Here is a 57,671-nt window from a genome sequence, read left to right as displayed (position 1 = left end):
TCGGTATCTGTTTAGGTCATCAGCTACTCGCGCTGGCCTCAGGTGCAAAAACCTTGAAGATGAAGTTTGGTCACCACGGTGCAAACCACCCAGTGAGCAATATCGAGAAAGGCAACGTGATGATCACCAGCCAAAACCACGGTTTTGCTGCCGATGAAACGACCTTACCCGCCAACATTAAGGTGACGCATAAGTCGCTGTTTGATGGTTCACTCCAAGGTATCCATCTCACGGACAAGCCCGCGTTCAGCTTCCAAGGTCACCCTGAAGCGAGCCCTGGCCCGAACGATGCCGCCCCGCTGTTCGATCACTTTATCGAGCTAATCGACATATACCGTCAGAACGCCAAGTAGTACGCTAGCTAGGAGAAGAGAGAAGCAATGCCAAAACGTACAGATATAAAGAGTATTCTTATCCTAGGCGCCGGCCCAATCGTGATTGGTCAGGCATGTGAATTTGACTATTCTGGCGCACAAGCGTGTAAAGCGCTGCGTGAAGAAGGCTACCGTGTCATTCTGGTGAACTCTAACCCTGCCACCATTATGACTGATCCAGAAATGGCCGATGCCACTTATATCGAGCCGATTCACTGGGAAGTGGTCCGTAACATTATTGCTAAAGAACGCCCAGATGCGATTCTGCCAACCATGGGCGGCCAAACCGCACTGAACTGCGCATTAGAACTTGAAGCCAAAGGCGTACTGAAAGAATTTAACGTCGAGATGATTGGCGCGACTGCCGATGCTATCGATAAAGCTGAAGACCGTAGCCGCTTTGATAAAGCGATGAAAAGTATTGGTCTTGATTGTCCGCGCGCGGGCATTGCCCACAATATGGACGAAGCTTATGGCGTACTTGATCAAGTGGGTTTCCCTTGCATTATCCGCCCATCCTTTACTATGGGTGGCTCAGGCGGCGGTATCGCTTACAACAGGGAAGAGTTCGAAGAGATCTGTTCACAGGGCTTAGAGTTATCGCCAACGAGTGAACTACTGATCGACGAATCACTGATCGGTTGGAAAGAATACGAGATGGAAGTGGTCCGTGACCGCAACGATAACTGCATTATCGTCTGCGCCATCGAAAACTTCGATCCTATGGGCGTGCACACGGGCGACTCTATTACAGTTGCACCCGCGCAAACCCTGACTGATAAAGAATACCAAATCATGCGTAACGCCTCTATGGCCGTACTGCGTGAGATTGGTGTTGAGACTGGCGGTTCGAACGTACAGTTTGGTATCAACCCGAAAGATGGCCGTATGGTTATCATCGAGATGAACCCACGTGTATCGCGCTCTTCAGCATTGGCATCAAAGGCAACGGGTTTCCCGATTGCGAAAATCGCCGCTAAGTTAGCGGTTGGTTTCACCCTTGATGAGCTGATGAACGACATCACTGGCGGTCGCACGCCAGCGTCATTCGAGCCTGCTATCGATTACGTTGTGACTAAAGTGCCACGCTTTAACTTTGAAAAGTTTGCCGGCGCCAATGATCGCTTAACCACACAGATGAAATCTGTGGGTGAAGTGATGGCGATTGGCCGTACTTTCCAAGAGTCACTGCAAAAAGCATTACGTGGTTTAGAGGTTAGCCGTAACGGTTTAGACCCTATCACTGACATGTCTAAGCCTGAGGCGATGGCGCGTATTCGCCTTGAGCTGAAAGAGCCTGGTTGCGACCGTATTTGGTACATAGCCGATGCGATGCGTGCGGGGCTGAGCTTAGATGAAATCTTTAAGCTGACCAATATCGACCCTTGGTTCCTCGTACAAATCGAAGAGCTGATCAAGCTTGAAGGTGTGGTTGCTGAAGTTGGGCTGGCTGGTCTGGATCATGACTTACTGCGCAAACTGAAACGTAAAGGTTTTGCCGATGCGCGTTTGGCCGATGTATTAGGCGTGAACGAAGCCGAAGTGCGTAAGCTGCGTGATAAGTTCGACCTGCACCCAGTCTACAAACGTGTGGATACCTGTGCGGCTGAGTTTGCAACAGACACAGCTTACATGTACTCAACGTACGAAGAAGAATGTGAAGCTAACCCATCGACCCGTGACAAAATCATGGTGTTAGGTGGCGGGCCAAACCGTATCGGTCAAGGTATTGAGTTCGATTATTGCTGTGTGCACGCGGCGTTAGCGCTACGTGAAGACGGTTATGAAACCATCATGGTGAACTGTAACCCTGAAACCGTTTCAACCGACTACGACACTTCAGACCGTCTGTACTTCGAACCTGTCACACTGGAAGATGTATTAGAAATCGTCCGTATTGAGAAGCCAAAGGGCGTTATCGTGCAGTACGGTGGTCAAACGCCATTGAAATTGGCCCGTGCCTTAGAAGCCGCTGGCGTACCTGTAATTGGTACTAGCCCAGATGCCATCGACCGCGCTGAAGACCGTGAGCGTTTCCAGCAAGCGATTCAACGCTTAGAGATGAAGCAGCCTGAAAACGATACCGTGACTACGGTTGAGGGTGCTGTGATTGCCGCTGAGCGTATCGGTTATCCGTTAGTTGTGCGCCCATCCTATGTACTGGGCGGCCGCGCGATGGAAATCGTCTATGATAAGCAAGATTTGCTGCGTTACTTCAACGAAGCCGTGAGCGTATCGAACGCGTCGCCAGTACTGCTTGATCGTTTCTTAGATGATGCGATTGAAGTGGATATTGATGCAGTATGTGACGGCGAAATCGTGGTGATTGGCGCGATTATGGAGCATATCGAACAAGCGGGGGTTCACTCAGGTGACTCAGGTTGTTCGCTGCCGCCATACACGCTAAGCCAAGAAATCCAAGATCGCATGCGCGTTCAAGTCGGCAAGTTGGCGATGGAACTCGGTGTTGTCGGCCTGATGAACGTACAGTTCGCCGTGAAAGATAACGAAATCTATATGATTGAAGTTAACCCACGTGCTGCCCGTACTGTGCCATTCGTGTCCAAAGCGACCGGTGTGCCTTTAGCTAAGATTGCCGCGCGTGTGATGGCGGGTCAAAGCTTAACGTCGCAAAACTTCACTAAAGAAGTGATCCCACCTTTCTACTCAGTGAAAGAAGTGGTGTTGCCCTTTAATAAGTTCCCAGGTGTTGACCCACTGTTAGGCCCAGAAATGCGCTCTACCGGTGAAGTTATGGGCGTGGGCGATACGTTCGCCGAAGCCTATGCTAAGGCGCAGTTAGGGGCCACTTCTGAGGTGCCTAAGTCGGGCCGTGCATTATTGTCTGTGCGTAACAGCGATAAGAAACGCGTTGCCGATTTAGCGGCTAAGTTAATTGAGCTCGGTTACCAAATCGATGCGACTCATGGTACTGCGGTTATCCTAGGCGAAGCGGGTATCAACCCACGTTTAGTGAACAAGGTACACGAAGGGCGTCCACACATTCTCGATCGCATCAAGAATGGTGAATACACTTATATCGTGAACACTACCGAAGGTCGCCAAGCGATTGAAGATTCTCGTCAATTGCGCCGCGGTGCACTGCGTTACAAAGTTAACTACACGACGACCATGAATGCTGCATTCGCCACGTGTATGGCCCATGCCGCCGATGATCGTACTAACGTGACTTCAGTACAAGAACTGCATCTGCGCGTACTGGCTAAATAAGCCACAGCGTTAATGCCGTTAATTAGAGGGCCGCATAACTTAGGTTATGCGGCCTTATTATTTAGGCCTGTGTCTATTCTATTGAATTATTGGGTCTATTTTATTTAGCCTGTTTTATTGAGTTGTGCCGTTTGATTTGAGTATGACTTAACTCATTTTATTGCCCATTTAGGTTGCCTGAAAACTATGTCTGCTCCTGCCGATAGCCTTGCCAAAGTTGATACTTTTATTGCGCCGCCTTGCCTCGGGCAAATACGTGTGCTCTATCAAGATAACGATATTCTATTGATTGATAAGCCGAGCGGATTATTGAGTCTGTCGGGGAAGAATCCGCTGAATCTCGACTCAGTGCATTATCGTTTAGTGCAGGATTTCCCGACGGCCACTTTGTTGCACAGACTCGATTTTGGCACTTCGGGCATCATGCTGGTGGCGCTGAATAAAAGCGTGAATGGTTTGCTGACAAAGCAGTTTCAGGCGCGCACGGTTGAAAAGCGTTATACCGCCTTGCTCCACGGGCATTTAGCCGCTGACAGCGGAGTGATTAATCTGCCGATCGCTAAAGATAGTGACCATTTTCCACTACAAAAGATTTGCCATAGCACAGGCAAAGTTGCGATCAGTGAATATCAGGTGCTGGAACGATTAACCGAACCTTTCGCCACGCGGGTCGAATTTACCCCTGTTTCTGGTCGCACTCATCAACTGCGGATCCACAGTCAGCAATTGGGTCACTCAATACTGGGGTGCGATCTCTACGGCGGCGTGGGTAAGTGCGTGACTGATAAGGCTGATGCAGATGAAGCTGATATCACTAATACGACGAGCAGCAGATTAATGCTGCATGCGACCCGCTTAGCGTTTAATCATCCTATCACGGGTGAGCGTATCGACTGGGTTTGTGAGTGTCCTTTTTAAGCGCTTTTAAAAGAGCAATAGAGTTTAGCTCTCAGCACTCATCACTTAGCACGTAGAATTTAGAGCAATGGGTTTAGTTGCTAAACCCGATACGTTCGGTCTGCATTGGCGGCGCATCGTTGGGGAGCCAAGTATGGTAAATCGTTGCGAAGGTGCCATCTGCTTTTATCGCTTCTAGGCTGTTTTTCCACTGTTCGATCACATCATTGGGCGTGCCTTGTGAGAAGGCAATGTAAAGATGATTAGCACTAATCGTGAAGAGGGACTCTACATCATCAATGCTCGCGCCTGCATCCGACAGAATACTCGGCGCGGTGAGATTGGCATTACACCAAAGATCGACACGTTGCTTCATCAATTGTTTTGCACTCAATAAAGGCTCGGATGAGGCCGCAACATTCGTAAATCCCAGTTCGAGCAATAGGCGTTCTTCCACCGAGGCACGATAGACACCAATTGCCTTAGCCGTCTTTGCATCATCTATAGTGGTTATTTTTATACCGCTATTTTTTAAGGCATAAAAATTAGTCGTGCCGACAGCAACAGGCCCAATCATAGTAAACATTTGCTCCCTTTCTGCTGTGCGCGTCATAGTAAACAACACAGTATTAGGTTGCTCGGTCAGCATTTTCCAACCGCGAGCCCAAGGTACGACCTTGATTGGATCTGGGTTCTTGATGCGTTTTTGAATTTCTTCTACGACTTGCACCGCTAAACCAGCAGGTTTGCCATCGATAGAGAAACTGATCGGTGACCATTCTTCTGTATAGATGTTTAGCGGCTGTGCGCGCAGGGGAAAAGCGCCGCAGAAGATAAGTGATAGCAAAAAGCTTGTGACTAGTTTCATTAATAACCCTAGAAATTAGAATGTTATAATTGAGTCTCACTGCTTGCTCTTAAAACGATTAAAGATGAAGGCTGTGCTCAAATCAAGTATAGCTATTAGGTTAATTTCTTAGACTAAATTTGATCTGGGGTTTGGTTTAGAAAAAAGAGCGCTTGTATTGCGCTCTTAGGTAGGCTTATTTATGGGTGATAGCTTATCTTTCTGTGCCTATATATCACGCTCGATATACATCTCGCATAAGGTTATCAATGCAATGCACAACACGCATACTGGCGTCTTCCATTGAGTGCAGTTGTTTGACCATCTCAGGCAAATTACCTTTTTGTCTCGCATTGAGCGCCGCTTTTCCTGCCTCGTGTACCGCTTTATGTGGTGCATCTAATGCTTTGAAATTACTTAAATGCTGATAATTCTCGGCACCAAATCCTTTGAAATACCATTGCCCTAGGCGGCACTCAGTGTGTGAGTTCACATTGTGGTTATGCTGTGGTTTTTCAATTAATTGATAAACGCTACTTTTCCAGACTGCGTGGTCGAGCTTAGTGGTATTCAAGAATGACGCTGTGGCTGCGTTATGGATAACGTGCTGCATTTGTTTTGAGCGTTGCAGGACATCTTCAACGACTTGGCCAATTTGGGTTGATGAGGTGGCTACATCGACGGCACTACTTTGATTATTATGAACAATTTCTTTAATCTCAGCCGCTTGCGCGACGATTTGTTTCACGAGCTTTTCAATATGGCTACTGGCTTCATGGGCTTTGCTTGCAAGTTGGCGCACTTCATCGGCCACCACGGCAAACCCCCGTCCTGCTTCGCCTGCACGGGCGGCTTCAATGGCGGCGTTCAATGCCAGCAAGTTTGTTTGTTCTGAAATTCCTTGAATAGCCGCGACAAATTGATTGATTGAAGAGGTCGTAGCATCGAGTTCTGTGACAGCTTTCATGCTGTTCGATGCTTGATCATTAATATAAGTCGCTCTAGTGCCTAAATTGGCAATGGCCACACGGGTTTGATCAAAAACGTGATTGAGTTCAGACAGTGATTCTTGTTCTGCTGAGAGTAATTCGGCACTGCTGGCTAAGCCTTCGCGCACGGCATTAAGCATATCTCCGCCTAGGTTTTGGCAGGCGATCACTTCAGTGTAGTGGTCTGCATTTTGGCGCGACTGTTGCTGCATGCTCTCATTTTCACGGATCATGCCACGCAGTTCATCTATTTCATTTTGGTGTTGGCGTTCTAGTTGGATGAGTCGCTCTTTAAGCGCCTGGTTTTCAGCTTTGAGCTGGGAATTAAACCACATATAAAACCTCTCAAGTCGCTAGGACTATCACTATTGCTTATCGACTTACTGTGACTGGGCTCAGCGGTAAATACTGCAATGTTAATAAAAAGTAAAACGATTCAGGTATGGAAATATTAACTGATCTTTAAGCTTTATTCTTAATTTTTTTAAGGTTATTGAAGCTTTTATGCTTTGTCATAAATGGGTTAGCACTATCGAATGATAAGTGAACCACGCTAAGGTTAACTTAGCTTGGTTCACTTTGAGGTCTTAGGTTTATGGCATAGGTAAGTCGAGCACCACAGTGGCTATGCTGAAATACACGAGCACACCTATGATATCGGCGATGGAGGTGATGAGTGGCGCACTAGCGGCCGCAGGGTCCATCTTTAACTTGCTCAGCAAGAAGGGTAATGACATACCAATCAAGCTGCCAATAATCACCACAATTTGCATTGTGAGTGCCACAACTAGCGCGATTTCAGGTCCGCCGCGCCAAAATCCTAGCAAGGACACTGCAGCTGCCATGCTGGCTCCTAATAATCCGGCGACAAATAACTCGCGCCCTAGCATAGATAACCAATCCTTGAGAACCACTTCCCCTGTGGCTAGGCCGCGTACCATTAAGGTCGCCGATTGTGATCCCGCATTGCCGCCGCTATCGATCAGCAGAGGTAGGAAGAAGACTAAGGATACATAACTGGCAATGGTGTCTTCGAAAAAGGCGATCCCCGCTCCCGAGAAAATATTACCAAACACCAAGATTACCAGCCAAACCACGCGCTTGCGGTAAAGTAAGCCTATGCTGGCAGTCTTTAGGTTATGGTCGATATTGCCTATGGCCGCGGTTTTTGTGAACTCAAGATCCGCCTGTGAGCTGGCGATATCCATAGCATCATCATAGGTGACGATACCGACGAGCTGACCTTTGCCATTGACTACTGGCAGCGCCATTAAGTCGTAATGGGCGATCATCTGCACCGCTTCTTCGCGAAAGGCATTGGCATCGAGCGCGACGGGATCGGGTTTCATAAAGTCGACCACTCGCTCGTGCGGCTGCGCCAGTAATAGCTGCCTTAGCGATACAGTTCCTATTAAGCGGCCTAACATATCCACCACATAGGTTTGATAAATGGTTTCCTTATCAGCCGCTTCAGTACGCAGAGTATCAATTGCTTCTGCCGCAGTATGGCGGCTATTCAGTAATGTGTAATCCGAGGTCATGACCGCGCCGACTTTAGCTTTATCATAGGCGGCGAGGGTGCGCATATCTTCCCGTTTGGCCAATGCTAGCGCAGGTAAAATCGCCGCTTGCTGGGTTTCATCGAGCAGATTATAGAGGTCGGCACGTTCATCTGCTGCCATGTGAACCAGCAGCGCAGATAGCGTAGTTTTATCTAATTGCTGTACTAAGCTGGCTTGCAATTCATCGGTCAGATAGCGAAACAAATTGGCGCAAACCTTAGGTGAGGCCAGTTGCAATAATAGGACTTGTTGAGCTTGATTAAAGACGTTAAATACGGCTGCAATATCGGCAGGGTGGCGTTTTTCGGCTAATTCAGCCATGGCGCTGGCACTGCGTTGCTCGATAATCATTTGCAGGTTATGGATGATTTTTTTAGTGTTGTTTGTGCTGTTATTCATGTTCATAGTTCATTCTCTCAACGATCTAGTGACCAAAGTAAAAGGTGATGTCTGCGCCAAGTTGCAGCGCGTTGCCACGAAGGGCATTGCCTAAGCTCAATTCCAGCTGTAGCTGTTGTTGCGGCGAGTGTTGATAAGCGAACTGATAGGTAGTCTCGCTCAATTCTTTTTGATAAATCTCGGCTATCACGCGATGGTGACTACTGAGTTCATACGCCGCCGCGATACCCACAAGCAATTGGGTTGATTGATTAAACTCATGGGTAAAACCTAAATTGGCATAGAGACTGACATCAGAATCGCCTAAGGTTTTACCAAAAATGCCGAAGACTTCGGTGGCTAATTCGTTACTGGCATCGAGGTTTTTCTGCAAGTTGATTACCAGTGCGCTGTGCCAATCATCCTGTTGCTGCTCTGGATCTGAGTGGGAGTTTACGTTGAGCGGTAGCTTAATGCCGACTTCTGCTTGCTCCTCACGAATATCGTCATTGGCATTGGACGCTAATCCTAAATGCCATTCCCATTGATTGCGGCTGCAAGTCGTGGCCGCGTTTAATTGTGGGCGAGCATGATCCGACCTAGGTTGTTGCCAGCCCATTTCTAATTCACAGCGATCCGCGAGGGCGGGATCATCTACTTCGAGATGGGATGCCGCCGCACTCATGCTGTAGTACAAGCTGATACTTGCACAGGATAAAGATCGCAAAATTGATGTGTTGTTTATGTAAGCCATATTTAGGCTCCTCAGATGTAAACCCATAGATGTAAATCCATAGGGAAAACGAAGTTCACTGAGGCAAAAAACTTGCTTTGAGATGCAATAAATACACATAACTGAACCCCAGCAAAATGCTGGAATTGCTAAAGCGCAGCCATAGGCTCAGGCTTATTGTCTGTGATTGATATTTTGGGGGAGGCTGAGTGAAGAATGGTTCACACTACTACCCTGCTTAGCAGGTAGCAGCAAATATTGCGGGCTAGTGCTAGGCGTTAAATCCTGTCTTTTGGACAGGGCATCTACTGTCGCTTATGTGTGTGCCCACAGTGGGTCTCCGCAATGATTAAAGTCGCCACATTCTAAGGGACTGAAATGTAAAGTCAACCGCACATGTTATTACATATGTTTTTGTTTGAATTTACACTTTAAGGAAAAGTTAATTTTATGATCATTCCTGGGCTTGCGTGATTTTGTTGGGAGTGCTGGTGGTTTTGCGTGCTAATCATTGTTGTTTGATTGTTTATTTTTTGGCTGGTAGCGGTTGATTTTTGTTGTCGGATTTAACTCTGATATTGAATTGTGGTTTTTAACGGTATGACTTATCTCAGTAAGCTGTATTTGAGTCGCCAGAGATGAGTTAACACTTTATCCATAATGGGGATTTGGCATTAGTGCACTTCGGGTATACCCTTGTCGTGCCTGCGGTGAGTCATTGTGCTCACTCAGATTAAGTCAGATTAAGATAGATTGCTGTATTCAGATTTTTGGGGGATTAAGCTGTGGCACACAATATCGATGAGTTGGAATCAATGGCTGCACCTATCGATCATAAGTGCACCGCGAATATCAAGATCGCCAGTATCAATCTGTTTAACTTTATTGAGCCGCCTTTGGCTTACTATGATTTTGAAAATATCTATAGCCATGGGCAATGGCAGAAAAAGTGTCAGTGGTTGAGTGAGTTTCTCGCACATCGTCAGCCCGATATTGTGGGATTTCAAGAAGTGTTTAGCCCTGAACCGCTCAAACGAATCGCCAGTGAGCAAGGTCTAGGGTATTTTGCGGTCGTTGATGAGCCAACTCTTATCAGTGATTACATTTATCGCAGCCCTGTGGTCGCGCTTGCCTCCCGGTATCCCATAGTGGAAATCAGCAGTGTCGAACCTGATGTGCGTTTAGTGGCAGCCATGGGATTATCGAGTGAATTTGCCTTTAGCCGTAAGGTGCTGCGCGCAACCGTTGAAGTGCCACACATCGGCAAGTGTGACTATTATGTGGTGCACTTTAAGTCAAAACGCGCCGGATTAGCACTTGAACCTAAGCTATTTGAACATCAACCTCTCGGACATCAGCCACTTAGTTTAGATAATTTAGCGCCCGCAGCGAGCATAAAACTGCATTCAGAAACCCAATTACTCACAGAGCAAGCATTAGGCCGCTGGGCATCCACCATGCAGCGCGGGGCAGAAGCAGCATTATTATTCAATGGCATATTGGTACGCAGGCAAGAATCTAAACATCCCGTTATCGTGATGGGGGACTTTAATGACAGTCTGTCGATGGGCGCCTTAGATGCGTTAACGATACAGGGCGAGAGCATTCACAGTAATGACATTAAAGCCGCGGGCCTTGGGCATTTATCGGATGCTGCGTTAGCGGCGGTGTTTGCTCAGTATCAACTTAAGGATGCCTATGAGTTATTTATTGAAGCGAACTTGAGGGACAGTTTGACGGGTAATACCGCTTACCATAGGGAACACCGAGCGGCGACCCATTACTATGGCCCTAAAGGTTCAGTGCTAGATTATATTTTGCTTTCGAGTGAGTTTGATGCGAGCCATGGCCGCAGTTTAGCGCAAGTGGTGGATTATCAGACCTGCGATAGACACTTAGTCAGACCTGAATATGAACGCGACGCCTACAGTACTGACCATGCGCCCGTCATTGTTGAGTTAGCGCTACGTAGCTAAGTTCTCGTGTTTGCTTATTAATTCGTTTTATTTCAATCATGTCAGTTGTCTTTATCGCGCAGGCATCTTCTCGCTACGGTTTTGTTATCGTTGTTTCATTAACCATTCCAACATCATTTCGCATGAATATCATTCAGAATTAACCGTTAAAATAAGGTATGATCGGCCACCCGTGGATGATGGAAAATAAGCGCTGCGGCGTGTTCGGTACTCGCACTTAGGTGGCATTGGGTATATCATCCGTTTCCCATTTTTAGACAGCAGCCCTTTTTTAGTGGCGGCCCTATTTTTAAAGGCAACTATGGCTATCAGAATCAAACTTAAACCCGGCCGCGAGAAGTCACTCGAGCGTCGCCATCCTTGGGTATTTTCCAATGCTATTCATAACATTAAGGGAAAACCTGAAGCGGGTGAGACAGTCGATGTGGTCGCGCATGATGGTCATTGGTTAGGTCGTGGTGCTTGGTCGCCTGAGTCGCAAATTCAAGTGCGGATTTGGACTTTCGATCGCGAAGAAGAAATTGATCGCGCGTTTTTTGCCAGACGTTTACAGCGGGCGCAAATCGGCCGTAACGATTTAATCCGCGAGCAAGGCTTAACGGGTTACCGTTTAGTGGCTGCTGAGTCCGATGGTTTACCTGGGATCACCATCGACAGATATGCCAATGTGTTGGTGTGTCAGTTACTGAGCACAGGTGCTGATTTATGGCGCGATACCTTAGTCGAGCTATTGGCTGAGCAATATCCAGATTGTGCTATCTATGAGCGTTCCGATGTGGATTCCCGTAAGAAAGAAGGCCTGCTGCCAGTTACCGGTTTACTGCACGGCACTCTGCCTGAAATGCCAGTGATTATCGAAGAGAACGGCATTAAGATCGCTGTCGATGTGATTAAAGGCCATAAAACAGGTTTCTATCTCGATCAACGTGATAACCGCGCCATTGCCGCCCGTTTCGTGAAAGATAAATCGGTATTGAACTGTTTCTGCTACACAGGCACCTTTGGTTTGTACGCCGCGAAAGCAGGTGCTGCCAGTATTGAAAACGTCGATGTGTCTTCTCTAGCCTTGGCGACAGCGCGCCTCAATATGCAAGTGAACGGTTTGAGTGATGACAATGTGCATTACAACGAAGCCGATGTGTTCAAGTTGCTGCGCCAGTACCGTGATGAAGGCAAAACCTTTGATGTGATTGTGCTCGACCCGCCTAAGTTTGCCGATAACAAGGCACAGTTAAACGGGGCTTGCCGTGGTTATAAAGACATCAACATGATTGCATTGCAGTTGTTGAATCCGGGTGGCGTGTTATTGACCTTCTCTTGCTCAGGATTAATGCCTGCGGATCTGTTCCAAAAAATCGTGGCCGATGCTGCGCTCGATGCGAAACGTGAAATCCAGTTTATCGAACGCTTAAGCCAAGCGAGCGATCACCCTATCGGTAGCGCCTTCCCAGAAGGATTCTACTTAAAAGGTCTAGTTGCCAGAGCTTGGTAAGCCAAGCGTTTGATATAAGCTGTCTGCGATGGGCTGCTGAGTCAGATAACATTGAACCCTAAATAGAACCATAAAAAATGCCAGCCCTTTGAATAAAGTGGCTGGCATTTTTACAGCGTATTTTTTACTGTGCATTTTTATAATCAGCAGCCTTGTGACTGCGATGGATTCTTTAAACGCAGAACTTATTTGGCGGTAAAGGTTTTTACGCCATCAGGGGTGCCAACGAGTAACACATCCGCCCCGCGTTTGGCAAACAGACCGTTAGTCACTACACCGACTATCTCATTGATCTGACTTTCTAATTCTTTTGGATTAAGGATCTTAAGATTGTACACATCGAGGATCACGTTGCCGTTATCGGTCACAACGCCTTCACGGTACACAGGATCGCCGCCAAGTTTAACGAGTTGACGCGCCACATAAGAGCGTGCCATCGGAATGACTTCTACGGGTAGTGGAAATTCGCCTAGTATGTCGACTTGCTTAGTGTTATCCACGATACAGATAAACTTCTCAGCCACAGCCGCGACAATTTTCTCGCGAGTTAATGCCGCGCCGCCACCTTTAATCATATCCATGCGGTCGTTGATTTCATCGGCACCGTCCACATAGACAGATAAACGATCGACGCTGTTTAAGTCATAAACGGGAATACCCAGCGCTTTCATTTTCTGAGTTGATGCCTCAGAGCTAGAGACTGCGCCTTCGATATCGGCTTTCATGGTCGCCAGTGCATCGATAAAGTGATTCACAGTCGAACCCGTACCAACACCAACAATGCTGTCTTTTTCAACGTACTTAAGTGCGGCCCAACCGGCAGCTTTTTTCATTTCATCTTGAGTCATGTTGACATCCTGTAACGGCAAATGAGTAAAAAATTCTGGGCTTAGTATACTCTTTTCCGATAAATAATGTGGCGCAATTCCACCGTGGGTGTGATCTAGATTGCTGGCATTTTCACATTAGCAACCAGTCCCAATAACGTAAGTAACTTAAGCAGTTAAGTTGGAAAGCATTTCGCTATACGCAACTAATCTAACTAAGCTACTATGGCAAAAGCAGAATGGTTTATAGATGATTTGTAGAGGGATTTAGCATGGCAGGCGCGAGTTTATTAACCTTACTCGACGATATCGCATCGATTTTGGATGACGTAGCGGTAATGAGTAAAGTAGCGGCAAAGAAAACCGCGGGTGTACTGGGGGATGATTTAGCCCTCAATGCCCAGCAAGTGACGGGCGTAAGCGCCGATCGTGAATTACCCGTAGTGTGGGCGGTGGCCAAGGGATCATTCCGTAATAAGTTGATTTTAGTGCCAGCAGCAATGCTTATCAGCGCTTTTATTCCCTGGGCTGTCACCCCTTTATTAATGTTTGGTGGACTGTTTTTATGTTACGAAGGGTTTGAAAAACTGCATCACAGCTATAGCCATAGAAAATGCCAGCAACAACACGAAACCCAAGTAGAGAATGAGTTACCTGAGATTAAAGATTTCGCCGCCTACGAGGCCGAAAAAGTCAAAGGGGCGATTCGTACCGACTTTGTGTTATCGGCGGAAATTATTGCCATTACCCTTGGTATCGTGGCGGACAAATCCCTATCGACACAGTTTTTTACGTTAGCTGTCATTGGGATAGTCATGACCATAGGCGTGTATGGCTTAGTGGCGGCGATTGTGAAAATGGATGATGCGGGTTTGTACTTGAGCCAACGTGAAGGTGCCTCTGTATTAACTCAAATGAACCGTAAATTAGGTTTTGGTTTATTGAGCGCAGCTCCCGTATTAATGAAAAGTTTAACGATTATTGGCACGGCAGCCATGTTTATGGTGGGTGGTGGGATTTTAACTCATGGCCTACACCTAGTCGGCGAGCAAATCCACCATGCTGAACAAGCGGTTGCTGCCATTGGTGTTGTTGGACCTGTGTTTGCTGTGCTGACGCCAAGTATTCTTAATGGCTTATTTGGTGTCGTTGCTGGCGCTGTTGCACTTATTGCGATGACAGGAATACAGAAATTGCGTAGTTAACTAGCTGCGCGCATCAACCATCAAGGATGAGCACGATGAAGTTAATGAAGTACTGTGTCTCCCCGAGTAAGCTGGCTTGGTTACGTAAAGAGTTTGGCAAAGATGCCGATGGATTAATGGCGGCAATGGATGCTGCTGGCACGGCTTATCTTGATAACCTCAATGCCTTGACCGAGCAGCAGAAAAGTGAGCAGGTATCGGCCAAGGCTGAAAATGCGATTAAAGCTAAAACTCAACTTCAAGCGCAGCGTCAGTGGGCATATTTGTGGCTGCAGCAACGTATCGCTTTGACTACACGTATTGATGATATTGAACTTGCAGCGTTAGCAGCTTTTGAATTTCAACATGTCCGCATCGAGGTGGTTGAACCATCGGAGTTCGATGCGGTTGTCGCACTATTACAGGCTGAGCAAGTCTTAGGTTTTGATACTGAAACCCGTGCAAGCTTTGAGCGCGGCGTGCAACACCCCTTGAGTCTTATCCAAATCGCGACAGCGAATACCTGTTATTTATTTCAGCATGCCATTTTGGGTGAGCAATTCACCCAGTTAAAAGCCTTATTAGAAGATGAAACCATACTCAAAGTCGGGGTCGGTTTACGCAGTGATGCACAAGCACTCAGGCGGCAATGGGGCATTAATGTCGCCTCAACATTAGATTTAAATTGGGTACTGGCTCAACTTGGAGCGGAGAAGGAAATGGGGACGCGCCAGTTAGTTGCGGCGCTTTTGGGTGTACGTATCGACAAACCTAAAAAAGTCACCTTATCGAATTGGCAGCACGTGCCGTTATCCAGTGCGCAAATTCATTATGCCGCCGCCGATGCCTTGGCCGCACTCAAATGCTTCAACGCGTTAATCACTCAACTGACACCCTTTTATCATGCATCAAGTGCCGCAAAAGCCGCATTATTAATTCCTTCAAGTTTGATAGTGCCCTTGGCGAAATATTTTAAGGATGCAGAATGAAACACAAAACCCAAGATGCTGCAAAAGTTAAAATCATGCCATTACATTCGGATGTGAGCTCGCAAGGCACCAGTACTTTAGGTTTGATTTATCGCGTACTTGGCATCTTGCTTCTGTTAAGTGTTATCACTTTTGGGATTAATGCTTGGGCATAGATAGCGGTATTGCCAGCAGTCGAAAATAAAGGAGAACACTATGTTAGATGCTATTTGTGAACTCGAAACAGAGGATCATTTAATTGCGAGAACGACTTATAGTGTTTTTAAGTTTCAACAATTACCCGATGAGAATATCGAGCGTTTGCGGCAATGGTTAATTTGCCCCGCCTGCGGTGGTAAAGCATATTTCCGTAAAGCCTCAAAGGACGGTAAAGCCGCTTGTTTTGGCTCGCGATATCACCAAGTCGATTGCATTGAATTTAAACCTTCGGCACAAAAGTCCCGTGAGGAGCAAGATGCCATTGAAGTGCAACAACAGCTGGTGGACGCCGATGCCTTAATGATCGATTTTAGCCGTAAACCTCGTCGCCATACGCCTGCAAACAAAGTTTCGACTGCACAGGCATTAAGCAGCAAGACTGAGCCAACGCCTAAATTGTCCTCTATGCCTGAGTCATCGAAAGCGTCTGTTGCATCGTCAGTGGATGATCGGATACAAGAGTCGAAAACAAGCTACCAAGTTAACACCGCTGAACATACCACTGAAAAACGAGTGCCCAGCCAAGGGCTCGAAAAGTTACTCCACAGTTTATTGCGCGGTACAGATTTGGCGAAATCGGATCTCTGGGTATACACAGACGCTGAGCGAAAATACCGTTGGCGGGCGAAGAACCTGTTTGTCAATTTTGCCGATGCGGACCCAAGCGACAATAAACCCCACATGTATTGGGGCACGATATCCCACACTGACCCGACGATGAGCTGGCTTAACCCCGCCGACAGCAAAGATATCGGCATTCCTATCGATGGGATAAAGCAACCATTATTAGTGCAATTTGAAATAGAAGATAAGCGCTGCTTTGAAGGCGCTGGTTTGATTTTATTTGGTAAATGTTTTTGGAATAAAGAAAAGACCCGCAAAATTATTCAGCTATGGAATAACGATTTGCAGCGGATTTTTATCTCAAAGTTGGAAGATTAGCTTCGGGCAGAAACTAAAAAGAGGGGAGTAAAGGGGCGATTCCCGACGCACAAAAGCGTTACAGCAAAAGTCCCTATCTATATCACGCTTATGAAAGCGCTTACTTGCCGCAGCACTTCTTGAATTTTTGACCGCTACCACAAACGCAAGGCTCGTTACGATTCGGTTTTTTCTCGAAAGTCGTGGTCTTAGGCTTATTTAATAAACCTTCTAATTCAACAATATCTTCAGCGACGTCGGCATTGACTTCGATATTGGCGAACAGCTGGTGTTCGGCAACAATCGCGGCAACTTCGAGTTTACGCGCTTCGTCGGCAACAATTAATTGTAATGGTAATGCTTCTGTACCCGGTTTAGCGGCACGCTTAGTGTTGTAGCCATAGCTTTCGTGCTTCGGCTTGGGGGTTTTACGACCCTTGAAGAAAAATTTGTCAGACATGAGTGGTTCCGTCGAGCTGTGTATGAAATTGACGATGCTTATACTATAAAACGCCGATTTTATAAATCGAACTCAGATCTTTTTTCGATAAATGCGCGTCTTTAACCCTTAAGCACCTCAAAATGGCCGAAACGGCACACTTATTCGACGTCATCAAACTGATTTGTTGTGGGATCATTTAGTCGAGTTACTATTAACCTATGGGCTCTAAACTAAGTATCTACTTCGTCATTAAGCTAATATGCGATGGCTTTTTAATCTCAGTGGCAGTTAAATCAACAGCAATAGCCTAACTTGTTTGAAAAACCTTCAGTTAATGAGTTTTGCCATAAAAAGTACTTTACCTTTGGAGGTGCTTTTAGCATAATGCCCACGTCAACAGGGGTGTAGTTCCAATTGGTAGAACAGCGGTCTCCAAAACCGATGGTTGCGGGTTCGAGTCCTGCCACCCCTGCCAAATAAAACAACGGCTTGCATAGAAATATGCGAGCCGTTTTATTTTGCGTAGAATAAAACGTAGAAAATGATTTTGCTTGGATTGAATAACTCGCCATTTTTTAACGCTACCAATTGCCGGTACTATTTCCATTTTTCTGTCGTAACCCTCCACATAACTGCGGCTTGTAGGCTCATTTACTGTCAATGCTTGTTCATCAAATAGGTTGTTGTCGAAGCCACTAATCCGCCAGTTTTTAGCCTAATAATCGATGCTAAAGCGAGTTACCATATAATCATCTGAACTGTTATCGCCGTTATAAATCGAGCTGCCTGCGCTATCAAAGTCTTGGCTGTGTTCGAAATAAGATAAGCCGATAAAGCCACGGTTATTTAAATCAAAACGGTATTTATCCCATCTAAAATTTACCAATGTGTGACTGTTTGTGCCGTTACTTGTGTAAAAGTCTGCATCGAACCTTTGTCTGTCATGAACCCGCAGTACATTGATCAAACCTATTAGCCGTCAGAAATGAGTATTCCACGACACTTTATTTTTTGTTCATCTTTGGGATCTTAGTTCCAAAATCTAAGATTTAGTTTGAATTGAAGGTCATAACAGTACAATATAAGGACTATACTGAATGCATCTTAAGTGTGTTCATCATCGTTCTGCTACTCGGCTAACAACTATGCTAAATATTGATGATCCTACACAAACCGAACGTACTCATGCGTTATGGCGCTTAGGCTTTAGACCTTTTTTCCTTGGGGGAGCAATATTAGCTGCGCTATATATCCCTTTGTGGCTATTAACTTGGTTTACTCCCCAATATAGCTTTTTCCCTTCATCCTTTTGGAGCAAGATATTGCCGCTATGGTGGCATCCACATGAAATGCTGTTCGGTTTCGCTATGGCAATTGTGTGTGGATTTTTGCTGACTGCCGTTCAAAATTGGACCAACCAACCCACATTAAAGGGATGGCCACTCGCATTGACCTTTAGCTGCTGGTTACTGGCACGATTATTACTCTTACTCCCAATGCAAGTTCCGCTCATTTTGCCTGCCTTTTTTGATTCATTGTTCCTTGGTATGGCAAGCCTTACTTTATGGCGCTGCATTTATAAGGTGAAGCAATGGCGCAATATTGGTTTTCCGATCATGTTGTTTGCCGCACTCGTGATTAACAATGTCAGCTATTACGCTTTATTTGAACGCGACTTTATTCTTGCCAACCAGATCTGGCAGGCGATGTTATGGTGGTTAGCCTTACTTATCACCATAGTCGGTGGGCGTGTCATTCCATTCTTTACCGCGATGCGCATTAAGGCCACTAAAGCAGATCCCTTAACTTGGATTGAATACCCGCTAATCCTGACGATGATCTTGCTCGTCATTCAATCACTCATCCACCTTATACCTCTGGAAGTCGAGCGAGGTTTACTGCTCATTGCGGGGCTCTTGCAGATGGTCCGATTTGCACGCTGGTTACCCCATAAAACACTTAAGGAACCTATGTTGTGGTCCTTGCATCTTGCCTATTTAATGTTGCCACTCAGCCTGTTAGCCATGAGTTGGTATCTCGATAATGAATATGCCTATCGCAGTTTGCTTCACCTATTTGCTATTGGTTGTATGGCTACCCTGTGTCTTTCGATGATATCCAGAGTGTCACTCGGGCACACAAGTCGAAATATTTATGAGGGCCCTAAGATGATCTTGGCATTTATTTGCCTACCGTTAGCGGCACTGCTCAGGGCACTGATGCCCATCTGGTTTCCGGCCCACACCCAAGTCTGGTTATGGTTGGCTGGCAGTTGCTGGTTTATCGCATTTACACTGTTTGTATGGCATTACTTGCCGATACTTTCTCGCCCCCGTATCGATGGGCGCCCAGGTTAATATTGATGTTAGGACAAAAGGATACAAAGTGAAAACTTATTTTAAAACAGTCACATTGCTAAAAATGATTTGCTTGCTCGTCATAACTATATGTACATCTGTAGCGGCTTCCGATACTAGCAATCAACAAAAATACCCTAACCAATATCAATCTTGGCAAGCCACCTCTGAACAAGTTGAACGCGAAGATATGCTCGCCAATTATCCCGCCAGCATCATACTCTGGGCAGGATCTTCCTATGCCAAAGAGTACCATAGCCCACGTGGACACCATTTTGCCGTTGCTGATGTGACGCATACTTTACGTACAGGTGTCCCCCCTAAAGCAGGAGAGAAAGGATTATCCGCCAGTTGTTGGACCTGCAAGACACCGGATGCCCCTAGATTGATTGAACAACTAGGATTTGAAGGATACTCCGCTAAAAACTTTACCGATCTGGGCAAAGAGATCCAAAGCGTAGTGTATTGCAGTGATTGCCATGAATCTGGCACTAATAAGTTAACTTTACCTCGCCCCCATGCCCAAGAGGCTATGGCTAAAATTCACCTGCCATTCGATAAACAAGATACCGATATGCAAGGTGCGCAGGTATGTGGTCAGTGTCATGTCACTTACTATTTCCGTCCGGAAAAAAGTAATGTTGTTAATATTCCCTGGATTTTTGGCAGCACAGCCGACGATATTGAAAAATATTATGACACTCGCCGCTTCTTCGAATGGATCCATCCTCTTTCGAAAACGCCCATACTCAAAGCACGTCATCCTGAGTTTGAACACTGGAGTCGCAGTAAACATGCCGAAGTCGGTGTCACTTGCATTACCTGCCATATGCCTACCCAGCAGGATGCAAAAGGTGTTGAATTTACTAGTCATAAAGTTGATAAAGCCTTACCGCATTTTGATAACAGTTGCAGTGGCTGCCATAGCAGTAAAACCAAAATTGAAACCAAGCTTGCGACCAATAAATTAGCGATTGAGACCAAAGCTCGCGAAGTTGAAGCTCTGCTCGTCAAAGCCCACTATGAAGCCAAAGCGGCATGGGATGCAGGTGCTAAATGGGAGAATATGAATGAGCCAATTATGGCGATACGACACAGTCAGTGGCGCTGGGACTTTGCCATGTCTTCACATGGTTTATATGCACATAATCCACAAGAAGGTAAGCAGCTTTTAGATAAAGCCATCGAACAAGCGAACGAAGCACGTCATCTGCTCGCTGGAATATTGAAGCAACTTAACGTGACTCAAGTTAGCTATCCAGATATCAGTACTAAGGAAAAGGCCCATCAAGCGATAGGGTTAGTTGAATCGGATTTAATCAAAGAAAAACAAAAGTTTATTGAAGAGGATGTGAATAAAAACTGGCACCCTGTCGCAAAATATGGTTACTAGTTTATTAACGGGTAGCTGATAATTTGAGGGATTTTAAAGCTCAAAAGCGAGAGGAAGCTCGAGTATTTATGCTTTGATTCAGTGAGCGTTATGCCAACAAGGCTTGGTCGGTTCTACAGCGATGCTCATCTTCTTTTGCACGAATAATAACTGCAGTCGAAATGATTCATGTCATTTCGGCTGCAGTATATAACTCATTGAGATGTGGTCAGTAACGACAAATTAATCACTGTAATCTGTGTCAGACATCTGTAATTCAGTTTTTTAATGCGTAAAAAGCCGATCTTACTTTGAGGCAAGTGATTGATGAAATTCTATTATCTTGGTTGGCTGCCAAAGTGATTGGTTTCGGTGCGAAACTAAAACCAGTGTACAACTCTGTTCACAAATAGCCTTGGCTACGCGCTTTTCTGTCTCCTCATCCAATGCCGAGGTGGCCTCATCCATTATCAGAATTGGCGCATTTTTGATAAGCGCACGTGCTAAGGCAAGCCTTTGGCGTTCCCCTCCCGATAACCCTGCGCCTTGCAAGCCGACTTCTTGGTAAATGCCCTGTTCTGATCTATCTAACACTTCATCTAGTGCGACTTGGCGTGCAATTTTATCTATGGCTTGATCGTCGGCATCAGGGTTACCGATACGAATATTGCTGGCAATGGTGCCTGTAAAGATGATTGGATCCTGCGGCACATAGGCGAAAAAGCGGGCAAGTTCAACAGCGGGGATTGAAGTGAGCGACACCTTGCCCAAAGTGATCAGGCCTAGGGTGGGATCATCAAAGCGCATCAATAACTTAAGTAAGCTGGTTTTACCTGAACCGCTCGGGCCACAAATCAGCACGCGTTCACCTGGCTCGATAGTGGCATTGATATTTTGCACCGCAGGGGGAAATGTTACGTTATTCAATTCGATTGTATGATTGTTCGGTGTCTTTTGTTGCACTTGGCTTGGCTCTTTGAGCGTTGGCGCATGAGTCGCTTGTCGATAGTGTTTAATAGCCGCTAGCTGATCATTAATGCCTATTGCCGCCACGGCGAGAGTCTCAAGTGGCGCCGCCGCGCGCATGGTCAACATCAAGACAGCGAGCAGCATTGGCGTATTGTTTATACCGGATAGCACCAGATAGAGTGCCATGCCTGCAATAGGTAAAAAGCTGGCGATAGCCGACAGTAATGTTGCTATAGCAGCGGCGTGATTAGTTCGTTCCAGTGCGATTTCTTGTGTTTGCCAGTTTTGCTCCAACCGTGTTGTTGCGCCGCTATAACCTGCTGCTGTGCGCAGTAACTCTAAGTGGTCGATCAGTTCAAGAGTTGACTGATCTGCTGCCAATTCAGTGTTGTTTCGGTCCATATCTGCGCGGGCAAGGGCTCGTTGCGCCATACTCTGAATCACAAATGACACGAGCAACAAGCTAGCCAACATCAGTACCAGTGGTATGCCACCGATCAATCCTATGCCAAAGGTAATGCAGAGCGGAATAAGCGGTGCATGAATAAATACCTGAAATTGATGTGCCGGAATACTCATAAAGCCAGGAATACTTCGAGAGACAGTTTCTATGAGTAGTGTCCTGACACTTGGTGTAAACCAAGAGAGTTTAGCTTGTTGCATGGTCGTGCCTAATGCACTGTAGAGCGCATTGGCCAGCTTTGCGCCAGCCCAAAAACCTGAACGCGAAACCAGTATTGTGGTGAGTATGGTTATTGCGGCAATGGATAGTACTTTTTGTGGTGATTGCTGCTGAGTAATGGCTAAAGCCAGTTGAATGTAGCATGCCGCTTCCAATATGGCCGCCACAGCCCAACCGCAGGCAACAGGTATTAAGTGCTTTATGGCTGCGTAATCTTGGGGACGATTTATCATTGGCCTTCTCCTTCCCTGTGATGATGTTTGAGTGCGAGCTTGTCATCCGCCAGCTCGGCAAGCGTTAAGTCATGGGTGACCATCACAATCGTTTTGTGGTTTGTTTTTGCGTGATGGCGTAGTGCTGTGAACACGTTAAACGCCGTTTCGCTGTCTAGGGCCGATGTGGGTTCATCAAGCAATATCACCCTAGCGGGTGAAAGAAACACACGGGCAAGGTTGACGCGTTGTATTTCACCGCCAGACAGTGTGCTTGCATGAGTATTTAAGGGTTTATCCAATTGCGCGCAGTGTAATGCCGCTAAGTAATCCTCATCCGTGGCATCAGGTGCGGTGAGCGCGAGATTGTCGGCGATGGAGGTTGCCAGTAGTCCCGCACTTTGCGGTAATAGCATGATCGCGTGATTAATCGAGGCTTCATCTATCTCTTTGAGTGCAATACCAGCGAGTCGAATATCTCCGGTATGTAGCGGCTCCATGCCAGCTAATAAGCGCAGTAATGTGGATTTGCCAACACCACTGATCCCTGTAACTGCCGTCACTCTGCCAGATCTAAATTGATAGTTAATGGGCACAGATTGATTGCTTGTAGACAGTGAAGGCATAACATTCGTGAGGGTGAGCGGCATATTTGCATTAAGCTCAATATTGCCGTTACCAACAGGAACTCTCGATTGCTCAAGAAAATCCGTTAGCCGCTGAGCGGCAGCGCGGCCCGTGGCGAGATAATCAAGCCCATGCCCGAGCTTTAGGGCTGGCGTGACTATGGCCAGACTGAAGAACAAGGCTGCAGCAAGGTTTTCTGGGGGCCATTCATACCCGATGGCATAGACAATGGCAAAAGTACAGACAGCCTGCAGTAGTGATGTGGCCACGGCGACTGAAGTTGATACCTTGCTTACCCGCTCAAGAATATCCCCAATAAAATGTGTCGTTGCCTTTTGGTAGTCGGCCATAGCACCAGTTTGTGCGCCATAAATGCGAAATACAGGCGCACCACGGGCGTAGTCATCTACTGCTGCAGTGATATTTCCCATCACATTGACCCGTGCTTCCCCCTGTTTTGCTGCAAGCCTTGGGATCACCACCAAATAGAAAAGCGCTGCGACTAGACCTGGGATAAGGGCAAGTAATGCCACTAAGCCCGCACTTAAGATCAGCAAACCAATAGTGATGACAGGGACAATGATAAAGGTCGCTAGCTCAGAGGGTAAATGCGCGATCATATGATGCAATGACGCTATGTCATCGACCATTAATCGCTTTAACTTTTCGCCCTTATATTTTGCCAAGGTACTTGGTGGCAACCTAACAAGATGCGCTGCAACATGACGCCTTAATCTTCCAGAAAATTGCGCCTCAGCATTGTGGTTAACCCAAGATGCGCCAGCTGATAGCAACGCTGACACTACCCCAAATATGAGCGCCCCCGCTAACCATAGCGAGTGATGACCAGCAATAAGTTGAATCATGCACCAGAGTGCACCTAGTGTCGTCACGCCAGCACCTGCCGCTAGCAGCATTCCGAAAGTGAGTGCGGGAATCGCCGGACGTAGGGCGAAGGCTAATGTTGAAGTGGGACTGAAAAGTCGCTGCATTTTAATGTTCACCTAAAAAATCGAAGTGGAACAGGCTGGGCTTCGGTCTGGAAAGTGTGATTAACACAAGGCCAATGAAGCGATGAAGTCTTGATATTGCAGAGTAAAAAATAGTCTGAGTGCCAGAGTTTATGGGCAAATGAACATCCACGAGCCAAATTCCTTGTTTCATAAAAATTGAACCGCCATGAGATGGCGACCATATTAAGCGGTCACTTTTATTTATCAACACAGTGTTGATAAATGTTTTGAACGGCGATAATATAATTGATAACTATTCTCATTGACAACAAATCTTTCGTATAAGGAGTTATTAAACATGCCCCGATTTGGTAAGTTTTACCCACAATCAAAGTGGGTTATCGGTTTTCTTGCGCTGGGGCTTAGCGCTATTTCAGGCTCAACTATTGCTGACAGTGGAACTGCTCCAGATAAGCAATCCAAGCAACAAGATGCAGCGGGAAATATTGAAGTCATCACTGTTTACGGTCAGAAAATCGAGCGGACGCTGAAGGAAACGGCGAGCTCAGTGACGGTCATCACCGAAGAACAGTTGAGGAAAAATGCCGACCAATCAACGATCTCTGAAATTCTCGGCGGTACGCCAAACTTAATTTATGCCGGAAATACCGATGCGCCCATTATCCGCGGTACGGATACTAAAGGGCCTGTTGCAGCGGGTAATGCCTATTTATCTAAGCCTGTACCCGGGGCAACTATCAGTGTTGATGGTAAATATCTGAGCCCCGCAGAACTGGATTTAGGTGCCGCTGGCGTGTGGGATGTGTCGTCTATTGAAGTTTACCGTGGTCCGCAAACGACCAGTCAAGGAGCCAACAGTATTGCTGGCGCTGTAGTCATCCATACCCATAACCCCACTTATACGCCAGAATTTGCAGCGCAAGCACTTTATGGCAGTCGGAATAAGCAGCGTTTTTCGGCTATGGCATCTGGTGCGCTAAGTAATGACTTTGCCGCAAGAATTAGCGCAGATTACAGCGCTAGAGATACCTTTGTTGATTACGTTAACCCAGAGTTTACTGCCCATGATTTAGATTTTGAGTTTAAAAACCAAAATCTACGGGCGAAGTTGTTATGGGAACCCGAAAAATACAGCAACTTTTCCGCCATGCTGACTTATTCCTCCACTGAGGCTAAACGTCCCAGAAACGAGGTGGTATCAGAACCCTATGATGACTTAGAAAATCGTTCAATTTTTCAGGATAATCAAGAAGTCAGCAATCATGTCGGGATTTTTGATCTTGAATATGTGTTCGACAATGGGATGAAGTTGCATAACCAACTGCAGTATTCAGAAGGGCAGTTTGATTATCGGTTCGCAGCACCTTATCAAGGGATCGCAAAACGAGATAATGAAAACTTTTCGAATGATATAAGGCTGAACTTTGGTGACAAGAGTTCAGAGTTTAGTGGGGTTGCCGGTGTCTTCTACTGGGACGATAAAACGAATAACAAGCTGAATAACGTATTTGGTAATGCCGACGCCGACCTGAGACATACCAGTTTTGCCCCCTACGGTGAAGTCATATGGCGCTTCTCACCCAAGTGGGCATTCACCAGCGCTCTTCGTTATCAGTCTGATGAAATTAGCCACGATGGTATTGCCAGCTACATCCCAGGTGTGCGCCATCAATATGAAGAGACGTTTACGGCTTTATTACCTAAAGTTGCCCTGTCCTATGATCTGACAGATAACGTCTTAATCGGCGCGATGATCAGTGAAGGCAATATTCCTGGGGGCACAGGTATTAACTTCCGCGGCGGCGAATATTATACCTTTGATGCCGAGTCGGCATGGAACTATGAACTTTTTACCCGTATCGATCTGCTTGAACAACGCTTAATCATAAATAGCAATCTCTTCTACACCCGCTTTAAGGATTCACAACGTTCAGTTACTGACTACCTAGATGGACGTCCCTTTGGTTCTGTCATTATTAATGCCGATGAAGCGCAAAGCTATGGGATTGAATTAGATTGGAACTTTAAAGTAGCCGATAGTTTTAGCCTATATGGTGGGCTGGGTTTACTTGAAACTGAGATAAGTGAATTTAATGACTACCGTGGTGAGGAGTTTGTCGGCAACGAGTTTAGTAAAGCGCCGGGATATATGTTCAATATAGGGTTTGACTATTCAATCACGGACACTATCAAAGTGAGCGGTGATGTGCGCCATACGGATGGATACTTTTCAACGGATACCAATGAGCCTGAGTTAAGAGTGGGATCTTACACTACGGTAAACCTGAATTCTTCCTATCAAATCAACCAATATTTTGAAGCCTTTGTTTATGCACGCAATTTGCTGGATGAACGTGCACCCGTGGCAAAAATGGCTGACAGAAGTACCGGAGGCGTGGATGCATATTTACTTGAACCTCGAGAAATAGGTGTAGGCGTTAGGGCGAAGTTTTAGCGGCTAGCTTCTACCCGCGGTATTGGCTATTGCCATGCAGCGGGTAGCAAGAGCGGTTAGAATGGCTTTTTTGCCTTGGAAACCTTATCGATATGACACAAGTACCGGAGCAACCTACTCAAAAACGCCAGCGTGGCAGACCTAGCCGTATTTCCCGTGAGGCTATCGCCAGAGCTGCGTTGGAGATTGGGGTTGATCAAGCGACCATCCCTGCTATAGCCGCGCATTTAAAGGTCGATCATTCTTCCCTCTACCATCACGTGGCAGGTCGAAATGATGTTATCTCCATTGCTGCTGAGCTTGCTATCAATGAGCTGGACTGGCGAGCGCCAGCAGCCACCGATTGGCGGAGTGAATTGATCATATTGACCGATGCCATTTGGGCACTCTATGAGCGTCATCCTGGCCTCGCTGAGTCTATCCATCAGGCCAGTGTTACGCCGTCATCGGGTATACGTTCTTTTGCTGAATCGGTCGAAAAGCTGCAACAAAAAGGCTTCTCCCTCGATGAAGCAGTGCTGGCCGTTGATATCTTAGTTGACATGGTGGGGGAGTGCTTTTTGGGATGGTGGTCAACCACTAAACCAGAAGCCGATGGTCGGACACGTAAAGAGCGAATTATCGCAATTTGGGAAGATGAAGCCACCAAGCTCCCTGATAAAGCTGAGCAGATAAATGCGATGGTAGACATCATGAAGGTGGGCGCCCGCAAATGGTGGGAGCGAAAACGTGACTTAGTGTTAGCGGGTATTGCCGTTACCCATGCCCAAAAGGCAGGGGGATCCGATAAGGCTCAAACATAGCGCGTCGATATGAAAACCTCATAGCGGCTGCAGATTAGTACAAGATTTATTGCGTATAGGAAGTATCAGTTTGTGAAGGTGGTTTATGCACTGACGTGCTTTTTTGTGCTTTGTTTTGCCTCATTGCTGCTAGGCGCAAAGTATGCCTCTGTGACGCAGATGCTGACGTTCTCGGATGATGTCTGGTTGGTGTTATCTGCGAGTCGCTTGCCGCGGCTCTTTGCCTTGATTTGCTCAGGTGTAGGGCTCGCTGTCTGTGGCGTGATATTGCAGCAGATTGTGCAAAACAAGTTTGTTGAACCTGCTACTTGTGGCGGGCTTGATGCCGCCAAACTAGGCATATTAATTTCAATCATTCATGCTCCGAGTATGGGTGTCACCGCCAGAATGTTAGGAGCTTTGGTTTTTTGCCTGCTTGCGAGCTTAGCTTATATTCTGATTATTCGTGGTATTCGGTATAAGAGTCCGGTGCTCATTCCAATTATTGGGATTATGTTTGGCAGTGTACTCAGTGCGATAGCGGAACTTTATGCTTATCAAAACAATATGATGCAGAGTATGCAGAGTATGCAGGGATGGATGTTGGGTGATTTTTCAAAAATCGTGCAGGGTAACTACGAAATCATCTATCTGATCCTTCCCGTGGTCATACTGACCTACCTTTATGCACAGCGCTTTACCATAGTGGGAATGGGCGAAGGCTTGGCTACCACACTAGGCCTGAGTTATTTCAACCTAGTTATCTTAGGGTTAGTGCTGGTTTCCCTGACTATAGCGACCACAGTTATCACAGTCGGGAGCATTCCATTTATTGGTTTGATTATTCCTAATCTTGTCGCTATGCGTTACGGCGATAATTTAAAACGCACCTTGCCTATTATCGCCTTTGCTGGCGCAACGCTACTGATTATCTGTGACTTGCTTGGTCGGCTTGTTTTGTATCCCTTTGAAATTCCTATAGGTCTAACGGCAAGCTGTTTAGGTGGACTCATATTTTTAGCTATCGTTTGGAAAATCAAATGAAAGACAGTGCATGGCGTTTTTTGAGCTGGGGGCTGCCTATTATGTTGGCAGTCACATTTTTATTGATGGGCTCAGGCTTTGATTTTGACTATGTCATACCGAATCGATTGGTGCGTTTGGGCACTATTTGCCTTGGTGGTGTCTGTATTGCGTTTTCTTCGATACTGTTTCAGACCTTAGCCGGAAATCGCATTTTAACGCCATCTATCATGGGGTATGAAGGGGTTTACTTGATTTTGCAGGCTCTGTTGATCCTTATCTTAGGGACGGGCAGCAGTATTCTGATCACCGCTAACAGCAATTTCTTTGTCTCAGTTGTGGTGATGTTGCTTTACTCAATGGTGATTCACCGTTGGCTATTTAGTGGAGATCGACATGATGTGTTCTTCCTACTGCTTGTGGGCTTAGTGCTCACTGTGGTGTTAGGCAGTTTTACTCAGTTAATCCAATATTCTATCAGTCCCGGTGAATTTTCAATTTTCCAGAGCTATAGCTTAGCGTCGTTCAACCGCGCTCAACCAGAGCAATTGCTTATCTCTCTAGTACTTGTCAGTGCCGTGTGTATTGCCGCTTGGAGAGTGCGTGCAGTGCTTGATGTATTACTGATGGGGCGGGAGCAAGCTATCTCTCTTGGTATTGATTATCAAAAAGTGGTGCGCCTGTTATTAGGCCTTATCGCGGTATTGGTCGCAATATCAACCAGCTTAGTAGGGCCTACGGCCTTTATGGGGATATTTGTAGCGAATATGGCCTATACACTGGCAAGGCATCCGTCGCACTCATTTACCTTGATAACAGGATGCGCCGTTGCTATCTCAGTTTTTCTTATCGCACAAATACTTGTTGAGCACCTGTTTAATTATCAAACCAGTGTTGGGCTGTTAATTAACTTATTTTGTGGTGCCTATTTCTTTGTATTAATTCTTAAACCTCGGAGCGCAGTGTGATTACCGTCAATAACTTACATCATTCTTATGGCGCGAAACCTGTGCTTAAAAATGTTACCACGCAATTTCCCGAACATCAGATTACATCACTCATTGGCCCCAACGGCGCTGGCAAAAGTACCTTATTGATGTCGATTGGTCGGTTACTGAATATCCAGCAGGGCGAGGTATTACTCAAAGGTACTGCTATCCACAACATTCCCCTGAAGGATTACGCCAAGCAAGTGGCAACTATGCGTCAGTTTAACAGCCTCAATTTACGCCTGACGGTCAGGGAGTTAGTGGCATTTGGTCGCTTTCCCTATAGTCGAGGCAAACTCACAAAGGCAGATCATTGTGCCATTGATGAAGCTCTGTCGTTTTTAGACTTACAGTCATTAGCTAATGCATTTATCGATGAGCTTAGCGGCGGACAACGCCAAATGGCCTTTCTGGCAATGGCGATTGCACAGCAAACAGATTATTTATTGTTAGATGAACCACTCAATAATCTGGATATGAAACATGCCGTTAGCATAATGCGGGCGCTTCGCCATCTGTGTGACGACTTCAAGCGAACGGTAGTGTTAGTGGTTCACGATATCAATTTTGCGGCTAATTACTCCGACTATATTGTCGGCATGAAGCAAGGCGCTGTGCATTGCGAAGGACCCGTTGAAGAGGTTGTTACAGCACAAAGGTTAAAAGCACTGTACGAACTGGATCTTGAAGTGCTGAAAACGAGCCAAGGAACAGTTTGTAACTATTTCAACTTCAACTTATAAGGAGAATACAAGTGACGTCGAAATGTAAAAGCGGTATTAAAGTGATGGCGATTCTGTTATTTAGCTCGGCTTTTTTGCTGGCCTGCGACAATAAAAGCGAGCCAGTACAGCAGACGATTCTTGCAACGTCTGATACTAGCGACTCAAGTTTTACACCTGTTGAAATAACCCATAAGTTGGGCACTACAGTTATTACAAAACGGCCGGTACGCGTTGCGGCCCTCGATATGAATGAAGTCGATTATCTCGAACAGCTAGATATTCCCATTATCGGCATGCCAAAGGATTTTGTTCCTTACTACCTGCAGGACTATAGCAACAACAATGATATCGTTGATTTAGGCGCCATAGTTCAGCCCAATATGGAACGTATTTATGCACTTAAACCCGATTTGGTGCTGATGTCATCTATTCAAGCAACTCATTATCAGGCGCTTTCGAATTTGGCTCCGACCATTCATTTGGATATTGATTATCAAGACAGTAACAGCGATTACTTTGATATAGTCAAACAACACTTGTTGGTGCTGGGGAAAGTATTTGATAAGCAAACCTTGGCAAAACATAAAGTGGATGAACTGGAAAGTAAGATCCAAGCCGCCAGAATGGTTATTCAGGATAGGCCTGAGAAAGCACTCGTGGTGTTGCATAATAATGGTGCTTTTCGATTCTTAGGTATTCGTTCTCGGTATGGGTTCATTTACAGTGGGCTAGGGGTTAAACCCGCTAGCTTATCAGAGCAGATGGGATTGCACGGCCAACCTGTATCAAGCGAGTTCATTCTTGAAAACAATCCTGACATCATTTACGTGGTAGACAGAACCGCAGTCATGGAGCGAAGCCCTGTATTGGATAAACAGTCCATAGATAACCCTCTCTTGCGTGAGACGAATGCTTGGAAGACGGGAAACATCATTTTTGTAGATCCTGAGGCTTGGTATATCACAGGGGCCGGAATAACATCCCTTAACATCATTATTGATGATGTATTAAAGGGCTATATAAAGGAGCCGCTGGCTGTAAGTCGTTGACTTACACCAGCTAATGATTCACTAGATAAATGCGTTATTTAGTCAAAATAGTGAGTAAACTTGTTAGAAAAGTAAATTTTTAAATTAATTAAATCATAGAGTTATTTTATTTTTCTCTCAGTGTCTTTTTCTAAGTAACAGGATAAAGACTTGATATTAGATTGTTTACGTCTGGACTCCAAAACTGATGGTTGCGGGTTCGAGTCCTGCCACCCCTGCCAAATAAAACAACGGCTTGCATAGAAATATGCGAGCCGTTTTATTTTATCTGCCATTTAGCCTCGATATATTTAGCGCCCTCTCTATTCATTCGCGGTTATCGCTTTTTCTCATAAATGCTGTTTCTCATAAAACTGCCGTATACCTCTTGTAACATTTAAGCCCTGCGGCTTAGGTAAATCGGTTTGCAACTTTAGTTGTGCTTAACATACAATCGCCTGCCAAATTATGTGAGGAAGTAGGGTTTGAATAGTGTGATGCAAACAAGACGCACCCTAGCGATATGGCTTGCTGCCATGTTGGTGCTATTGTCTGTGGCCATTGCTGTTCACAGTATTTCCCATGCTAACGAAGACCCTAAGTCCCATTGTTCGCTGTGCTTGCATCAGCACCAGTTGCAACATGCGATAACCAGTACACCCTTTCATTTCCAACTCACTCAACAGAGTTATATCTCGGTTGAGTTCCAAGCCATTTCCTTTAAACGACCTTTTAGTCGTTTCTTCAATAGTCGTGCTCCGCCCATAACAGCATAAGTTACTGTTTATTCAATTTATCTTAATTAACTTTGAGCGCCTTGGCTTAGTGAAGGCGTCGATGCTGTTTATTTTCGGAGTGAAAATGACCTCTTTATATATGCCCAAGCGCGCTGCGCTTTTGCTGGGTGCCTTGGTTGCACTCAATCCTATTTCAATGCTGCTGGCTGCGGAGGATGCTCAATCTGGTAATGCTATTTTAGAGACTGACATTGAACGTTTAAGTATCCACTATCGCCAAGCTTACCGTGGCAATGTGTCTGCAACTGAACTTCCGCAAGCGATCAGTGTGTTAGATGAGCAATTGATCAAAGACGCGGGGCTGACGCGGTTTCAAGATGTGCTGGATTATTCCGCCAGTGTGGCGCGGCAAAACAATGGCGGCGGTTTATGGGATAGCTTTTCCCTGCGCGGTTTTCCGGGTAACGAGAACATGCCATCGGGCTATTTAATCAATGGCTTTAATGGCGGTCGAGGTTTTAGTGGCCATAGGGATTTATCGAATGTCGCCTATGTTGAGATCTTAAAAGGCCCTGGTTCGGCGCTTTATGGCCGCTCTGAGCCCGGTGGTACGGTCAATATAGTGACGAAGAAACCTCAGTATGAAACCAGTGGCTACTTAAAGGCGTCGGCAGGAAGTTTCGATCAATATCGATTAGAAGGAGATGTAACCTCAGGTTTAACCGACAACTTGGCATTTCGGATTAATGGCGCGTGGCAGGAATACGATAGTTTTCGCGATCATGTGTTCAGCGATAAAAAAATCGTCACGCCGTCAGTGCGTTGGCAGATTTCCGATAAAGCCTTGTTACTTTATGAAATGGAATACCTCAAGCAGGAACAGCTATTCGATCGCGGCATTATAGTGCTCAATAACGATATCAATACTGTGCCACGCTCGCGTTATTTAGGTGAGCCTAATGATGGCGCAACTGTGGTGAATGCTACTGGGCACCAGCTGACCTATGACTATGAATTAAATGATGATTGGTCATTAACCGCGGGCTACAACTATCGTGATTCTAGTTTAAAGGGCTATTCGTCCGATGCTGAGTTGGCCAAGGGGCGGCAATCGCTATTTGATGATGGCCGCACGCTAACCCGGCAGCACAGATATCGTGACTATGCCTCCGAGGATAATTCACTGCGTCTAGAGTTAAGTGGTCATGTGGATACCGGTTTTATTCGCCACAATTTGCTGCTCGGCGCCGATGCCTATCACTATAGTTTAAAGACGGGGTTGTATCGCTATCGAGGCAAAAAAGGTGAATATGCCATCGATATTTATGCGCCGCAATACGGCGGGCCTCAGCCAGAGGTGAGTTTGCTGTATGAGAATAACGAAACCCAAAAGGCGTGGGGAACTTACCTGCAAGATCAAATGGATCTCACTGAAAAGTGGAAGCTGCATCTTGGGTTAAGGTTCGATAGTTATCAGCAGGATATCAGTGAAGTCGCGAAAGACACGCTATCAGAGCAAACCGATAGTAGGGTTAGCCCTAAAGTCGGTCTGGTGTATTTATGGTCCGATGCCTTAAGTTTTTATAGTTCTTATTCTGAAGGCTTTTTACCGCTTTCTGGAACTGACTTTGCGGGTCAGCCCTTCGAAGCGGAAGAGAGTCAGTCGGTTGAACTGGGGATGAAGTTTAATGGTACTTGGTTAAACGATCTTCCTATAAACGGTAGTTTAGCCGTGTTCGATGCTCAAAAGAGCAATATCTTGACCTCAGATCCTATCAATGTTGGTTTTTCTGCCACCTTAGGTAAAGCTAAAAGTAGCGGGGTTGAACTCGATTTAGCCGCTGAACTGACAGAGGATTTACAAGCAAAATTATCCTATGCCTATCTTAATACCCGTACCGCCAATGACAGCTTGAATCCTGATTGGGGCGTGCTCATTCCTGCAGGCAGTCCACTGGTGAATGTGCCAAAGCATACCGCGAGTGTGATTCTGAAACAGGATTTGAATAGGCTTTCTATTGATGGTCATCTAGGGCTTAGCTGGCGTTATGTGGATTCGCGCCTCGGCGATTCTGCCGATCCTAGTTTTCAATTGCCTTCTTATCAGTTACTTGGGTTGTTTATGAACACCCACTTAAGCGACAACTTAAGCCTTGGAGTGAATCTGGATAACTTACTGGATGAACATTACATCGCGAGTAGCTATTCCGCTCTCTGGGCCGTGCCGGGTGAGCCACGTAGCATTAAAGTGAGTGTCAGCTATGAATTCTAATATCAGTGCTAACCCAGCGTTATCTTCAGGTTTTGCCGAGCAAGAACTGGGTCGTTCTATTGGCCGCACCCGGATCAATAGTATCGATATGATGCGCGGCGCCGTGATGCTTATCATGTTACTCGACCATGTGCGGGAGCGGTTTTTCTTTCACATGCAGGTGAGCGATCCTATGGATTTGAGTTCGACTTCTTGGGGGCTTTTTGTGAGTCGCTTTGCCGCCCATTTTTGTGCGCCAGTCTTTGTGTTCTTAACCGGGGTTTCTGCATGGCTTTATGCCAATAGTAGCCATGGCGAGCCACGTTCAGCACGTATGTTTTTGATTAAACGCGGGCTGTTTTTAATCGCGCTGGAAATTTTAGTGATTAACGTCTCTAACCTCTCTTGGATGGTCAGCTATTACACCCTTTGGTTACAGGTGATTTGGGTGATTGGTCTGAGTATGTTAGCGCTCGCTGCGATGATAAACCTGCCTAGACCTTGGATGGCCCTTTTAGGATTTGCGATTGTTTTTGGCCATAATCTGTTGACGCCAATTGGTTTTCAGCCCAATGAGTGGGCTTACGGTCTGTGGACCATATTGCACGACCGCGGTTATCTCGTCAGCGAAGGTGCGCTTAGGGTTAAGGTGAGTTATCCCGTGCTGCCTTGGATTGGGGTGATTTTACTGGGTTATGTTGCAGGGCCACTTTTTAGTAATAAACCGAATGGAAGCCATCTTGATGCATCGGCTCGCCAGCAAAAGCTGCTGTTTTTAGGGATCAGCTGTTGGGTACTTTTTGCGGTGCTACGTGGGTTTAACCTTTATGGCGAAACCTTGCCTTGGCAGTCGGGAGCACATTTGGGTGAAACCTTGATGTCGGTATTTAATTTAACGAAATACCCGCCATCATTAAGCTTTTTACTGGTGACCTTCGGCGGCATGTTCTTTTGCTTAGTGGCCTTTGAGCGGTATTTTGCATCAAGTGGGAAAGTGGGAGGGGGATTAGCGCGAGTGGGCCATGGGTTGTCTGTGTTTGGCTCAGTCCCTATGTTCTTCTATATCTTACATTTGTACGTGCTGTTACTGCTTTATACTTTAGCGAAATTCATCTTTGGCGCAAACCATGGTGAGTACTTTGGCGTGAGCAATATAGGATGGGTTTGGTTTATCGCGGGCGTGTTAGCCATCGCATTGTATTATCCCGTTAAGCGATTTAGCAAATATAAAAAGCACAGCACTCAGGCTTGGATTAAGTACCTCTAATCTATTTTGCGTGATCAAGCTTTAAATGCAAAAGTCGCCAAGTGTTTACTTGGCGACTTTTTGCTTTGGTCAGAGCAATAATCTATTTAGCGATTATTCTGCGAGTAAGCTGCGTAACATCCAAGCGTTTTTCTCATGCAGTTGGATGCGCTGGGTGAGTAAGTCCGCAGTCGCTTCATCATTCGCTTGATTCACCAGCGGATACAAGGCTCTGGCATTGCGGATTACTAGCTCCTGATCGCTTAATAGTTCGCGGATCATGGTTTCGGCTTGAGTGACACCTTGATCTTCTTTTATCTCGGTCAGCGCGGCATAGGCTGAATATGAGCCGAGTGCTCTGGCGCCTAATGCACGTACACGCTCTGCGATAAGGTCGACCGCAAGGGCTAGTTCGGTATACTGCTGTTCAAATAGCAAGTGTAAGCTAGTGAACATTGGGCCAGTAACGTTCCAGTGAAAGCTATGGGTCTTAAGGTAAAGACTGTAGCTGTCAGCCAATAGTTGGTTTAGCCCTGCGGCGATTTCTTCTCTGTGAGCTTGATTGATACCTATGTTAATCATGGCGTTTTCCTTCTATTGTCTTACTGAGTGTGTTTAGTCTAATCTTCTGATATTAAATGTAAAATGAGTAAATTAGATTTTGTAAATCTATAAATTCGATTGAACTTTCGTGTGTTAAATCTCGTAAGCGATAAAGCCAGATATCATCTCCTTTCGCCGTGCTGCAGTAACAATGCCATGGCAGAACTGCTATCCTAGCGGGATATTGTGAGTTGATACTTTAATTGAATAAAACTGACCCTAATGAATAAATCAGCCTATTTAACCGCCATGAATGTGACAACTTGGCGAGTGCGCGACACTAAGGTGAAACCTTATTTAGTGATTTGGGATGAAAACGGTGAGTTACCAGAAGCAGAGCCGCTTATTGACGCAGTGCTAACACTTATCGACATAAAGCGTGACGAATGTGATTTTGACTGTGAGCCCCATACGGGAAAACAGATCGTTTGGGATCTGCGACGTCACAAAGTCAGGCCACGTACCGCATGGTTAGTGTCTGAGCCGTTGGCCGATTTATTGGTGGGTTGGCAGGCTAAAAGTGCGCTCTGGCAGCAGATTTACCAATGGCGCGACCAAGTTAGCGGCCAAGCTCCAAGCAAGTCTTAAGCTTTACTCGTAAATACATTAATAACCAATACTTTGGAATACCAGCGTTGAACATCCCACCAGTAGATAGTCTATTCACAACACCATTCGCAGCACAATTGACCGCAGGTTTGCCTGTTGAGCTTGTGGCTCTCACGCTTGAAGGTGTTCCCCAAATGGCGCAGCTTGAATCCTTGGCCCATAGCCATCCCATGAGCGAGGGGAATCTTGCCGATTGTTTTGGTCACTTGTACCGTGTCCTAGGTTTAAAGCTGAGTGCTCACTTAGAGGTAGATGCAAATACTGAGGCAAATATTGACGTTGTTTCGGATTCAGATACTTATCACGTCGAAGGACTCTTAGGGTTTGCGATAGTGCAGCAAATTATCGATGAAGTGACTTTATTGGATATTTGCCTATTACCGAGTCAGCAGGGCAAAGGTTACGGTAAGTTATTACTCAAGGCTGTGATGGCATCGGCCAAAGTATCGGGCGCTGTGGTGCTTATGTTAGAAGTGCGAGAGTCTAATCTCGGCGCCCGTGCTTTATATCAACAGGCTGGCTTTATTGAATCGGGACGTCGTAAAGGTTACTACCCGATAGAGGGCGGTAAAGAAGATGCTATCTTGATGGATTTAGCGATAACCCAAGAATAAGCTGAGCATTAGCGTTCATGTCGTATAACGACAGCTATACGAACCACTCTTCATAAACAACAGTCATAAAAACAGCCAATAAAAAACAGCGCCTAAGGCGCTGTTTTTCTATTTTAATAACCTTGAACTCTACATCTAAGCAAGAAGGTTATTTTACTTCTTTACCTTGGGCTTGCAGGTCCGCATGGTAGCTTGATCGCACTAATGGGCCACAGGCTGCATGGGTAAAACCTAACTCATCGGCTAAGGCTTTAAGCTCATCAAACTCTGCTGGTGGCACATAACGTTCAACCGGCAAATGGAACTTAGACGGCTGTAGGTATTGGCCTAAGGTCAGCATTTCAACTTTATGTTCACGCAGATCACGCAGTACTTGAGCGATCTCTTCGTTGGTTTCACCCAGTCCCATCATCAGGCCTGATTTAGTGGGCACATTTGGATGACGTTCTTTAAAGCGTTTTAGCAGATCGAGCGACCATTGGTAATTCGCACCTGGGCGCGCTTTACGATAATGCATGGGCGCCGTTTCTAAGTTGTGGTTAAACACATCAGGCGGCTCAGTCGATAAAATATCTAAGGCAGCATCGATACGACCACGGAAATCAGGCACTAAGGTTTCGATCTTGATGTCAGGATTTAGTTTGCGGATCTCACGAATACAATCGGCAAAATGCTGGGCGCCACCATCACGTAAATCGTCACGATCTACAGAGGTAATTACCACGTATTTCAGCTTCATATCGCGGATTGTTTGCGCCAATTTAACTGGCTCTTCAGCATCAGGCTTAAGCGGACGACCATGGGCCACGTCGCAGAATGGGCAACGACGAGTACAAATCGCACCCAAAATCATAAAGGTTGCTGTGCCGTGGTTGAAGCATTCCGCAAGGTTAGGGCAAGAGGCTTCTTCACAGACAGAGTGCAGGCCATTTTTACGCAGCGCTTGCTTGATGTCTAAAATGCGTTGATTCGATGCCGGCAGTTTAACCCGTAACCAATCGGGTTTACGCAACATAGTGTCGCGCTCTGATGGGACGATTTTGACCGGAATACGAGACACTTTATCGGCATCTCTTAGTTTTACTCCGGGTTGTAAACGTTCAGGCCTATTCATGACGCTGCTAATCCTTGATGATGAACTAGGTGTTGATAGCCCAGTAATTGGCTAAAAGTAATAGTAAGTTGCTCGCCCGCTTCAATCACGGTTTGTGGTCCGCCAAGTGCTTTGCATTGCACCATTTCAAGACCGGCATAACCACAAGGGTTGATGCGGCGAAATGGTGCTAAATCCATATCGACATTAAGGGCTAATCCATGGAATGAACAGCCTTTACGGATGCGTAATCCGAGGGAGGCAATTTTACGTTCGTCCACATATACGCCCGGCGCATCGGCCTTGGCATAAGCGTTAATGTCGTACTTGGCGAGCATATCGACAATGCTTTGCTCTATATGAGTAACGAGTTGACGCACGCCGACTTTACTACGTTTTATGTCGAGAAGAGGATATACCACTAGTTGTCCAGGGCCGTGGTAAGTGACTTGGCCACCACGGTCCACTTGGATCACAGGAATATCGCCAGCATTCAAAATATGCTCGCTTTTACCAGCTTGGCCTTGGGTAAACACGGGTGGGTGTTCTACTATCCACAGCTCATCTGGGCTCTCACTATTACGCGTGTCAGTGTAGTGCTGCATGGCATGCCACACTGATTCGTAATCTTGTTTTCCAAGATGCCGAATGTGCAAAGTCGTGTCTTGCAAGGGCAACCTCTCCCCTTAGAATTGAGTGGCGCTATTATACGCCTCTTGACCATAAATGTAAGACAGATCACATTTCATGGCCTTGAGGAATATTTATAGTACGCGGCGTACGCCTTCGATAGCGGCAAGTTCAGTGTACAAAATTTCGATATGGTCTTTGCTTGTCACTGTCACGCGGATAGTAATGGAGTGATAGCTACCTTTGCTCGACGTTTTTGTCGAAGGTGAATAATCACCCGGTGCATGTTTTTGTACCACAGCCACGACTTTGTCAGTTAGCGTTTCGTGGGCTTCACCGACGACCTTAAAAGGAAATGCGCAAGGGAAATCCATCAGTTCATCAAATTTAGTGTCTAACATACTCAGTACTCTTAGCGGCTATATTGGGATATATATGGTGGCGATTATACCCGATTCAAGGGCGATGCACTCCCCAAAAAAATAAAGCCACCCTAAGGTGGCTTTATTTATGGGACTTAGGTTAGCTAAACCATCCAGAAAACATCTGCTTAAAGTAATCGACTAATTTACTAAACCAGCTACCTTCGTTGACTTCTTGCAACGTTACCAGTGGGAACTGGGCAATGTCTTTACCATCAAGTTGGAAGAATAGACGGCCTACAGTTTCACCTTTTTTCAACGGTGCATCTAATGGCTTAGTCAACTCGAAGTTTGCTTTCAAGTCTTTACCGCGGCCACGGCTGATCGTAATAGGTGTATCTGTTGCGACGCCTAAATCAACAGTGCTCTTGTCACCGTACCATATCTGTTGGGTTGTAAAGCTATCACCCGCTTTGTAAGGCGTGACAGTTTCAAAGAAACGGAAGCCATAGGTCAGTAACTTTTTACTTTCAGCTTTACGGGCAGATTCACTTTGAGTACCCAGAACCACAGAAATCAAACGCATGCCGTCTTTGGTTGCAGATGCGACTAAGTTGTAACCTGCACCTGAGGTGTGGCCTGTCTTGATACCGTCCACGCTCATGCTGTTATCCCACAACAAACCATTACGGTTATATTGTTTGATACCGTTGAAGGTATAAAATTTTTCGCTATAGATGCGGTATTCTTCTGGAACGTCGCGGATTAAGGCTGCACCTAACAATGCCATATCATAGGCGGTTGTTTTGTGGTTTTCTGAGTCTAATCCATGGGAGTTTTCGAAGTAGCTATCACGCATACCCAGCTGTTTTGTCCATGAGTTCATCATGTCAACGAAGGCGCCTTCGGTGCCAGCGATATGCTCTGCCATAGCCACACACGCATCGTTACCCGATTGGATGATGATACCGCGGTTTAAATCCCCGACTTTAACGGTAGTACCGACTTCAATGAACATCTTCGAGGAGTCAGAGAAGTTTTTAGACCATGCATTTTTACTGATAGTCACATCATCATCGACCGAGACATTGCCCGCTTTGATTTCTTGACCTATGACATAGCTGGTCATCATTTTAGTTAGGCTGGCTGGGTTAAGGCTTTCATAAGCGTTACTCTCAGCGATAATCTGGCCCGAATTATAATCCATCAAGACGAAAGCCTTGGCGGCCACTGCTGGTGCATCAGGTGTAATAATAGGCTGCGCAGCATAAACGGGGAGAGACACACTGGAAATTAGCAGCAATGTTTTAATGGGACTTTTTACAAAATTCATCATTAACTTGGCACGTCTTTTGGTTGTATTAAATGGAAAGGATTCGAGAAGGTCTCCAACAGTGTACCACTTTCTGACTGTGGGTTTTAGTGAAGGTTCCTTCATCTCTATTTTTAAATCAATTCTGGTCCGAGCAAACAGTCATTACTCATGGACTATATAGCCCTCAGGAAACCCATTTTGCTGGACGTTATTGAGCAGTTTGTCTGCTAATTCAGGTTGGCCTATGGGGCCGAGCTGTAGTCTAAACATATTGTTTGCGGCTTGTACACGGGTCTTTACCTGATATTTTCGCTCCAGATTTTTCGCCATGGTATTGAGTTTGGCTTTATCTTTCGATGCGACTAACTGAATGTAATGATTACCTGTATCTTGCGCGCTGGCAATAGCCGAATTAGTGGCCGCGACACTGCCGACATACACCACATCGAGTTTGATCCGCGCGGTTCCTTTGCCGAGCATGCCGAGTTTATAGGCGGCGGCGTAGGAGACGTCGAGAATACGGTCTGAGTGGAATGGCCCGCGATCGTTGATACGAATGATCACTTGCTTATTGTTATCTAAGTTAGTGATCCGAGCATAACTTGGCAGTGGCAGCGTTTTATGGGCACCCGACATGGAATACATGTCATAGGGTTCGCCATTGGATGTCTCATAGCCATGAAATTTTTCACCGTACCATGAGGCACGGCCCGTTTCACTAAAACCTTGGCCTGTGTTCATCACAGTGTAAGACTCGCCGTAAACCGTATAAGGCTTGTTACCGCGGCGACTATAGGGCTCGTACTTAGGCGTGGCATTTGGCACATGATCCACATTGGGTGGATTGAGTGGCAGCTTGTCATTCTTTAGCGAATAGCGCCCCTTGTTGGGGTCCATATTTTTTTTGTTTGTGCTGGAGCTAGCTTGGTTTGGGCTCGAAGAACACGCAACAAGTGTGAAGCACGCAACCAAAGCGACAAGCTGTAAAAGATTATTTTTTAGCGGCATGCTGTTCCTTTAATTGTTGGCTAAATTGATAAACGGCCATTGAATACAAAGGACTGCGATTATAGCGAGTGATTACATAAAAATTGTTTAAGCCAAGCCAATAATCATCGTGATCGGCTTGTTCCAGTTTAATGAGTAAGGCTTTTTGCGAGACATCTAAGTCCCTCGCATCAGCTAAGGACAAGGTTGGCGTTAGAATATTGGCGACTTTATAATTGAGCTTTTCGCCTGCCCATACTTTCGCTTTTGGCGCTGTTTGGCTGCTATTGACCAGCGGCAAAGCAACGGGTGCATTGGCTTGCCAACCGTGTTCATGGAAATAATTGGCGACACTGCCAATCGCATCCTCTGGGCTTTGCAATAAATCGCGGTTACCACTGTTATCGAAATCGACGGCGTAATGGCGGTAACTTGAGGGAATAAACTGCCCATAACCCATGGCACCCGCATAGGAGCCTTTGAGGGTATTGATATCTAAGTGTTCTTCTTTGACTAATTTCATCAACTCACCAAATTCCTTGCGGAAAAAGGTGGCGCGAGGCGGATAGTGAAAACCTAAGGTATAGAGGGAATCAATCACAGGGTAATTTCCTGTGAACTGCCCGTAGAAGGTTTCAATCCCAATAATGGCGACGATAATCTGTGGGTCGACTTGGTACTTAGCCGCCGCTTTAGTAATGGTTTTCTCGTGTTTTTTCCAAAAAGCGAGCCCAGCATCAAGACGTTTTTCTGTTAAAAAAATCGGGTAATACACATGCCAAGGTTTTGCTTCCCATGGACGGGTCATCGCATCGATAACCCCTTGGTTGTATTTTGCTTTGTCGAGAAAAGCGAGCACTTCTGTCCGAGTAAAACCTTGTTTTACTTGAGCTTGGATAAACTCTTCTTTGAGCTCAGCGGGAGTTGCGGGTGCGACTTCAGCGGCCGGAGCCACTGGCATGCTTGAAGCGGGTGCCTGCGCGGGTGTCGGTTCATTTGCCGTAGTGCATGCGACTAGGCATGAACTTAAACACAGTAAACCGAGTGGAGCCAAATAAGCTCGGAGAGTAGGCATAAAAAAGTCCCTAAAATTATCTATCTACGAAACGTCTATGGGTATGAATGCTCATAAGAATGCCAAACCCTGTCATCAATGTCAGCATGGAGGTTCCACCATAACTGACAAGGGGCAGTGGTACACCTACCACGGGCAGGATACCTGAAACCATGCCAATATTCACAAAAACATAAACGAAAAACGTCAGCGTGATACTGCCAGCCAGTAGACGAGCGAAACTGGTTTGTGCGCGGGAGGCGATGACTAACCCACGGCCTATGATGTAAAGGTACATAATTAACAATAAGATACTGCCAATTAAACCAAATTCTTCACCGATCACCGCAAAGATAAAATCGGTATGACGTTCAGGGATAAATTCAAGCTGTGATTGAGTGCCTTCGAGCCAACCTTTGCCCCAAAGCCCACCTGAGCCGATGGCGATTTTCGACTGGATAATGTGATAACCCGCGCCGAGGGGATCTTGCTCTGGATCGAGCAAGGTTAATACCCGCGTTCTTTGGTAATCGTGCATCAAGAAATACCAAAGGATAGGCAGGAAAGCGAGTACTGCCGCGATAAAACTGCCAACAATGATCCAGCTCATACCCGATAAAAACAGCACAAAAATCCCCGATGCGGCCACCAAAATTGAGGTGCCTAAGTCGGGTTGTTTAGCGATCAATAGGGTTGGTACGAGTAAAATCACTCCTGCGCCAGCGAGGTAACGTTTCTTGGGGGGAAGAGGGAACTTACTGATATACCAAGCCATTGTGATGGGGAAGGCGAGTTTAATAAGCTCTGAGGGTTGGAACTCCATAAAGCCTAAGTTCAACCAGCGCTGCGCGCCCTTATTGATTTCACCGAAAAAGTGTACCCCAAGCAGCAAGACAACCCCCGCAAGATAAATGGGTAATGCCCAACGTTTAAGCGCTTCAGGATTAATTTGTGCCATGGTAAACATGATGCCTAGCGACAACACCATACGGAATAGTTGTCGTTCCATCATTTCTAAATCTGCACCGCTGGCAGAATAGATGACAAACAGGCCAAAGCCCATCACAGCTAATAGTCCGAGCAATAATGGCAAGTCTATGTGCAAGCGTTGCCAGATGTTTTGATATTGGCTATGGGTACTCATGGTATGGGTTTCCAAGTATCTCTAAGCATATATTCATCGAGCATAGCTCGAGCGACTGGGCCAGCATTTGCGCCGCCCCAACCTGCGTTTTCCATCACGACGGCGAGGACAATTTTAGGATCCTCGAAGGGCGCATAGGCCACAACTAAAGCATTATCGCGGAAATGTTCGGCAATTTTACTGGCATCGTATTTAGTATTTTCCGCCACGCCAATGACCTGTGCTGTACCGGTTTTCATTGCGGCAGTGTAAGTGGCATCGGTAAAGCGTGACTTATTTGCAGTTTGGCGCATAGCTTCGTTGATGATGTTCCAGTTACGGGGATTTTTAAGTTCAATTGGTGGTAACTCATTAATCGGTGAGTCAATTTTGGCGGTATTGTCTTTAATGGATCTCAGCAGATGTGGCGGGAGACGGCGGCCTTTGTTGGCCATAATCCCAACGGCATTAGCGAGTTGTAATGGCGTTGCCGTCCAATAACCTTGGCCAATACCGACGGAAATGGTGTCGCCTATATACCAAGCTTGATTGTACTTTAAGCGTTTCCATTCTTTGGATGGCATATTGCCAGCCGATTCTTCAAAGATATCAATCCCTGTATTTTGGCCAAAGCCAAATTGTTCCATAAAGCGGGCGATATGATCGACACCGACCTTATAGGCTAACTCATAGAAAAAGGTATCGCAGGATTCTACAATCGCGCTATAAACGTTGACCCAGCCATGCCCCCAGCGTTTCCAGTCGCGGTATTTACGTTCAACACCAGGTATTTGCCAAAAACCGGGATCCCACACTCGGGTACTCTCGCTAATGGCTTTCTCATCAAGGCCTAACAGTGCGAGGTGAGGCTTGATAGTAGACGCTGGTGCATATTGACCTTGAGTCGCCCGGTTGATCAAAGGGCGGGATTTATCATTGAGTAACGCACTGTAATCTTTGCTATTAATGCCTTGTACAAACTGGTTTGGATCATAGCTTGGGCTCGATACCATAGCTAATACTCCACCGTCACGGGGGTCGATGGCGACAATAGAACCGCGCAGACCTGTGAGTAGTTCCACCGCTTTTTGTTGCAGTTTGAGATCTAAGGTGAGGTAAATATCTTGTCCCGGCTCTGGCGGCACAATTTTTAAGGTGCGAATGGCGCGGCCGCGGTTGTTCACTTCTTCTTCTAAGTGTCCGGGTTTACCATGCAGCAAAGATTCATAAAATTTTTCAATGCCTTGCTTACCAATGTCTTTGGTTGCCGCATAGTTTTTCCATAGATCGCTGCGTTCAAGTTGGGCGCGATCTCGGGTGTTAATTTTGCCTACATAGCCCAGCACATGGGTGATTTGCGCGCCGTAGGGATAGTTACGTTTAAGACCCGCTTCGACCGAAATACCCGGAAATCTGTGTTGGTTAACACTAAAAATGGCCACTTGTTCTTCGGTGAGCTGGTTTTTCAGTGTTAACGGTTTGAAACGGCGATGAAATTTCAGGGCGTCAGTAAAGGTTTCGCGCTCATCATCACTGATCTCAATTAACTTGCCGAGTTCATCTAAGGTCTCTGACATGTTACTGATTTTTTCGGGCACGAGATCGAGGGAATAAAAGGGTAAATTTTCAGCTAAAAGTATACCGTTGCGATCGTAAATGAGACCACGACTAGGGGCAATTGGAACAACACGGATGCGATTATCATTTGAGCGAGTTGCATAATCTTTATAGGATTCAACCTGTAAATGATAAAGGTTGGTGACTAATACGCTAAATAGAGCGAAAACGCAAAAAAAAGTGAAAAGCGCCCTGCGCTTAAAAAGAGACGCCTCGGCGGCGTGATCATGCATTGTTATCCGCTTTTTTGGCGACACTTATGCTATCTCCGGCTGATCCCATGACGGGTGGTTGACACTCGTTAACATCAAGATCCCGCTATTCTCTATGGTAGGGGTGATTCGTGTTCACGCTCCACGCGCGGTACAAACTTTCGGCAACCACCACCCGTACGAGTGGGTGAGGTAAGGTTAATGCCGAAAGACACCAACTTTGGTTTGCCGCTTCTTTGCAAGCTGGCGCTAATCCTTCAGGTCCACCAATCAGTAAACTGACGTCGCGACCATCGAGTTGCCATTTAGTCAGTGCGGTTGCTAGCTCGGGGGTCGTCCAGTTTTTGCCGGGGAGATCTAAGCTAACAATATGATTGCCTTTGGGAATGGCCGCCAACATTTGTTCGCCTTCTTTTTGAAGTATCCGGACAATGTCGGCATTTTTCCCCCGCTTTCCAGCGGGTATTTCGATAAGCTCCAGCGCCATATCACGGGGAAAACGGCGCTGGTATTCTTCGAAACCACGGGTAACCCAATCGGGCATCCGTGTTCCTACTGCGATGAGCTGTAACTTCATCAGTCTTGCTTTTCTGACCAGAGCTTTTCAAGCTGGTAGAAATCACGGGTTTGATCTTGCATAACGTGCAGGATCACATCGCCCATGTCCACAAGAACCCATTCGCTGCTTTCGCGGCCTTCAACACCTAAAGGTGGAATACCAGCTTTTTTCGCTTCAACCACAAGGTTTTCGGCGATAGCTTTAACGTGAGTCTTTGATGTACCTGAACATATGACCATGTAGTCAGTGATGTTAGATTGCTTGCTGACATCCAGAACAACAACGTCTCTGGCTTTCAAGTCGTCGATCTTGTCGACAACAAACTGTTTTAATTCCGCGCTCTGCACGCTGGCGTACCTCATTAATTTTAAATAGCGCGGTAGTATACCAGTGTTGCTGCTGGGAATACATTGTCATTGGCAGTTGAGTTGGCGATATCTGCTTACGGTTCGAGCTAAGGTAAGTAAAGTCGTTGATTTTTGATGTAATCTAGCGTGACGGGCATAAGTAAATCGGTGGGCATTTCGCCTTTTGCCAGTTGTTCGCGGATTTGAGTTGAGGAAATATCCTGTGGCGTAATTGTCACAGGGAAAATCTGCCCACAGTTTTTATGGACACTGCTAGCATGACCTTCCACTGTCCCTTGGGGCGCTTGACTGCGGGCCGTCAATACCTGCTGCATAGGATGCTCTGTATCGAGCTGCCAACCCGGGCGCTGACAGACAACGAGATGGGCAAAGTCGAATAGGCGTTGCCACTCATACCAGCTTTTTAATTGGAGGAAAGAGTCCATCCCCATGATAAAAAACAGCTCGTCTTCCGGATGTAAGGCTTTCAGTTGCTCAAGCGTGACCACTGTGTAGGAAGGCGTGTCGCGTTTAGCTTCGATGTCGCACAGTGCAAATCCGTCGAGTTGCTGACAGACATCGGCTACCATTTTGAGGCGCTGTGTTGTGGTTAAGTTCGGCTGCTGTTTATGGGGCGGAATATGGTTCGGCATCAGCAGGATTTTATCCAAGGTTAATGCTTGCTTCACTTCAATCGCAGGACGGATATGACCATAGTGTATCGGGTCAAAGGTGCCGCCTAAAATACCAATACGCATATCAAGCCTTTGGTTAACCTATGATTAGTCTATGGCTATATGTGCCAGATGCCGATGGGCTCTAGGATCAAATAACAGACACAGGTGGCTCAGCCCAGTCCAATCCTCTTTCCCCTGTTGCTTTAAGTTGAGCTCAAGTTTCGAGGCGAGGGCGAGCATGTGTTCGAGTTGTTCAAGGCTGAGTCGTTGCAGTGCCGCTTGATACAGTGGCTTACGTTTATCCCAAATTCGATGTTTACCCCAGAGTGCACTGAGCGCAACGCCTTGGGCTTGCTCGCATTTCAAATTGAATAACAAACCGAGTTCTTTAAACAAGGCCCACAGCAGAATAGGTAAGGCAGTGCCTTCGCCATTGAGCTGGGCTAGCATGTGCTGCGCGCTATCCTGTTTATTATTCAGCAATGCATCCGTGAGTTGGAATACGGTGAAGCGCGACTGATCTTCAAAATAGTGGCCCAGTTCGTCGGCACTGACGGGTTTTGCTGGGCTCAGGAGTTGCAGCAACTGCATGGCTTGATCGGCAGCCAGTAAATTCCCTTCATACAGAGAATGCAACATAGCACGGGCATCAGGCTGTAGATTGAGCTTAAAGTGCTTGATGCGGCCATCGAGCCAGCGCATAAACTGCTCGCCCTCTGGCGTGGCGCAGGGCAGATACATGCCATGGGCATCTAAGGTCTTAAACCATTTACTGTTGGTTTGCTCTGTGGCGAGCTTTGGCCCTTCGATAATCAACAGCATATCGGGATTGGGCGTCTGTAATAGGGCTTGCAGTGTGCTTGAGCCTTCGGCACCGGGCTTAGCTTGGGGAAGGGTTAGCTCAATCAAGCGTTTACTGGAAAACAGGCTCATGGCCTGCCATTCCTGAGTCAGATCGTTCCAATTAAAGCCCGTCTCTTGAATGAGTTGGACTTTTTCATCGAATCCCTGACGCTTGGCGAATTGGCGGATCTGATCTTTGGTGGTTTCAATCAACCAAGGATCATCCCCAAAAATCAGATAACAAGGAAATAACTGGTTAAGGTGGCGGGAGAGTTGGTCTGGATAGACTCTCATTTAATGATAGCCCCGCATTAATTCACCTCAGTACTGGCCATTGCCTGCAGAATACGATCGGCAGCTTGGATACGCATTTCCTTCGTCAGCAATTCCATTTCACGGCTCTTTGCCAATGCGGTACGTGGATCGTCTAAGTAGTCGCGGCGAATTTCAACCTTGAAAGGCTGCGCTTCTTTGCCCGGCAGTGCCACAGCAAATTCGACTAAATAAATTAACTCATACTCGGCGACGTTACCTGTGGGGTACAAAGATAATGTCGATCGCTCAAGGGAGTCGGTGATTAACCTTAATACTGGAACATTATCTGCGGCGTCGACAACTTGGATATTGTTCAAGCGCAGGCGTTCACGCACCAAACGGGTGAGTTCACTGTATTCATCCGCACTGCTCAAACTCAAATGGTTGAGAGCATCAGGGATCTGATAACTGCGTTGAAGCTTAAAACCGCAACCAGCGCTGGTCATAATGACCAGTGCCATGATTGCGAAGCATATGCGTTTAATTAGCATAGATTTCGCGGTTTCCTATTCGTGGTATACCCTGCAGGCTTGAAGTTGCAGCTATGCTGCAACTTCATTGGCTTTGAGTATAGCGAGTTATTAGCAGCCGTTAATTGGCCACTATGCTGAGCAGTTTGCCCGGCACATAGATCACTTTACGTACTGTCAGGCCGTCTAGGTATTTGATCACGTGTTCATCACTCATGCCTAAGGCTTCTACTGATTCTTTATCAGCGTCGGCGGCTACTGTGATTTTTGCGCGAACTTTACCGTTGACTTGCACAACGATGAGCTTGCTGTCTTCAACTAGCGCAGCTTCATCAACGATTGGCCATTGGCTGTCTTCGATGTTGCTTGCATTACCTAACTCGTTCCACAGGTTAAAGCTCACATGCGGAATGATAGGGTACAGCAAACGTACTATGGCGGATAAGGCTTCGCCGATAATGGCGTTGTCTTGACCTGTCGTTTGTGGTGCTTTTTGCAGATGGTTCATCAGTTCCATTACGGCGGCAACCGCAGTGTTGAACATCTGACGGCGGCCGATATCGTCGGTCACTTTCGCGATCGTCTTGTGGACCTCACGGCGCAGCGCTTTTTGGTCGCTTGTTAACTTGCTGACATCTAAGGCTTCGCTATTGTCTTGGGTGATATGCTCGTTTGCAAGCTTCCACAGACGTTTAATGAAGCGGTGTGCGCCTTCAACGCCAGACTCTTGCCATTCCAGAGTTAATTCTGGTGGTGAGGCGAACATCATAAATAGGCGAACGGTATCGGCGCCGTATTTTTCGACCATGACTTGAGGATCGATACCATTGTTTTTCGACTTAGACATCTTGCACATGCCGGTATAAACCAGCTCGTTGCCGTCTTTGTCGATAGCCTTAGTAATACGGCCCTTGTCGTCTTTTTCTGTAGTCGCTACATCTAAAGGAGAAACCCATACACGGGCGCCTTTTTCGTTGATGTAGTAGAAAGCATCGGCCAACACCATGCCTTGGGTCAGCAGTTGTTTGGCTGGCTCGTTAGAGTTAACCAGACCCGCATCCCGCAGCAACTTGTGGAAGAAGCGGAAATATAACAAATGCATACAAGCGTGTTCGATACCGCCAATGTATTGATCCACAGGTAGCCAGTAGTTGGCTTTAGCAGGATCTAACATTTCGTCTGCATGCGGGCTGCAATAACGGGCGTAATACCAAGACGATTCCATAAAGGTATCGAAGGTATCGGTTTCGCGCAGCGCATCTTGACCGTTGACTTGGGTTTTCGCCCATTCTTTATCGGCCTTGATAGGGCTTTGAATCCCGTCCATCACGACATCTTCTGGCAGCAATACTGGCAGTTGATCTGCAGGTGTAGGGATCACAGTGCCGTCGGCTAAGGTCACCATAGGGATTGGTGCGCCCCAGTAACGCTGACGTGAAACACCCCAATCACGTAGACGATAGTTGACTTGGCGCTTGCCTTTACCTTCGGCGACTAACTTGTTAGCGATGGCATTAAAGCCCGCGTCAAAGTCTAAACCATCGAACTCACCCGAGTTAAACAGTACGCCTTTTTCGGTATAAGCGGCTTCGCTAATGTCCACTTCGCCATCAACTGGCTTGATCACAGCTTCAATCGCTAGACCATATTTTTTTGCAAATTCAAAGTCACGTTGATCGTGCCCAGGAACTGACATTACGGCACCTGTGCCATAGTTCATCAACACAAAGTTAGCTGCCCAAATCGGCACTTGCTTACCAGTGATCGGATGAATGGTGAAAAGCCCTGTAGCGACACCGCGTTTTTCCATAGTCGCGAGTTCGGCTTCAGATGTTGTGCTGTTTTTGCACTCATCGATAAAGGCGGCAAGCTCAGGATTGGTTTGCGCGGCGATTTCAGCTAATGGATGACCTGCGGCAATCGCCACATAGGTCACACCCATTAAGGTATCTGGACGTGTGGTATAGATATCGAAGGTTTTATCGTGACCTGCGACGCCGAAGGTCATTTCTACACCTTCGCTGCGACCAATCCAGTTGCGCTGCATGGTCTTAACCTGTTCAGGCCAGCCATCTAAGGTATCGATATCGTTTAACAATTCTTCTGCATAGGCAGTGATCTTAATAAACCACTGTGGAATTTCTTTTTGTTCCACAGGGGTATCACAGCGCCAGCAGCAACCGTCTTGAACTTGCTCGTTCGCCAGTACGGTTTCATCGTTTGGACACCAGTTGACTGAAGCTGTCTTTTTATAGACTAGGCCCTTCTCGTACAACTTAGTGAAGAACCATTGTTCCCAGCGATAATATTCAGGGGTACAAGTGGCGATTTCACGGCTCCAATCGTAACCAAAACCTAGCAATTTCAGCTGGTTCTTCATGTATTCTATGTTTTCATAGGTCCATGGCGCAGGCGCAGTCTTGTTGTTAATCGCGGCATTTTCTGCGGGCAGGCCAAATGAGTCCCAACCAATAGGCTGGAGCACGTTTTTGCCTTGAAGACGTTGAAAGCGTGCAACTACGTCACCTATGGTATAGTTGCGTACGTGTCCCATGTGGAGTCTGCCAGAAGGGTACGGAAACATCGAAAGGCAATAAAACTTTTCTTTGTTTGCGTCTTCAGTGACTTCGAAGGTTTTGTTGTCATGCCAGTGCTTTTGCACTAAGGCTTCAATTTCTGAGGGATTATATTGCTCTTGCATCACTCTATTTCCGGCAGTGCCGCCTATTATTGGATCTAACGCCATATCAGCGCGAGTAAGATCTGCATAGAATAAACTAGAAGCGATGCATTAAAAAGGTTCGTATGAAGGAGTATTGGTTATGAATGATAGAAGTAACGCGTTACTAGGACTGTATCAAGCCTTAATTACCGAAGTGAAATCTCAATTTGCAGAAGATAACACTATGACTGTAAAGAACTTATTCAATTCTGTCACTCAAGGTAAGGAGTATTTACGTCTTAAAGAACAGGCAGGGGAAGATGAACTCGCTTTAGTCGAACAATTCTTAAAGCGTGATATTACGAGTTTTCTCCGTGAGCAGAACGCGGATAGTTTGAGTCATAGCCCAACCGTGATTACTTTAGAGAATACGCTTTGGCATTGGCTCAGTGAAATCACCGACCGCAGCCAAGTAGAATGGCATGAGTTAACGCAAGATTTTAAGCACCAAGGCTACTACAAGAGTGGTGACATAGTGAATCAGGGCATCATGGTGTGCACTAACTGTGGCAATGAAATGAGTATTGAATTTCCAAGTCCCATCCCAGATTGTCCAGAGTGTGATCATGAAGAATTTACCCGCGAGCCGCTAACGCCTTAATCAAGGTGATGATGTTATGCAGCTAAAACGACGCCTCTGCGTCGTTTTTTTTAGAGTTCTATTAGACCTAAATGGCTCATATCTGCATTAATTAGGCTGTTGTATCAATTGTTGGTACGAGAGTAGTTGAGGATTTGACCGCCAAAGGGCGCTAATAAAAATTCAGTGTGAATGGGTTTATGTTGTGTATGTTCGTAACCTAAGGTCACCATACGTTTACTGAATTTTGCATGATTACCACGGCCTGGATCGACTAAGACTACATCACAAATTGGTTTAGCATGCTGCTCAATAAATTGTGATAAGAGATCGGCATGTTCTTGTTCGTACAAAAGATCGCTGCCGATAATGAGGTCAAATAAACCTAAATTAGTTTGTGCATCTGCCCACCCTGTTCGAACAAACGGAATCGCACGACCATGATTTAAATCGACATTTTGCTTAAGGAAATTTTCCGACTCGGGGTGATAGTCGGTTGCTGTGATGTCGGCATGTCTGTGGTTTAGCACTAGACTTGCCAGCCCTATACCGCAGCCAACCTCAAGAATGCGTTTATTATCAATTTGATAATCGGCCATATGATGGGATAGCACTTGGCTAGACGGCCAAACTATGCCAAATAATGGCCAAGTTGCGGAGGAAATACCGAGCTTTTCAGCTTCGCCATCTATGTCTTCAAATTCTTGGTTATTTCTTAGAGTTCTGACATGAATGTCGAGATCCCCAAATTCGTGGGTTTGGTAGCGCACGCGAAGCTGTGCCATAGAGTTGCCTTGACTGTGTACCTTGGTTAAGGAACGAGGTAATGGTACCAATCATATTGGCTATGCAGACACAGTTACTGTGATTGGTATAAGGCCACGTCTAATCGTTCACCTTAACGTGGAACGCGCAATCAGCCTAATGTATTCGCAGACAATTGCGGGATAACACAGGTTAACTGAGTGTCAGCCTAACAACCTTGGGTGTTGATATCATATTGAGGCGCAGTGTTGGCATCGCTGGCTTGGGTGTAGCGGAAATAGCATTGGTCATCATTCACTAAGGAATTGTTGTTAAGATCGTAACCTATATAAGTGATATCAATGCCTTGATATTGAATGATAAGTTTATCATCTGAGGTGATCCATTTTCCCACATCAGTATTATCGAGGTAACCCCATTTTAATCGTGTATCTGGAGTGCCATCACCATTGAGGTCGATATCAATAATATCATCGCGCCCAGCTACCGCTTGGCTCAGTAGGCTAGGCATTTGGGTTTTTGAGTAAGCTAGCATATTGGCTGTTTTAACGCTGGCCTGTATTTGGTTTAAGGTTTGTACCCGCGCTTCTTTACTTAAACCGATAAATTTAGGCGCGGCGATCACAGCCAAGATCCCAAGCACAATAATCACAACGACAAGTTCAATTAAGGTAAAACCTGCCACATCTTGTTTATTGACTTGGTAATGCATGGCCTAAATCCTATTGCGCTTTAAAACGTCGGGCAAGACCAAGCAGAACGATTAAACCACAGAGTATCAGTAGGGGCATTTGGCCTAATTTTGCAAACCAAGTTTGCCCTGTGACTAATGGAATGGTTGCACTTAGCACACCTATTTCAAATTGTGGCAATGACGCTGTGATATTGCCATGCTCATCGACTATGGCTGTCACGCCATTGTTGGTTGCGCGTAATAGAGGCCGACCCAATTCAACCGCGCGCATTTGAGCGATCTCCATATGCTGTAATGGCCCATTTGAGCTACCAAACCATGCATCGTTAGAGACAGTTAATAGTATATCTGTCCCTTGATTAACGTTGTCGCGCAACTGTTCGGGAAAGGCTATTTCATAACAAATTGCTGGCGCGATTTTATGGCCTAGTGCGCTGAGATTAGGCTGTTGATATTCGCCTCGCGTAAAGGACGACATGGGCAAATTAAAGAAAGGTGCTATCGGGCGCAGCAGCGCTTCAAAGGGGACAAACTCGCCAATTGGCAACAGATGGTGTTTCTTAAATTGATTGCTACCATCGCCCTCATAGTCTGGGCCTGCTTGTTGTTTCTGATTATGATTACCAAGCACAATCAATGAATTATAGAACTCATTGTTTTGATGGCTAATAATGCCTGTGATAATTGAGGTATGGTTTAGATTGGCGACTTTATTGGCGTTATCTAAAAAGTCCTGCACCATAGATTCTGGCGCTGGAATTGCTGCTTCTGGCCAAATAATGATATCGGCATCCAGATGTTCGCGGGATAAATCCATGTATTTTAACAGCGTCGGCCACAGGGCATCGGGTTCCCACTTCATGCTTTGGGGAATATTGCCTTGTACCAGTGCCACTTTAACATTTTCACCCGTAGGATGAATCTCCCAAAGTTTAGGCGCAGCCCAAACGGCCAGGATACTGAGCGGCACTAAAAGCAGTAAACTCTTATAACGCTTAGTAAAACAAAGCGCTAATGCACCAGCGAGCATGGCCAATACAAAACTTATTCCCAGTGTGCCTATGATGCTGGCAAGGGGTTTTAGCGGCCCTTGAGTTTGCGAGTAACCCGCCCATAACCAAGGGAAGCCTGTCATTACCCAGCCACGAGCCCATTCGGTCAAGGTCCATAACGCGGGGAATAGGGCGAGATTACGCCAAAGACCAAATCGATTTTCACCATTATGGCTCAGCGTTTTAGTTAACCAAACCAGCGCTAAACCAGTTAGCGCTGGATACAAGGCTAAATACAAGGCTAACAAGGCCATTAACCCAACGGAGGCAATGAGCGGCATACCACCAAAGGTATCCATGCTCACGTGAACCCAGCTGATCCCTACGGAAAAACAGCCAAATCCAAAGCTTAACCAATAGTAAAAGCTTGCCTTAGCGCTCAGCGTTCGGCTGTGCCAGAGGGCAATAGCCATGGCAAACGGATAGATTATCCAAATGGAATAAGGCGCAAATGAAAGCGCCGTACTGGCGCCAAGGGCAAATGCCAGTACGAGTCTCACAGCACTAGGTTGGGACTGTTGTTGGGCAAAAGCCCGAATTTTTTTTAGCACGAGTGATTATTCTACGTCTTCGCCAGTATTAGGATCGGGGAGTTTAACTCTGAGTTGGATTAAACGCCTAGTGTCAGCATTGATGACTTTAAATTCTATGCCTTCAATGATGATGCTCTCGTTACGTTCTGGCAGATGGCCAAAGGCGTGTGAGACTAAGCCACCGACGGTATCAAACTCTTCATCGCTGAATTCAGTGTTGAATTCTTCGTTGAAATCTTCGATTGGCGTCAAAGCTTTAACCATATAAACCGTGTTACCGACTTTGCGGATCTCGGTTTCTTCAGTGCTATCGTGGTCGAATTCGTCTTCAATCTCGCCGACAATTTCTTCAAGAATATCTTCGATAGTCACAAGACCCGATACGCCGCCGTACTCATCAACCACAATCGCCATATGGTAGCGTTGAGAGCGGAATTCTTTTAGCAGAACATCGACGCGTTTGCTTTCGGGCACAACCACGGCGGGACGGATCACGCGATCCAGTGAGAAGGGCTCATCACTGTTGGAGAAACCGTAAGGGATCAAATCTTTGGCAAGCAATATGCCTTCGATATGGTCTTTATCTTCGTTAACGACGGGGAAGCGCGAGTGACCTGAACCAATCACAGTCGCAAGTAACTCTTCGACCGAGTTGTCTATCTGGAGGGCGACAATTTGAGCTCTTGGGATCATGATATCCCGAACACGCATATCAGAAACGTCTAATACACCTTTTATCATCTCGCGGGTGTCTTGGGTGATCAAATCGCGCTGCTCGGCACCATCAATCACATCAACTAGATCTTCGCGATTTTGAGGTTCGCCCTGAAATAGCTGACTTACTCTATCAAACCAACCTTTCTTGTGGGCGTTCGTACTAGGGGGGATATCGTCACTCATAGTTTTCTCATTAGCTTTTGATAGGGATTATCTTAGCTAATTATTGTTCCTTATATGGGTCAGTAAAACCTAATCTTTCAATGAGTTGAGTCTCTAATGACTCCATCTCTTCGGCTTCTTCATCGTCGATGTGATCATACCCTAGCAGATGCAAGCAACCATGTACAACCATGTGTGCCCAGTGCGCTTCTAGTGGTTTTTGTTGTTCACGGGCTTCATTTTCAACGACTGCCGCGCAAATGACAAGATCTCCGAGTAAAGGAAGTTCAATTTCTGGTGGTGCTTCAAAGGGAAATGACAGCACATTGGTCGGTTTGTCTTTACCGCGATAGGTATTGTTGAGCATTTGGCTCTCGCGGCTATCGACGATACGTATGGTTAATTCAGCTTCATCCATGCTATTGCCAATTGCGGTAGTGACCCAAAGGGCGAATTGTTCGTCCGTTGGTAGCCACTCACTGGTGCTGGCATGTTGAATATCTAAGGCTAACTCAAGACTCATGTGTTGCGGCTTCCTGCTGTTGCTTTTGGTACTGGCTTTCTTTTTTGGCTTTTAATGTTTGCTCTTTTAACTCGAAGGCTTCATAGGCTTCAACGATACGGGCAACCACAGGATGGCGCACTACATCTTGGGAGACAAAAAAGTTAAAGCTGATTTCTTCGACTTGGCTTAACACTTCAATCGCGTGACGTAGTCCTGACTTTTGATGTTTAGGTAAGTCGGTTTGAGTGATGTCGCCTGTGATCACCGCACGGGAATTGAAACCGATACGGGTAAGGAACATCTTCATCTGCTCGATTGTGGTGTTTTGGCTTTCATCGAGAATAATAAAGGCATCGTTCAAGGTACGACCGCGCATATAGGCAAGCGGCGCCACTTCAATCACATTTTTCTCGATTAGGCGTTCCACTTTTTCAAAGCCAAGCATTTCGAACAGGGCATCGTAGAGGGGGCGTAGATAAGGGTCGACCTTTTGACTTAAGTCACCGGGTAAGAAACCGAGTTTTTCACCCGCTTCCACTGCAGGGCGAGTCAGCAGAATGCGGCGCACTTCTTGGCGCTCTAACGCATCTACTGCCGCTGCTACGGCAAGGTAGGTTTTGCCCGTTCCTGCAGGACCAATACCGAAGGTAATATCGTGACGCGTAATATTGGCCACATACAAGCTTTGATTCGGATTGCGTGGCTTAATGACACCGCGGCGGGTTTTGATATTAATACCGCTGTCGTCGTTAGCGTCTGCTTGCTCTAGGGCAATGGCTGCTTGAATAGCGATATGGACTTGCTCAGGCTCAAGATCGGGCGTGCTGCCTTTAACCGTTTGGGTCTCGATGTAGAGTTCTTTGAGTAAGTTGTTGGCGCTTAAACAATTGCGTGGCAGTCCGGTGATCTGGAAATGATTGTTCTTACGAACGATTTCAACGCCAACGCGACGTTCTATCTGCTTGATATTGTCATCGAATGGACCGCACAGTGAAGCCAAACGGCGTGTTTCTGCGGGTTCGAGATACAGATTCATGGTAGT

53 protein-coding genes and 1 tRNA gene (2 of these 54 cut by a window edge) are annotated in these 57,671 nt (G+C 46.3%); 24 read left to right on the top strand and 30 right to left on the bottom strand.

The window, feature by feature from the left end:
* From carA to L5M40_RS03625, 3 genes are all read left to right on the top strand, one after another.
* Positions 1–353, top strand: partial view of a glutamine-hydrolyzing carbamoyl-phosphate synthase small subunit gene (gene carA, locus L5M40_RS03635; RefSeq protein WP_113941188.1) — the 3' portion only. The gene continues 808 nt to the left of window position 1, outside the view; only the last 353 of its 1,161 coding nucleotides appear in the window; its start codon lies beyond the left edge, outside the window; it ends in the stop codon at positions 351–353.
* Between the two features lie 27 nt (positions 354–380).
* The gene (gene carB, locus L5M40_RS03630; RefSeq protein ID WP_263256249.1) at positions 381–3,605 is read left to right on the top strand and encodes a carbamoyl-phosphate synthase large subunit; all 3,225 of its coding nucleotides are present in this window, start codon (positions 381–383) and stop codon (positions 3,603–3,605) included.
* A gap of 186 nt (positions 3,606–3,791) precedes the next feature.
* Positions 3,792–4,523: an RluA family pseudouridine synthase gene (locus L5M40_RS03625; RefSeq protein ID WP_263256248.1), complete on the top strand. Its 732-nt coding sequence runs from the start codon at positions 3,792–3,794 to the stop codon at positions 4,521–4,523.
* 73 nt (positions 4,524–4,596) lie between these two features.
* Here the strand turns inward: L5M40_RS03625 and L5M40_RS03620 are convergent, their stop codons facing one another.
* From L5M40_RS03620 to L5M40_RS03605, 4 genes are all read right to left on the bottom strand, one after another.
* Positions 4,597–5,370 (bottom strand): substrate-binding periplasmic protein, encoded by a 774-nt coding sequence (locus L5M40_RS03620; protein ID WP_263256247.1) that lies wholly within the window; start codon positions 5,368–5,370, stop codon positions 4,597–4,599.
* Positions 5,371–5,584: 214 nt separating this feature from the next.
* Complete coding sequence (locus tag L5M40_RS03615; RefSeq protein ID WP_263177269.1) at positions 5,585–6,673, bottom strand: methyl-accepting chemotaxis protein; 1,089 nt, start codon at positions 6,671–6,673, stop codon at positions 5,585–5,587.
* 258 nt (positions 6,674–6,931) lie between these two features.
* On the bottom strand, positions 6,932–8,305 hold the full coding sequence (mgtE, locus tag L5M40_RS03610) for a magnesium transporter (protein WP_105251666.1): 1,374 nt from the start codon (positions 8,303–8,305) through the stop codon (positions 6,932–6,934).
* 19 nt (positions 8,306–8,324) lie between these two features.
* Positions 8,325–9,032, bottom strand: coding sequence for a hypothetical protein (locus L5M40_RS03605; protein ID WP_263177267.1), 708 nt, complete (start codon positions 9,030–9,032; stop codon positions 8,325–8,327).
* A gap of 764 nt (positions 9,033–9,796) precedes the next feature.
* On the opposite strand from L5M40_RS03605, the gene L5M40_RS03600 reads away from it, so the two are divergent.
* A complete protein-coding gene (locus tag L5M40_RS03600) occupies positions 9,797–10,987 on the top strand; it encodes an endonuclease/exonuclease/phosphatase family protein (RefSeq protein ID WP_263177265.1) in 1,191 nt (396 codons plus the stop codon).
* 301 nt (positions 10,988–11,288) lie between these two features.
* Positions 11,289–12,479 carry a class I SAM-dependent rRNA methyltransferase gene (locus L5M40_RS03595; protein ID WP_011788387.1) on the top strand — a complete coding sequence of 397 codons (1,191 nt, stop codon included), beginning with the start codon at positions 11,289–11,291 and terminating at the stop codon, positions 12,477–12,479.
* 185 nt (positions 12,480–12,664) lie between these two features.
* Here the strand turns inward: L5M40_RS03595 and rpiA are convergent, their stop codons facing one another.
* The gene (gene rpiA, locus L5M40_RS03590) at positions 12,665–13,327 is read right to left on the bottom strand and encodes a ribose-5-phosphate isomerase RpiA (RefSeq protein ID WP_028761507.1); all 663 of its coding nucleotides are present in this window, start codon (positions 13,325–13,327) and stop codon (positions 12,665–12,667) included.
* Positions 13,328–13,578: 251 nt separating this feature from the next.
* On the opposite strand from rpiA, the gene L5M40_RS03585 reads away from it, so the two are divergent.
* From L5M40_RS03585 to L5M40_RS03570, 4 genes are read left to right on the top strand one after another with little or no spacing between them, the layout of a single operon-like run.
* Positions 13,579–14,511: a DUF808 domain-containing protein gene (locus tag L5M40_RS03585; protein WP_263177263.1), complete on the top strand. Its 933-nt coding sequence runs from the start codon at positions 13,579–13,581 to the stop codon at positions 14,509–14,511.
* Between the two features lie 35 nt (positions 14,512–14,546).
* Entirely contained in the window at positions 14,547–15,479 is a 933-nt protein-coding gene (locus L5M40_RS03580) for a 3'-5' exonuclease (protein WP_263177262.1), read from the top strand.
* Entirely contained in the window at positions 15,476–15,634 is a 159-nt protein-coding gene (locus L5M40_RS03575) for a hypothetical protein (RefSeq protein ID WP_173243196.1), read from the top strand. Before L5M40_RS03580 ends, L5M40_RS03575 begins: the two co-directional genes overlap by 4 nt.
* 40 nt (positions 15,635–15,674) lie before the next feature.
* Entirely contained in the window at positions 15,675–16,619 is a 945-nt protein-coding gene (locus L5M40_RS03570) for a hypothetical protein (RefSeq protein WP_263177260.1), read from the top strand.
* 100 nt (positions 16,620–16,719) lie between these two features.
* Here the strand turns inward: L5M40_RS03570 and L5M40_RS03565 are convergent, their stop codons facing one another.
* Positions 16,720–17,058, bottom strand: coding sequence for a PBPRA1643 family SWIM/SEC-C metal-binding motif protein (locus L5M40_RS03565; RefSeq protein WP_028761503.1), 339 nt, complete (start codon positions 17,056–17,058; stop codon positions 16,720–16,722).
* 380 nt (positions 17,059–17,438) lie between these two features.
* On the opposite strand from L5M40_RS03565, the gene L5M40_RS03560 reads away from it, so the two are divergent.
* Positions 17,439–17,515, top strand: a tRNA-Trp gene (locus L5M40_RS03560).
* Between the two features lie 240 nt (positions 17,516–17,755).
* Here L5M40_RS03560 and L5M40_RS03555 read toward each other — a convergent pair.
* Positions 17,756–17,926: a hypothetical protein gene (locus L5M40_RS03555; RefSeq protein WP_263177259.1), complete on the bottom strand. Its 171-nt coding sequence runs from the start codon at positions 17,924–17,926 to the stop codon at positions 17,756–17,758.
* A gap of 259 nt (positions 17,927–18,185) precedes the next feature.
* Between L5M40_RS03555 and L5M40_RS03550 the strand changes: the two genes are divergently transcribed.
* Positions 18,186–19,397, top strand: coding sequence for an NnrS family protein (locus L5M40_RS03550; RefSeq protein WP_263177258.1), 1,212 nt, complete (start codon positions 18,186–18,188; stop codon positions 19,395–19,397).
* Positions 19,381–20,790 (top strand): ammonia-forming cytochrome c nitrite reductase subunit c552, encoded by a 1,410-nt coding sequence (locus L5M40_RS03545; protein ID WP_263177257.1) that lies wholly within the window; start codon positions 19,381–19,383, stop codon positions 20,788–20,790. Before L5M40_RS03550 ends, L5M40_RS03545 begins: the two co-directional genes overlap by 17 nt.
* A 285-nt stretch (positions 20,791–21,075) precedes the next feature.
* Here L5M40_RS03545 and L5M40_RS03540 read toward each other — a convergent pair whose 3' ends face one another.
* Together L5M40_RS03540 and L5M40_RS03535 are read right to left on the bottom strand one after the other, a co-directional pair.
* Positions 21,076–22,653, bottom strand: a complete 1,578-nt coding sequence (locus L5M40_RS03540) for an ATP-binding cassette domain-containing protein (RefSeq protein WP_263177256.1) — start codon at positions 22,651–22,653, stop codon at positions 21,076–21,078.
* Positions 22,650–24,251, bottom strand: a complete 1,602-nt coding sequence (locus tag L5M40_RS03535) for an ATP-binding cassette domain-containing protein (RefSeq protein ID WP_263177255.1) — start codon at positions 24,249–24,251, stop codon at positions 22,650–22,652. The genes L5M40_RS03540 and L5M40_RS03535 overlap by 4 nt, the downstream gene beginning before the upstream one ends.
* Positions 24,252–24,570: 319 nt before the next feature.
* Here L5M40_RS03535 and L5M40_RS03530 point away from each other — a divergent pair, with 319 nt between their 5' ends.
* The 9 genes from L5M40_RS03530 to L5M40_RS03490 all read left to right on the top strand — a co-directional run bounded on the left by L5M40_RS03530 (position 24,571) and on the right by L5M40_RS03490 (position 35,490).
* Entirely contained in the window at positions 24,571–26,688 is a 2,118-nt protein-coding gene (locus tag L5M40_RS03530; protein WP_263177254.1) for a TonB-dependent receptor, read from the top strand.
* A 92-nt stretch (positions 26,689–26,780) separates the two neighbouring features.
* Positions 26,781–27,491: a TetR/AcrR family transcriptional regulator gene (locus L5M40_RS03525; protein WP_263177253.1), complete on the top strand. Its 711-nt coding sequence runs from the start codon at positions 26,781–26,783 to the stop codon at positions 27,489–27,491.
* A 72-nt stretch (positions 27,492–27,563) separates the two neighbouring features.
* On the top strand, positions 27,564–28,514 hold the full coding sequence (locus L5M40_RS03520) for an ABC transporter permease (protein ID WP_317629664.1): 951 nt from the start codon (positions 27,564–27,566) through the stop codon (positions 28,512–28,514).
* Entirely contained in the window at positions 28,511–29,461 is a 951-nt protein-coding gene (locus tag L5M40_RS03515) for an iron chelate uptake ABC transporter family permease subunit (protein ID WP_263177252.1), read from the top strand. The genes L5M40_RS03520 and L5M40_RS03515 overlap by 4 nt, the downstream gene beginning before the upstream one ends.
* The gene (locus L5M40_RS03510) at positions 29,458–30,225 is read left to right on the top strand and encodes an ABC transporter ATP-binding protein (protein ID WP_263177251.1); all 768 of its coding nucleotides are present in this window, start codon (positions 29,458–29,460) and stop codon (positions 30,223–30,225) included. The genes L5M40_RS03515 and L5M40_RS03510 overlap by 4 nt, the downstream gene beginning before the upstream one ends.
* 11 nt (positions 30,226–30,236) lie before the next feature.
* Positions 30,237–31,256, top strand: a complete 1,020-nt coding sequence (locus L5M40_RS03505; protein ID WP_317629663.1) for a siderophore ABC transporter substrate-binding protein — start codon at positions 30,237–30,239, stop codon at positions 31,254–31,256.
* Positions 31,257–31,720: 464 nt separating this feature from the next.
* Complete coding sequence (locus tag L5M40_RS03500; protein ID WP_220775743.1) at positions 31,721–32,011, top strand: DUF2607 family protein; 291 nt, start codon at positions 31,721–31,723, stop codon at positions 32,009–32,011.
* A gap of 85 nt (positions 32,012–32,096) precedes the next feature.
* Entirely contained in the window at positions 32,097–34,244 is a 2,148-nt protein-coding gene (locus L5M40_RS03495) for a TonB-dependent siderophore receptor (RefSeq protein WP_263214232.1), read from the top strand.
* Complete coding sequence (locus L5M40_RS03490; protein WP_263177247.1) at positions 34,234–35,490, top strand: DUF1624 domain-containing protein; 1,257 nt, start codon at positions 34,234–34,236, stop codon at positions 35,488–35,490. The genes L5M40_RS03495 and L5M40_RS03490 overlap by 11 nt, the downstream gene beginning before the upstream one ends.
* 93 nt (positions 35,491–35,583) lie before the next feature.
* Here L5M40_RS03490 and dpsA read toward each other — a convergent pair whose 3' ends face one another.
* Positions 35,584–36,051, bottom strand: coding sequence for a DNA starvation/stationary phase protection protein DpsA (dpsA, locus tag L5M40_RS03485; protein WP_028761488.1), 468 nt, complete (start codon positions 36,049–36,051; stop codon positions 35,584–35,586).
* 243 nt (positions 36,052–36,294) lie between these two features.
* Between dpsA and L5M40_RS03480 the strand changes: the two genes are divergently transcribed.
* Both L5M40_RS03480 and L5M40_RS03475 read left to right on the top strand, forming a co-directional pair.
* Complete coding sequence (locus L5M40_RS03480; protein ID WP_028761487.1) at positions 36,295–36,660, top strand: hypothetical protein; 366 nt, start codon at positions 36,295–36,297, stop codon at positions 36,658–36,660.
* A gap of 47 nt (positions 36,661–36,707) precedes the next feature.
* Positions 36,708–37,295, top strand: a complete 588-nt coding sequence (locus tag L5M40_RS03475) for a GNAT family N-acetyltransferase (protein WP_411569079.1) — start codon at positions 36,708–36,710, stop codon at positions 37,293–37,295.
* 148 nt (positions 37,296–37,443) lie between these two features.
* On the opposite strand, the gene lipA is transcribed toward L5M40_RS03475, so the two are convergent.
* From lipA to leuS, 14 genes are all read right to left on the bottom strand, one after another.
* A complete protein-coding gene (lipA, locus tag L5M40_RS03470) occupies positions 37,444–38,409 on the bottom strand; it encodes a lipoyl synthase (RefSeq protein ID WP_028761485.1) in 966 nt (321 codons plus the stop codon).
* Positions 38,406–39,059 (bottom strand): lipoyl(octanoyl) transferase LipB, encoded by a 654-nt coding sequence (gene lipB / locus L5M40_RS03465; RefSeq protein ID WP_028761484.1) that lies wholly within the window; start codon positions 39,057–39,059, stop codon positions 38,406–38,408. Before lipB ends, lipA begins: the two co-directional genes overlap by 4 nt.
* A 93-nt stretch (positions 39,060–39,152) precedes the next feature.
* Positions 39,153–39,419, bottom strand: a complete 267-nt coding sequence (ybeD, locus tag L5M40_RS03460; RefSeq protein WP_006082758.1) for a DUF493 family protein YbeD — start codon at positions 39,417–39,419, stop codon at positions 39,153–39,155.
* 121 nt (positions 39,420–39,540) lie between these two features.
* Entirely contained in the window at positions 39,541–40,716 is a 1,176-nt protein-coding gene (locus tag L5M40_RS03455; protein ID WP_028761483.1) for a serine hydrolase, read from the bottom strand.
* 141 nt (positions 40,717–40,857) lie between these two features.
* On the bottom strand, positions 40,858–41,703 hold the full coding sequence (locus tag L5M40_RS03450; RefSeq protein ID WP_131523223.1) for a septal ring lytic transglycosylase RlpA family protein: 846 nt from the start codon (positions 41,701–41,703) through the stop codon (positions 40,858–40,860).
* The gene (gene mltB / locus L5M40_RS03445; protein WP_131523224.1) at positions 41,687–42,757 is read right to left on the bottom strand and encodes a lytic murein transglycosylase B; all 1,071 of its coding nucleotides are present in this window, start codon (positions 42,755–42,757) and stop codon (positions 41,687–41,689) included. Before mltB ends, L5M40_RS03450 begins: the two co-directional genes overlap by 17 nt.
* Positions 42,758–42,773: 16 nt before the next feature.
* On the bottom strand, positions 42,774–43,880 hold the full coding sequence (rodA, locus tag L5M40_RS03440) for a rod shape-determining protein RodA (RefSeq protein WP_028761480.1): 1,107 nt from the start codon (positions 43,878–43,880) through the stop codon (positions 42,774–42,776).
* A complete protein-coding gene (gene mrdA, locus L5M40_RS03435) occupies positions 43,877–45,733 on the bottom strand; it encodes a penicillin-binding protein 2 (RefSeq protein WP_168822786.1) in 1,857 nt (618 codons plus the stop codon). The genes rodA and mrdA overlap by 4 nt, the downstream gene beginning before the upstream one ends.
* 61 nt (positions 45,734–45,794) lie before the next feature.
* A complete protein-coding gene (gene rlmH / locus L5M40_RS03430; protein WP_006082752.1) occupies positions 45,795–46,265 on the bottom strand; it encodes a 23S rRNA (pseudouridine(1915)-N(3))-methyltransferase RlmH in 471 nt (156 codons plus the stop codon).
* Positions 46,265–46,594, bottom strand: coding sequence for a ribosome silencing factor (gene rsfS, locus L5M40_RS03425; RefSeq protein WP_006082751.1), 330 nt, complete (start codon positions 46,592–46,594; stop codon positions 46,265–46,267). Before rsfS ends, rlmH begins: the two co-directional genes overlap by 1 nt.
* 107 nt (positions 46,595–46,701) lie before the next feature.
* Complete coding sequence (gene nadD, locus L5M40_RS03420; RefSeq protein ID WP_263256246.1) at positions 46,702–47,352, bottom strand: nicotinate-nucleotide adenylyltransferase; 651 nt, start codon at positions 47,350–47,352, stop codon at positions 46,702–46,704.
* A 24-nt stretch (positions 47,353–47,376) separates the two neighbouring features.
* Entirely contained in the window at positions 47,377–48,408 is a 1,032-nt protein-coding gene (gene holA / locus L5M40_RS03415) for a DNA polymerase III subunit delta (protein ID WP_028761477.1), read from the bottom strand.
* Positions 48,409–48,425: 17 nt separating this feature from the next.
* A complete protein-coding gene (lptE, locus tag L5M40_RS03410) occupies positions 48,426–48,920 on the bottom strand; it encodes an LPS assembly lipoprotein LptE (protein ID WP_113939287.1) in 495 nt (164 codons plus the stop codon).
* 100 nt (positions 48,921–49,020) lie between these two features.
* Positions 49,021–51,600: a leucine--tRNA ligase gene (gene leuS / locus L5M40_RS03405; RefSeq protein WP_263256244.1), complete on the bottom strand. Its 2,580-nt coding sequence runs from the start codon at positions 51,598–51,600 to the stop codon at positions 49,021–49,023.
* Positions 51,601–51,721: 121 nt separating this feature from the next.
* Here leuS and L5M40_RS03400 point away from each other — a divergent pair, with 121 nt between their 5' ends.
* Positions 51,722–52,222 (top strand): zinc ribbon-containing protein, encoded by a 501-nt coding sequence (locus L5M40_RS03400; protein WP_028761474.1) that lies wholly within the window; start codon positions 51,722–51,724, stop codon positions 52,220–52,222.
* 104 nt (positions 52,223–52,326) lie between these two features.
* On the opposite strand, the gene L5M40_RS03395 is transcribed toward L5M40_RS03400, so the two are convergent.
* From L5M40_RS03395 to L5M40_RS03370, 6 genes are all read right to left on the bottom strand, one after another.
* Positions 52,327–52,986 carry a class I SAM-dependent methyltransferase gene (locus L5M40_RS03395; RefSeq protein WP_263256242.1) on the bottom strand — a complete coding sequence of 220 codons (660 nt, stop codon included), beginning with the start codon at positions 52,984–52,986 and terminating at the stop codon, positions 52,327–52,329.
* Between the two features lie 188 nt (positions 52,987–53,174).
* Positions 53,175–53,678, bottom strand: coding sequence for a Tfp pilus assembly protein FimT/FimU (locus L5M40_RS03390; RefSeq protein WP_263256240.1), 504 nt, complete (start codon positions 53,676–53,678; stop codon positions 53,175–53,177).
* Between the two features lie 10 nt (positions 53,679–53,688).
* On the bottom strand, positions 53,689–55,263 hold the full coding sequence (gene lnt / locus L5M40_RS03385) for an apolipoprotein N-acyltransferase (RefSeq protein WP_263256238.1): 1,575 nt from the start codon (positions 55,261–55,263) through the stop codon (positions 53,689–53,691).
* A 6-nt stretch (positions 55,264–55,269) separates the two neighbouring features.
* Positions 55,270–56,145: a CNNM family magnesium/cobalt transport protein CorC gene (gene corC, locus L5M40_RS03380; protein WP_006082742.1), complete on the bottom strand. Its 876-nt coding sequence runs from the start codon at positions 56,143–56,145 to the stop codon at positions 55,270–55,272.
* Between the two features lie 40 nt (positions 56,146–56,185).
* On the bottom strand, positions 56,186–56,647 hold the full coding sequence (gene ybeY, locus L5M40_RS03375; protein ID WP_263256236.1) for an rRNA maturation RNase YbeY: 462 nt from the start codon (positions 56,645–56,647) through the stop codon (positions 56,186–56,188).
* Positions 56,637–57,671 carry the 3' portion of a PhoH family protein gene (locus L5M40_RS03370; protein ID WP_028761469.1) on the bottom strand. The gene runs 15 nt beyond the window's last position, so the window shows 1,035 of its 1,050 coding nt (coding positions 16–1,050); its start codon lies off the right edge, out of view; its stop codon occupies positions 56,637–56,639. Before L5M40_RS03370 ends, ybeY begins: the two co-directional genes overlap by 11 nt.

The organism is Shewanella sp. SM68, from assembly GCF_025653925.1.
GTDB lineage: Bacteria > Pseudomonadota > Gammaproteobacteria > Enterobacterales > Shewanellaceae > Shewanella > Shewanella oncorhynchi.
The sequence above is the reverse complement of the archived record's forward strand: the minus strand, read 5'-3'. Positions and strand labels throughout refer to the sequence as shown.

Bases quoted from the DNA above. Each gene is read 5' to 3' on its own strand.
- L5M40_RS03455 (WP_028761483.1), bottom strand. From the start codon at position 40,716: ATGATGAATTTTGTAAAAAGTCCCATTAAAACATTGCTGCTAATTTCC.
- L5M40_RS03490 (WP_263177247.1), top strand. From the start codon at position 34,234: ATGAATTCTAATATCAGTGCTAACCCAGCGTTATCTTCAGGTTTTGCC.
- L5M40_RS03625 (WP_263256248.1), top strand. From the start codon at position 3,792: ATGTCTGCTCCTGCCGATAGCCTTGCCAAAGTTGATACTTTTATTGCG.
- L5M40_RS03525 (WP_263177253.1), top strand. From the start codon at position 26,781: ATGACACAAGTACCGGAGCAACCTACTCAAAAACGCCAGCGTGGCAGA.
- L5M40_RS03390 (WP_263256240.1), bottom strand. From the start codon at position 53,678: ATGCATTACCAAGTCAATAAACAAGATGTGGCAGGTTTTACCTTAATT.
- L5M40_RS03595 (WP_011788387.1), top strand. From the start codon at position 11,289: ATGGCTATCAGAATCAAACTTAAACCCGGCCGCGAGAAGTCACTCGAG.
- mltB (WP_131523224.1), bottom strand. From the start codon at position 42,757: ATGCCTACTCTCCGAGCTTATTTGGCTCCACTCGGTTTACTGTGTTTA.
- L5M40_RS03565 (WP_028761503.1), bottom strand. From the start codon at position 17,058: ATGTCTGACAAATTTTTCTTCAAGGGTCGTAAAACCCCCAAGCCGAAG.
- L5M40_RS03620 (WP_263256247.1), bottom strand. From the start codon at position 5,370: ATGAAACTAGTCACAAGCTTTTTGCTATCACTTATCTTCTGCGGCGCT.
- dpsA (WP_028761488.1), bottom strand. From the start codon at position 36,051: ATGATTAACATAGGTATCAATCAAGCTCACAGAGAAGAAATCGCCGCA.
- L5M40_RS03545 (WP_263177257.1), top strand. From the start codon at position 19,381: ATGGGCGCCCAGGTTAATATTGATGTTAGGACAAAAGGATACAAAGTG.
- L5M40_RS03575 (WP_173243196.1), top strand. From the start codon at position 15,476: ATGAAACACAAAACCCAAGATGCTGCAAAAGTTAAAATCATGCCATTA.
- mgtE (WP_105251666.1), bottom strand. From the start codon at position 8,305: ATGAACATGAATAACAGCACAAACAACACTAAAAAAATCATCCATAAC.
- L5M40_RS03585 (WP_263177263.1), top strand. From the start codon at position 13,579: ATGGCAGGCGCGAGTTTATTAACCTTACTCGACGATATCGCATCGATT.
- leuS (WP_263256244.1), bottom strand. From the start codon at position 51,600: ATGCAAGAGCAATATAATCCCTCAGAAATTGAAGCCTTAGTGCAAAAG.
- L5M40_RS03535 (WP_263177255.1), bottom strand. From the start codon at position 24,251: ATGCAGCGACTTTTCAGTCCCACTTCAACATTAGCCTTCGCCCTACGT.
- L5M40_RS03450 (WP_131523223.1), bottom strand. From the start codon at position 41,703: ATGCCGCTAAAAAATAATCTTTTACAGCTTGTCGCTTTGGTTGCGTGC.
- rpiA (WP_028761507.1), bottom strand. From the start codon at position 13,327: ATGACTCAAGATGAAATGAAAAAAGCTGCCGGTTGGGCCGCACTTAAG.
- nadD (WP_263256246.1), bottom strand. From the start codon at position 47,352: ATGCGTATTGGTATTTTAGGCGGCACCTTTGACCCGATACACTATGGT.
- L5M40_RS03540 (WP_263177256.1), bottom strand. From the start codon at position 22,653: ATGATAAATCGTCCCCAAGATTACGCAGCCATAAAGCACTTAATACCT.
- ybeY (WP_263256236.1), bottom strand. From the start codon at position 56,647: ATGAGTCTTGAGTTAGCCTTAGATATTCAACATGCCAGCACCAGTGAG.
- L5M40_RS03395 (WP_263256242.1), bottom strand. From the start codon at position 52,986: ATGGCACAGCTTCGCGTGCGCTACCAAACCCACGAATTTGGGGATCTC.
- L5M40_RS03605 (WP_263177267.1), bottom strand. From the start codon at position 9,032: ATGGCTTACATAAACAACACATCAATTTTGCGATCTTTATCCTGTGCA.
- carB (WP_263256249.1), top strand. From the start codon at position 381: ATGCCAAAACGTACAGATATAAAGAGTATTCTTATCCTAGGCGCCGGC.
- corC (WP_006082742.1), bottom strand. From the start codon at position 56,145: ATGAGTGACGATATCCCCCCTAGTACGAACGCCCACAAGAAAGGTTGG.
- rlmH (WP_006082752.1), bottom strand. From the start codon at position 46,265: ATGAAGTTACAGCTCATCGCAGTAGGAACACGGATGCCCGATTGGGTT.
- L5M40_RS03400 (WP_028761474.1), top strand. From the start codon at position 51,722: ATGAATGATAGAAGTAACGCGTTACTAGGACTGTATCAAGCCTTAATT.
- lptE (WP_113939287.1), bottom strand. From the start codon at position 48,920: ATGCTAATTAAACGCATATGCTTCGCAATCATGGCACTGGTCATTATG.
- L5M40_RS03495 (WP_263214232.1), top strand. From the start codon at position 32,097: ATGACCTCTTTATATATGCCCAAGCGCGCTGCGCTTTTGCTGGGTGCC.
- L5M40_RS03515 (WP_263177252.1), top strand. From the start codon at position 28,511: ATGAAAGACAGTGCATGGCGTTTTTTGAGCTGGGGGCTGCCTATTATG.
- holA (WP_028761477.1), bottom strand. From the start codon at position 48,408: ATGAGAGTCTATCCAGACCAACTCTCCCGCCACCTTAACCAGTTATTT.
- L5M40_RS03480 (WP_028761487.1), top strand. From the start codon at position 36,295: ATGAATAAATCAGCCTATTTAACCGCCATGAATGTGACAACTTGGCGA.
- L5M40_RS03580 (WP_263177262.1), top strand. From the start codon at position 14,547: ATGAAGTTAATGAAGTACTGTGTCTCCCCGAGTAAGCTGGCTTGGTTA.
- lipA (WP_028761485.1), bottom strand. From the start codon at position 38,409: ATGAATAGGCCTGAACGTTTACAACCCGGAGTAAAACTAAGAGATGCC.
- L5M40_RS03570 (WP_263177260.1), top strand. From the start codon at position 15,675: ATGTTAGATGCTATTTGTGAACTCGAAACAGAGGATCATTTAATTGCG.
- L5M40_RS03530 (WP_263177254.1), top strand. From the start codon at position 24,571: ATGCCCCGATTTGGTAAGTTTTACCCACAATCAAAGTGGGTTATCGGT.
- rodA (WP_028761480.1), bottom strand. From the start codon at position 43,880: ATGAGTACCCATAGCCAATATCAAAACATCTGGCAACGCTTGCACATA.
- ybeD (WP_006082758.1), bottom strand. From the start codon at position 39,419: ATGTTAGACACTAAATTTGATGAACTGATGGATTTCCCTTGCGCATTT.
- L5M40_RS03550 (WP_263177258.1), top strand. From the start codon at position 18,186: ATGCTAAATATTGATGATCCTACACAAACCGAACGTACTCATGCGTTA.
- L5M40_RS03615 (WP_263177269.1), bottom strand. From the start codon at position 6,673: ATGTGGTTTAATTCCCAGCTCAAAGCTGAAAACCAGGCGCTTAAAGAG.